The organism is Klebsiella terrigena, from assembly GCF_006539725.1.
GTDB lineage: Bacteria > Pseudomonadota > Gammaproteobacteria > Enterobacterales > Enterobacteriaceae > Klebsiella > Klebsiella terrigena.
In genome coordinates, this window is record NZ_BJNO01000026.1 from 1 (window position 1) to 57,135 (window position 57,135).

At 59.6% G+C, this 57,135-nt stretch carries 53 protein-coding genes (1 of these 53 only partly in view); 19 read left to right on the forward strand and 34 right to left on the reverse strand.

The window, feature by feature from the left end; all coding sequences use genetic code 11:
• Positions 1–234 precede the first annotated feature (234 nt).
• Together cstA and RTE01_RS22330 are read left to right on the forward strand one after the other, a co-directional pair.
• On the forward strand, positions 235–2,340 hold the full coding sequence (gene cstA, locus RTE01_RS22325) for a pyruvate/proton symporter CstA (RefSeq protein WP_041144533.1): 2,106 nt from the start codon (positions 235–237) through the stop codon (positions 2,338–2,340).
• A 62-nt stretch (positions 2,341–2,402) separates the two neighbouring features.
• On the forward strand, positions 2,403–2,600 hold the full coding sequence (locus RTE01_RS22330) for a YbdD/YjiX family protein (protein WP_041144534.1): 198 nt from the start codon (positions 2,403–2,405) through the stop codon (positions 2,598–2,600).
• A 90-nt stretch (positions 2,601–2,690) separates the two neighbouring features.
• Here the strand turns inward: RTE01_RS22330 and RTE01_RS22335 are convergent, their stop codons facing one another.
• On the reverse strand, positions 2,691–3,788 hold the full coding sequence (locus RTE01_RS22335; RefSeq protein WP_115193347.1) for an oxidoreductase: 1,098 nt from the start codon (positions 3,786–3,788) through the stop codon (positions 2,691–2,693).
• Positions 3,789–3,951: 163 nt separating this feature from the next.
• On the opposite strand from RTE01_RS22335, the gene RTE01_RS22345 reads away from it, so the two are divergent.
• The 4 genes from RTE01_RS22345 to RTE01_RS22360 are packed head-to-tail and all read left to right on the forward strand — an operon-like array spanning position 3,952 to position 8,788.
• Positions 3,952–5,454 (forward strand): sugar ABC transporter ATP-binding protein, encoded by a 1,503-nt coding sequence (locus RTE01_RS22345; RefSeq protein ID WP_123551081.1) that lies wholly within the window; start codon positions 3,952–3,954, stop codon positions 5,452–5,454.
• Entirely contained in the window at positions 5,451–6,449 is a 999-nt protein-coding gene (locus tag RTE01_RS22350) for an ABC transporter permease (RefSeq protein ID WP_041144537.1), read from the forward strand. Before RTE01_RS22345 ends, RTE01_RS22350 begins: the two co-directional genes overlap by 4 nt.
• A gap of 20 nt (positions 6,450–6,469) precedes the next feature.
• On the forward strand, positions 6,470–7,534 hold the full coding sequence (locus RTE01_RS22355) for a sugar ABC transporter substrate-binding protein (protein ID WP_045854426.1): 1,065 nt from the start codon (positions 6,470–6,472) through the stop codon (positions 7,532–7,534).
• 9 nt (positions 7,535–7,543) lie between these two features.
• A complete protein-coding gene (locus RTE01_RS22360; RefSeq protein WP_134525398.1) occupies positions 7,544–8,788 on the forward strand; it encodes an LVIVD repeat-containing protein in 1,245 nt (414 codons plus the stop codon).
• Positions 8,789–8,847: 59 nt separating this feature from the next.
• Here RTE01_RS22360 and mtnK read toward each other — a convergent pair whose 3' ends face one another.
• Positions 8,848–10,047, reverse strand: a complete 1,200-nt coding sequence (gene mtnK / locus RTE01_RS22365) for an S-methyl-5-thioribose kinase (protein ID WP_041144540.1) — start codon at positions 10,045–10,047, stop codon at positions 8,848–8,850.
• A gap of 103 nt (positions 10,048–10,150) precedes the next feature.
• Here mtnK and mtnA point away from each other — a divergent pair, with 103 nt between their 5' ends.
• On the forward strand, positions 10,151–11,179 hold the full coding sequence (gene mtnA, locus RTE01_RS22370; protein ID WP_134525399.1) for an S-methyl-5-thioribose-1-phosphate isomerase: 1,029 nt from the start codon (positions 10,151–10,153) through the stop codon (positions 11,177–11,179).
• 40 nt (positions 11,180–11,219) lie between these two features.
• On the opposite strand, the gene RTE01_RS22375 is transcribed toward mtnA, so the two are convergent.
• The 7 genes from RTE01_RS22375 to codB all read right to left on the reverse strand — a co-directional run bounded on the left by RTE01_RS22375 (position 11,220) and on the right by codB (position 19,778).
• Positions 11,220–12,488 carry a histidine-type phosphatase gene (locus RTE01_RS22375; protein WP_134525400.1) on the reverse strand — a complete coding sequence of 423 codons (1,269 nt, stop codon included), beginning with the start codon at positions 12,486–12,488 and terminating at the stop codon, positions 11,220–11,222.
• Positions 12,489–12,513: 25 nt separating this feature from the next.
• The gene (locus tag RTE01_RS22380; RefSeq protein ID WP_041144543.1) at positions 12,514–13,869 is read right to left on the reverse strand and encodes an MFS transporter; all 1,356 of its coding nucleotides are present in this window, start codon (positions 13,867–13,869) and stop codon (positions 12,514–12,516) included.
• Between the two features lie 111 nt (positions 13,870–13,980).
• Positions 13,981–14,790, reverse strand: coding sequence for an inositol monophosphatase family protein (locus RTE01_RS22385; RefSeq protein ID WP_134525401.1), 810 nt, complete (start codon positions 14,788–14,790; stop codon positions 13,981–13,983).
• 119 nt (positions 14,791–14,909) lie between these two features.
• Positions 14,910–15,899 carry a LacI family DNA-binding transcriptional regulator gene (locus RTE01_RS22390; protein ID WP_134525402.1) on the reverse strand — a complete coding sequence of 330 codons (990 nt, stop codon included), beginning with the start codon at positions 15,897–15,899 and terminating at the stop codon, positions 14,910–14,912.
• A gap of 143 nt (positions 15,900–16,042) precedes the next feature.
• Positions 16,043–17,281, reverse strand: coding sequence for a cytosine deaminase (gene codA / locus RTE01_RS22395; protein ID WP_134525403.1), 1,239 nt, complete (start codon positions 17,279–17,281; stop codon positions 16,043–16,045).
• On the reverse strand, positions 17,278–18,513 hold the full coding sequence (locus RTE01_RS22400) for a PucR family transcriptional regulator (protein WP_134525404.1): 1,236 nt from the start codon (positions 18,511–18,513) through the stop codon (positions 17,278–17,280). The genes codA and RTE01_RS22400 overlap by 4 nt, the downstream gene beginning before the upstream one ends.
• A 2-nt stretch (positions 18,514–18,515) precedes the next feature.
• Entirely contained in the window at positions 18,516–19,778 is a 1,263-nt protein-coding gene (gene codB, locus RTE01_RS22405) for a cytosine permease (RefSeq protein WP_115193339.1), read from the reverse strand.
• 566 nt (positions 19,779–20,344) lie between these two features.
• Here codB and RTE01_RS22410 point away from each other — a divergent pair.
• The 3 genes from RTE01_RS22410 to RTE01_RS22420 are packed head-to-tail and all read left to right on the forward strand — an operon-like array spanning position 20,345 to position 23,503.
• Positions 20,345–20,956: a methylthioribulose 1-phosphate dehydratase gene (locus RTE01_RS22410; RefSeq protein WP_041144548.1), complete on the forward strand. Its 612-nt coding sequence runs from the start codon at positions 20,345–20,347 to the stop codon at positions 20,954–20,956.
• Positions 20,957–20,981: 25 nt separating this feature from the next.
• A complete protein-coding gene (locus tag RTE01_RS22415) occupies positions 20,982–22,478 on the forward strand; it encodes an FGGY-family carbohydrate kinase (RefSeq protein ID WP_134525405.1) in 1,497 nt (498 codons plus the stop codon).
• Positions 22,475–23,503, forward strand: a complete 1,029-nt coding sequence (locus RTE01_RS22420) for a 2-hydroxyacid dehydrogenase (RefSeq protein WP_115193337.1) — start codon at positions 22,475–22,477, stop codon at positions 23,501–23,503. The genes RTE01_RS22415 and RTE01_RS22420 overlap by 4 nt, the downstream gene beginning before the upstream one ends.
• Positions 23,504–23,518: 15 nt before the next feature.
• Here the strand turns inward: RTE01_RS22420 and RTE01_RS22425 are convergent, their stop codons facing one another.
• Genes RTE01_RS22425 through RTE01_RS22445 form a run of 5 tightly spaced genes read right to left on the reverse strand, consistent with a single transcriptional unit; the run spans position 23,519 to position 28,988 of the window.
• On the reverse strand, positions 23,519–24,463 hold the full coding sequence (locus RTE01_RS22425) for a carbohydrate kinase family protein (RefSeq protein WP_134525406.1): 945 nt from the start codon (positions 24,461–24,463) through the stop codon (positions 23,519–23,521).
• A gap of 10 nt (positions 24,464–24,473) precedes the next feature.
• Positions 24,474–25,475, reverse strand: a complete 1,002-nt coding sequence (locus RTE01_RS22430; RefSeq protein ID WP_041144552.1) for an ABC transporter permease — start codon at positions 25,473–25,475, stop codon at positions 24,474–24,476.
• Positions 25,472–26,461, reverse strand: coding sequence for an ABC transporter permease (locus tag RTE01_RS22435; protein ID WP_141335385.1), 990 nt, complete (start codon positions 26,459–26,461; stop codon positions 25,472–25,474). Before RTE01_RS22435 ends, RTE01_RS22430 begins: the two co-directional genes overlap by 4 nt.
• A complete protein-coding gene (locus RTE01_RS22440) occupies positions 26,458–27,963 on the reverse strand; it encodes a sugar ABC transporter ATP-binding protein (RefSeq protein ID WP_166793769.1) in 1,506 nt (501 codons plus the stop codon). The genes RTE01_RS22435 and RTE01_RS22440 overlap by 4 nt, the downstream gene beginning before the upstream one ends.
• Positions 27,964–28,007: 44 nt before the next feature.
• Positions 28,008–28,988 carry a sugar ABC transporter substrate-binding protein gene (locus RTE01_RS22445; protein ID WP_076944913.1) on the reverse strand — a complete coding sequence of 327 codons (981 nt, stop codon included), beginning with the start codon at positions 28,986–28,988 and terminating at the stop codon, positions 28,008–28,010.
• A gap of 415 nt (positions 28,989–29,403) precedes the next feature.
• On the opposite strand from RTE01_RS22445, the gene RTE01_RS22450 reads away from it, so the two are divergent.
• Positions 29,404–31,725, forward strand: coding sequence for a molybdopterin-dependent oxidoreductase (locus RTE01_RS22450; protein ID WP_134525408.1), 2,322 nt, complete (start codon positions 29,404–29,406; stop codon positions 31,723–31,725).
• A 44-nt stretch (positions 31,726–31,769) separates the two neighbouring features.
• Here RTE01_RS22450 and RTE01_RS22455 read toward each other — a convergent pair whose 3' ends face one another.
• Together RTE01_RS22455 and mtnC are read right to left on the reverse strand one after the other, a co-directional pair.
• Positions 31,770–32,312: a 1,2-dihydroxy-3-keto-5-methylthiopentene dioxygenase gene (locus RTE01_RS22455; protein WP_123551092.1), complete on the reverse strand. Its 543-nt coding sequence runs from the start codon at positions 32,310–32,312 to the stop codon at positions 31,770–31,772.
• A complete protein-coding gene (gene mtnC / locus RTE01_RS22460; protein ID WP_041144558.1) occupies positions 32,309–32,998 on the reverse strand; it encodes an acireductone synthase in 690 nt (229 codons plus the stop codon). The genes RTE01_RS22455 and mtnC overlap by 4 nt, the downstream gene beginning before the upstream one ends.
• A 222-nt stretch (positions 32,999–33,220) precedes the next feature.
• Between mtnC and RTE01_RS22465 the strand changes: the two genes are divergently transcribed.
• Entirely contained in the window at positions 33,221–34,366 is a 1,146-nt protein-coding gene (locus RTE01_RS22465) for a pyridoxal phosphate-dependent aminotransferase (RefSeq protein WP_166793770.1), read from the forward strand.
• A 149-nt stretch (positions 34,367–34,515) separates the two neighbouring features.
• Here the strand turns inward: RTE01_RS22465 and citR are convergent, their stop codons facing one another.
• Positions 34,516–35,415, reverse strand: coding sequence for a DNA-binding transcriptional repressor CitR (gene citR / locus RTE01_RS22470; RefSeq protein ID WP_041144560.1), 900 nt, complete (start codon positions 35,413–35,415; stop codon positions 34,516–34,518).
• Positions 35,416–35,620: 205 nt separating this feature from the next.
• The gene (gene dsbG / locus RTE01_RS22475) at positions 35,621–36,367 is read right to left on the reverse strand and encodes a thiol:disulfide interchange protein DsbG (protein WP_041144561.1); all 747 of its coding nucleotides are present in this window, start codon (positions 36,365–36,367) and stop codon (positions 35,621–35,623) included.
• A gap of 403 nt (positions 36,368–36,770) precedes the next feature.
• On the opposite strand from dsbG, the gene ahpC reads away from it, so the two are divergent.
• On the forward strand, positions 36,771–37,334 hold the full coding sequence (gene ahpC, locus RTE01_RS22480) for an alkyl hydroperoxide reductase subunit C (RefSeq protein WP_041144562.1): 564 nt from the start codon (positions 36,771–36,773) through the stop codon (positions 37,332–37,334).
• Between the two features lie 245 nt (positions 37,335–37,579).
• Complete coding sequence (gene ahpF, locus RTE01_RS22485; protein WP_041144563.1) at positions 37,580–39,145, forward strand: alkyl hydroperoxide reductase subunit F; 1,566 nt, start codon at positions 37,580–37,582, stop codon at positions 39,143–39,145.
• A 105-nt stretch (positions 39,146–39,250) separates the two neighbouring features.
• Here the strand turns inward: ahpF and uspG are convergent, their stop codons facing one another.
• Positions 39,251–39,679 (reverse strand): universal stress protein UspG, encoded by a 429-nt coding sequence (uspG, locus tag RTE01_RS22490; protein ID WP_041144564.1) that lies wholly within the window; start codon positions 39,677–39,679, stop codon positions 39,251–39,253.
• Between the two features lie 186 nt (positions 39,680–39,865).
• Positions 39,866–40,276: a nucleoside diphosphate kinase regulator gene (gene rnk / locus RTE01_RS22495; RefSeq protein ID WP_134525409.1), complete on the reverse strand. Its 411-nt coding sequence runs from the start codon at positions 40,274–40,276 to the stop codon at positions 39,866–39,868.
• A gap of 244 nt (positions 40,277–40,520) precedes the next feature.
• On the opposite strand from rnk, the gene RTE01_RS22500 reads away from it, so the two are divergent.
• The gene (locus RTE01_RS22500; RefSeq protein WP_115193330.1) at positions 40,521–41,351 is read left to right on the forward strand and encodes an alpha/beta fold hydrolase; all 831 of its coding nucleotides are present in this window, start codon (positions 40,521–40,523) and stop codon (positions 41,349–41,351) included.
• Positions 41,352–41,382: 31 nt separating this feature from the next.
• On the opposite strand, the gene rna is transcribed toward RTE01_RS22500, so the two are convergent.
• Positions 41,383–42,180 carry a ribonuclease I gene (gene rna, locus RTE01_RS22505; protein ID WP_041144567.1) on the reverse strand — a complete coding sequence of 266 codons (798 nt, stop codon included), beginning with the start codon at positions 42,178–42,180 and terminating at the stop codon, positions 41,383–41,385.
• A gap of 81 nt (positions 42,181–42,261) precedes the next feature.
• Positions 42,262–43,635, reverse strand: a complete 1,374-nt coding sequence (gene dcuC, locus RTE01_RS22510; protein ID WP_134525410.1) for an anaerobic C4-dicarboxylate transporter DcuC — start codon at positions 43,633–43,635, stop codon at positions 42,262–42,264.
• Between the two features lie 292 nt (positions 43,636–43,927).
• Between dcuC and pagP the strand changes: the two genes are divergently transcribed.
• Positions 43,928–44,503 carry a lipid IV(A) palmitoyltransferase PagP gene (gene pagP, locus RTE01_RS22515; RefSeq protein ID WP_115193328.1) on the forward strand — a complete coding sequence of 192 codons (576 nt, stop codon included), beginning with the start codon at positions 43,928–43,930 and terminating at the stop codon, positions 44,501–44,503.
• Positions 44,504–44,696: 193 nt separating this feature from the next.
• On the forward strand, positions 44,697–44,906 hold the full coding sequence (gene cspE / locus RTE01_RS22520) for a transcription antiterminator/RNA stability regulator CspE (protein WP_004859511.1): 210 nt from the start codon (positions 44,697–44,699) through the stop codon (positions 44,904–44,906).
• Positions 44,907–44,963: 57 nt separating this feature from the next.
• Here cspE and crcB read toward each other — a convergent pair whose 3' ends face one another.
• Positions 44,964–45,347 carry a fluoride efflux transporter CrcB gene (gene crcB, locus RTE01_RS22525; RefSeq protein WP_041144570.1) on the reverse strand — a complete coding sequence of 128 codons (384 nt, stop codon included), beginning with the start codon at positions 45,345–45,347 and terminating at the stop codon, positions 44,964–44,966.
• Between the two features lie 90 nt (positions 45,348–45,437).
• Between crcB and RTE01_RS22530 the strand changes: the two genes are divergently transcribed.
• Together RTE01_RS22530 and tatE are read left to right on the forward strand one after the other, a co-directional pair.
• On the forward strand, positions 45,438–46,226 hold the full coding sequence (locus RTE01_RS22530; protein WP_115193326.1) for a deaminated glutathione amidase: 789 nt from the start codon (positions 45,438–45,440) through the stop codon (positions 46,224–46,226).
• Between the two features lie 127 nt (positions 46,227–46,353).
• Positions 46,354–46,560 (forward strand): twin-arginine translocase subunit TatE, encoded by a 207-nt coding sequence (tatE, locus tag RTE01_RS22535; RefSeq protein WP_041144572.1) that lies wholly within the window; start codon positions 46,354–46,356, stop codon positions 46,558–46,560.
• 238 nt (positions 46,561–46,798) lie between these two features.
• Here the strand turns inward: tatE and lipA are convergent, their stop codons facing one another.
• From lipA to RTE01_RS22590, 11 genes are all read right to left on the reverse strand, one after another.
• Complete coding sequence (lipA, locus tag RTE01_RS22540; RefSeq protein ID WP_041144573.1) at positions 46,799–47,764, reverse strand: lipoyl synthase; 966 nt, start codon at positions 47,762–47,764, stop codon at positions 46,799–46,801.
• Positions 47,765–47,949: 185 nt separating this feature from the next.
• Positions 47,950–48,903: a YbeF family transcriptional regulator gene (locus tag RTE01_RS22545; RefSeq protein ID WP_134525411.1), complete on the reverse strand. Its 954-nt coding sequence runs from the start codon at positions 48,901–48,903 to the stop codon at positions 47,950–47,952.
• A 138-nt stretch (positions 48,904–49,041) separates the two neighbouring features.
• Positions 49,042–49,686: a lipoyl(octanoyl) transferase LipB gene (gene lipB, locus RTE01_RS22550; RefSeq protein ID WP_041144575.1), complete on the reverse strand. Its 645-nt coding sequence runs from the start codon at positions 49,684–49,686 to the stop codon at positions 49,042–49,044.
• A 94-nt stretch (positions 49,687–49,780) separates the two neighbouring features.
• On the reverse strand, positions 49,781–50,044 hold the full coding sequence (gene ybeD, locus RTE01_RS22555; protein WP_041144576.1) for a DUF493 family protein YbeD: 264 nt from the start codon (positions 50,042–50,044) through the stop codon (positions 49,781–49,783).
• 114 nt (positions 50,045–50,158) lie between these two features.
• A complete protein-coding gene (gene dacA, locus RTE01_RS22560) occupies positions 50,159–51,358 on the reverse strand; it encodes a D-alanyl-D-alanine carboxypeptidase DacA (protein ID WP_041144577.1) in 1,200 nt (399 codons plus the stop codon).
• A gap of 142 nt (positions 51,359–51,500) precedes the next feature.
• Positions 51,501–52,634, reverse strand: a complete 1,134-nt coding sequence (gene rlpA / locus RTE01_RS22565; protein WP_041144578.1) for an endolytic peptidoglycan transglycosylase RlpA — start codon at positions 52,632–52,634, stop codon at positions 51,501–51,503.
• 10 nt (positions 52,635–52,644) lie between these two features.
• Positions 52,645–53,757, reverse strand: coding sequence for a peptidoglycan glycosyltransferase MrdB (gene mrdB / locus RTE01_RS22570; RefSeq protein ID WP_041144579.1), 1,113 nt, complete (start codon positions 53,755–53,757; stop codon positions 52,645–52,647).
• Entirely contained in the window at positions 53,757–55,658 is a 1,902-nt protein-coding gene (gene mrdA, locus RTE01_RS22575; RefSeq protein ID WP_134525412.1) for a peptidoglycan DD-transpeptidase MrdA, read from the reverse strand. Before mrdA ends, mrdB begins: the two co-directional genes overlap by 1 nt.
• A 27-nt stretch (positions 55,659–55,685) precedes the next feature.
• Positions 55,686–56,153, reverse strand: coding sequence for a 23S rRNA (pseudouridine(1915)-N(3))-methyltransferase RlmH (gene rlmH, locus RTE01_RS22580; RefSeq protein ID WP_041144581.1), 468 nt, complete (start codon positions 56,151–56,153; stop codon positions 55,686–55,688).
• 3 nt (positions 56,154–56,156) lie between these two features.
• Positions 56,157–56,474 (reverse strand): ribosome silencing factor, encoded by a 318-nt coding sequence (gene rsfS, locus RTE01_RS22585; protein ID WP_004859547.1) that lies wholly within the window; start codon positions 56,472–56,474, stop codon positions 56,157–56,159.
• A gap of 209 nt (positions 56,475–56,683) precedes the next feature.
• On the reverse strand, positions 56,684–57,135 hold the 3' portion of the coding sequence (locus tag RTE01_RS22590) for an adenosylcobalamin/alpha-ribazole phosphatase (RefSeq protein ID WP_141335388.1). 178 nt of this gene lie beyond the right edge of the window; the window shows 452 of its 630 coding nt (coding positions 179–630); its start codon lies off the right edge, out of view; the stop codon is at positions 56,684–56,686.

A 57,135-nucleotide genomic window follows, 5' to 3' on the forward strand; every position in this document is an offset into this window, starting at 1 on the left:
CCGCGTCCCGTCCGGGCTACGCTTTTATTTCTGTAGCCCGAGCGGGCGCGGCGCGAGCCTCTTTCTGACGCCGCTGTTTTCATCCATTTTCCTGCCAGAAGTGATCTCGCTAGCAATGTGAGATAAATCCCTGCCTGCGGGCGACATCTCCAGGGTTTCAACGTTGTTAAAGTCTGCGTTGTGTTCTAGAAACAAAATGTAACAGATTGATTACCCTACCCGTGGAACCCGATAATGAATAATTCAGGGAAATACCTCATCTGGACACTGCTCTCCGTCATTGGAGCCTTTGCCCTCGGCTACATAGCCTTAAACCGCGGCGAACAGATTAATGCGCTATGGATTGTCGTGGCGGCGGTCTGTATCTATCTGATTGCCTATCGCTTCTATGGCCTCTACATCGCCAAAAACGTGCTGGCGGTTGACCCGACGCGGATGACGCCCGCGGTGCGGCACAACGACGGCCTCGACTACGTTCCAACCGATAAGAAAGTGCTGTTCGGTCACCATTTTGCGGCCATTGCCGGCGCGGGGCCGCTGGTTGGGCCGGTGCTGGCGGCGCAGATGGGCTACCTGCCGGGGATGATCTGGATCCTCGCCGGCGTGGTGCTGGCCGGTGCGGTGCAGGACTTTATGGTGCTGTTCGTTTCGACCCGCCGCGACGGCCGCTCGCTCGGCGAGCTGGTGAAAGAGGAGATGGGGCCCACCGCCGGGGTGCTGGCGCTGGTGGCCTGCTTTATGATCATGGTGATCATCCTCGCGGTGCTGGCGATGATCGTGGTGAAAGCGCTGACCCACAGCCCGTGGGGAACCTACACCGTTGCCTTCACCATCCCGCTGGCGGTCTTTATGGGGATCTACATTCGCTATCTGCGCCCGGGGCGCATTGGCGAAGTGTCGGTGATTGGCCTGGTGATGCTGGTGTTTGCCATCGTCTCCGGCGGATGGGTTGCCGAAAGCGCGACCTGGGCGCCGTGGTTTGACTACACCGGCGTGCAGCTGACCTGGATTCTGGTGGGCTACGGCTTTATTGCCTCGGTGCTGCCGGTTTGGCTGCTGCTGGCCCCGCGCGACTACCTCTCAACTTTCCTGAAAATCGGCACCATCGTCGGGCTGGCGATTGGTATTCTGATCATGCGCCCGACGCTGACCATGCCGGCGCTGACTAAGTTTATTGACGGCACTGGCCCGGTGTGGAGCGGCAGCATGTTCCCGTTCCTGTTTATCACCATCGCCTGCGGCGCCGTGTCGGGCTTCCACGCGCTGATCGCCTCCGGCACCACGCCGAAAATGCTGGCCAATGAAGGCCAGGCCTGCTTTATCGGCTATGGCGGCATGCTGATGGAATCCTTCGTCGCCATTATGGCGCTGGTGGCGGCCTGTATTATCGATCCGGGCGTCTACTTTGCGATGAACAGCCCGCTGGCGGTGCTGGCACCTGCCGGGACCACCGACGTGGTGGCGTCCGCCGCGCAGGTGGTCAGCAGCTGGGGCTTCACCATCACGGCGGATACGCTGCACCAGATAGCCAGCGAGGTCGGCGAGCAGTCGATTATCTCGCGTGCCGGCGGTGCGCCGACGCTGGCGGTCGGGATGGCCTACATCCTGCACGGCTCGCTGGGCGGCCTGATGGACGTCGCTTTCTGGTACCACTTCGCCATTCTGTTTGAAGCGCTGTTTATTCTGACGGCGGTGGATGCCGGCACCCGCGCGGCGCGCTTTATGCTGCAGGATCTGCTCGGCGTGATAAGCCCGGGGCTGAAGAAAACCAGCTCGCTGCCGGCGAACCTGCTGGCGACGGCGCTGTGCGTACTGGCGTGGGGCTACTTCCTGCACCAGGGCGTGGTGGACCCGCTCGGCGGGATTAACACCCTGTGGCCGCTGTTCGGCATCGCCAACCAGATGCTGGCGGGGATGGCGCTGATGCTCTGTGCGGTGGTACTGTTTAAAATGAAGCGTCAGCGCTATGCATGGGTTGCGCTGCTGCCCACGTCGTGGCTGCTGATTTGCACCCTGACCGCCGGCTGGCAGAAGTCGTTCAGCCCGGATACCAAAGTGGGCTTCCTGGCGATCGCCAATAAGTTCCAGGCGATGATCGACAGCGGCGCTATCCCGCCGCAGTACACCGAATCCCAGCTGGCGCAGCTGGTCTTTAACAACCGCCTGGATGCCGGCCTGACCATCTTCTTTATGGTGGTGGTGGTGGTACTGGCGCTGTTCTCAATCAAAACCGCGCTGGCGGCGCTGAAAGAGGACCATCCTACTGCCAGAGAGACGCCGTACGAACCGATGCCCGCCGATGCTGAGAGCCTGATAACCCAGACGAAACGCGCGCATTAGCCAGCCGGTTTTTGTTAGCCAAATCCTCTCCCGCAAGGGAGAGGATGATGTGAGAGAGAAAAATGTTCGATACCCTTTCGAAAGCGGGAAAATACTTAGGCCAGGCGGCAAAGATGATGATTGGCGTGCCTGATTACGATAACTACGTCGCGCATATTCGCCAGACCCACCCTGAGCAGACGCCGATGACCTACGAAGAGTTCTTCCGCGAGCGCCAGGACGCGCGCTACGGCGGCAAGGGCGGCGCGAAGTGCTGCTAGGCCACAGCCTCAGGCGTTAACCCCCCGTCTACGTCCAGACCGGTACCGGAAATCTGTCCGGCTACCGGGCTTGCCCACGCTTTCCCGCGCTCAGTGCACCTGCCGACGAAAATTTTCCACCTTCACGAAGGCGGCGTACAGGGTCTGCGGCGTCAGCTCCACCGGCAGGAAGTGGATCGATTCGACCGGACGCAGGGTATGGGCAATGACCCGATCCAGCTCGTCCCGGTTGTGGATATCGATATCCAGCTCCGCCAGGGTAGTCGGCAGATTAAAGCGACGATAGGCCGCCACCAGCTGGGCTAAAACCTCGTCCTGGCCGAGCAGGGCGCTCTGCACCAGAATGCCGTAGGCGACCTTGGTGCCGTGGAGAAACTTCTCCGTCTGCGGCAGCACCGTCAGGCCGTTGTGCACCGCGTGGGCCGCCGCAACCCGGGTGTAGCGCTCGCCGAGGCCGCCGACCATTCCGCCGCCGGCGATAATCGCATCGATAACGTCCAGCAGCGGCTGGCTCAGCTCGCCGCGCTGCCGGTCGGCGAGCGCCGTTTCGCTGCTCTCCAGCAGAACGTCGCGGATCGCCAGCGCGCCGTTAATCCCCAGGCGTACGGTCAGCGGCAGGGTTTCCGGCCGCGGCGCCAGCACCACCGCCTCATACCATTTCGCCAGCGTATCGCCGATCCCCGCCAGCAGATACTCCTCCGGCGCGTTGAGGACGATCCGCGGCTCCACCAGCACCAGGAAGTTGGCGTCGTCGAAAATTTCAAAATGCAGCGCCTGGCCGGCGTCGTTGTACCACACCGACAGCGGAGTCCACGCCGCGCAGGTGGCGGCGATGGTCGGGATCGCCACCACCGGTAGCGCAAGCCGTCTGGCCACCGCTTTGGCGGTATCCAGCAGCGCGCCGCCGCCGACGCCAATCACCACGGAGCGGTCTTCACCCGCCTCGTGGACCAGCCGGGCGACGTCGCTTTCGCTGCAGTGGCCCTTAAAGAGGATTTTTTTGGCGCCGGGCGCGCTGAAGGCCTCGGGTAAAAAGGGTTCTGCGCCGGCGATTGCCCGCTCGCCGTAGATCCACAGCGCCCGGGAAAGCTGCTCTGCGCTGTAAAAATCATGCAGCCGCGCGAGGCTGCCGGGATGGGAGAAGTAGTTGGCGGGGCCGGGGACCACGCGGATATCGCTGTTGCTCATAGAGGCTGCCCTTATTGTCGTTTCGCTAACCTGATGTTATGTCTGGACATCCGGATGGCTAATATTATTTCGTTTTATCTTATGCCTTTTACGCAGTTGTCAGTCAAGGACGGCTGTGAAAAATTCATTAAATCAGAATATTAATCGTAAAGGGTAGCAGGGGATGACAGCCAATCGCCTCGAGATGCACAACATTAACCTGGCCTTTTCCGGCTTTCGGGCGCTGAACAACGTGGCGTTTTCCCTCAAAGGGGGGACCGTGCACGCGCTGACCGGCGCCAACGGCGCGGGAAAATCGACGCTGATGGCGGTGCTTTGCGGCACACACGCCCATTACGAGGGCGAGATTGTCATCAACAATCAGCCGGTCAATATTCGTTCTCCGCGCGATGCAAAGCAGCTTGGCATTCACCTGGTGCAGCAGGAGGTTGACGTGGCGCTGGTTCCGGGGCTGAGCATTGCCGAGAACATCATGCTGGACCGGCTGGCGCTGCCGGGTCAGGGCTTTAGCTGGCGGCGGGTCCGCGAGCAGGCCCGGGCCGCGCTGGCCCAGCTGGATATCGTCCTTGACGTGCGGCGCTCTATCGACAGCTGCTCGCTGGCCGAGAAGCAGCAAATCCTGCTGGCGCGGGCCCTGTCGCACCACTGCCGCTTCCTGATCCTTGATGAGCCGACGGCGCCGCTGGACCGTCACGAAAGCGAACGCCTGTTTACCGTGGTGCGCCGCCTGCAGCAGCAGGGGATCGGGGTGGTGTTTATCTCGCACCGCATTCACGAGCTGAAGGCCATTTGCGATACCTTAACGGTGCTGCGCGACGGCCGACTGATCGAAAGCGGCCCGATGGCGGAGCTCAGCGGCGAGCAGATCGTGGAAAAAATGCTCGGCCATGAGCTCAGCGATATCTTTCCGCCGAAGCGCCCGCCGCACGGTGAAGAGGTGCTGCTCCAGGTGGAAGGGCTACACGACGAGGGGCTGCTGCAGGATATCTCTCTGCGCCTGCGCAAAGGTGAAATTCTCGGCATCGCCGGGCTGGCGGGGGCCGGTAAAACCGAACTGTGCAAGGCGCTGTTCGGCGCCAGCAAAAGCCGCCTGACGCGCGGCGAGCTGAACAGCCAGCCGTGGCGTCCGCGCGACCCGGCGGACTCCGTCACCCGCGGGCTGGCGCTGGTGCCGGAGGAGCGGCGCAAAGAGGGCATTTTTATCGAAGAGCCTATCGCCATGAACCTCGCGGTGAGCGCCGATCGCAGCTTTTCGCGCTGGAGCCTGTTTGGCCATCGCCAGGCGTGGCGTTGGGCGGAGGAGGTGGTGGCCCGCATCGGCATTCGCACCACCGGCCCGGGGCAGACGCTGCGTCGCCTCTCCGGCGGCAATCAGCAGAAGGTCGCCATCGGTAAGTGGCTGCGCGGCAGCGCCAACGTGCTGATTTTTGATGAGCCGACCAAAGGCGTCGACGTGAAGGCAAAGACCGACCTGTTCAACCTGATCGACGGGCTGGCGCGAGAAGGCAAAGGGGTGATCTACGCCTCGGGCGAATTCTCGGAGCTGGTTGGATTGTGTGACCGCATTTGCGTGCTGTGGGATGGCCGCATTGTGGCAGAAATAGCGGGCGCAGAGGCCCGTGAAGAGACCCTACTTTATTACTCCACCGGAGGAGCAGCAGCGTGAGCAAGGCCCTGACCGCTACCGCGACGGCATCGAGCCGTCAGCGATTTTTCGATTTTCTCTACAAATGGGGCATGTTGCTAACCGTTGTGCTGCTGATCGCCGTTTTTGGCCTCGCATCGGATAACTTCCTCGACCCATTCAACATCATCAACATTCTGCGCTCGATTGCCATCGTCACGGTGATCGCCATCGGGGTGTCGATTTCGCTCACCATCGGTGGATTCGACCTGTCGGTCGGCTCGACCGCCTCGCTGGCAAACGCGCTGGTGATTTCGCTGTTCGTCTGGCACGGGTTTAGCACCACCGAGGCGATTCTGGTGACCCTGGCGCTGTGCACCCTGGTGGGGCTGTTTAACGCCTTTCTGATCGTGGTGCTGCGCATTCCCGACATGCTCGCGACCCTCGCCAGCCTGTTCGTGATCCAGGGCGTGGCGATGACCTACAGCTACGGCGGCTCGATTACCGAGAACATGGTGCTGCCGAGCGGCGAGATGGCGGAAGGGACCATTCCGGCGGCGTTCGGCCTGCTGGGGCAGGTGCCGACAATTGTCATCATTATGCTGGCGGTAACCGTGGTTGCCCAGCTGGCGCTCTCGTTTACCACCCACGGGCGGCGGATGTACGCCATCGGCGGCAACCCGGAGGCCGCGCGTCTTTCCGGCCTGCGCATCACGCGCTACAAGGTGGCGGCGTACGTTATCGCCTCGCTGCTGGCGGGCCTCGGCGGCATTCTGCTGGCGTCGCGCATCGGCTCCTCCCAGGTTAACGCCGGCGGCGGTTACCTGATGGACGCGGTGGCGGCGGCGTGGATCGGCTTCTCGCTGGCGGGTTCGGGCAAACCGAACGCGCTGGGCACGCTGGTGGGGGCGGTGATCCTCGGGGTGCTCTCCAACGGCCTGGTGATGCTCTCGGTTCCGTACTACGCAATGGACATTATTAAAGGGCTGGTGCTGGCTGGCGCGTTAGCACTGACCTATTTTCAGCGCCGCACCTAATTATAAACAGGGTAAACATGATGAAAAAAATAACGCTTTCTCTTATCGCGCTGGGGCTGCTCAACTCCGTAGCCGCCTATGCTGAGACGCCAACGCCGGTGCCGGCGGCTATCGCTGAACATAACGGGCCGATCCGCATTGCGGTGATCCGCAACCTGGGCTCCGATGATAACACCACCCAGTTTGTCTCCGGGGCTATCCAGGAAGGCAAGAAGCTCGGCTTTAAAATGAGCACCTTCCTGAGCAACGGCGACGATGCGAAATTCCAGGACTTCGTCAATCAGGCCATCAGCCAGAAATATGACGGCATTATTCTCTCCCAGGGGCGCGATCCCTACTCGACCGCGCTGGTGAAGAAGGCGGTGGACGCCGGGATCAAGGTCGCGGTATTTGATACCGCCGTCAGCGGCGAGATCCCTGGCGTGACCGTAACCCAGCAGGATGACGCCTCCCTGACCGATCTATCCTTTGGTCAACTGGTGAAAGATTTCAACGGCAAAGCCAACATTATCAAGCTGTGGGTCGCCGGCTTCCCGCCGATGGAGCGCCGTCAGGTGGCTTACCAGGCGCTGCTCAAGCAGAACCCTGGCATCAAAGAGCTGGAGTCGATCGGCGCCGTCTCCTCCGACGTGCAGGGCGATACCGCCAACAAGGTCGGGGCGATCCTCGCGAAATACCCGAAAGGCAAAATTGATGCGATCTGGGGTACCTGGGACGCCTTCAGCCAGGGCGCCTATAAGGCGCTCAAAGAGAACGGGCGCACCGAAATTAAGCTCTACAGCATTGATATCTCTAACCAGGATCTGCAGCTGATGCGCGAATCCGGCAGCCCGTGGAAGGTGAGCGTGGCGGTCGATCCGAAGCTTATCGGGGCGACCAACGTGCGCCTGGTGGCCAACAAGATTGCCGGAGAGCCGACGCCTGCAACCTACGATTTTAAAGCGGCGGCAATTCCTCAGGCGCTGCTGGCCGCGCAGCCGGGGGCGGTGAACGTGGCGTCGCTGGGCAAAATCATTCCGGGCTGGGGCCAGACCGAAGACTTTATCGCCCCGTGGTTCGCCACCCTGGAAGCCAAAAACAAGTAAGGAGCAGGTATGGCGACGGAACTCCCGCGCCCCGACTACAGCCGCAATATGCGGCTGATTGGGCATAGCGATCAGGGCGGACGCCCGGACGGCGTTCAGCTGATGGTGCATCGTGGTTTTGCCTATATCGGCCACATGGTGTCCCAGGGTTTTTCGGTGGTGGACGTTCGCGATCCGAAAAATCCCAAAGCGGTGAACTACGTTGCCGCGCCGCCCGGCACCTGGAACGTGCACCTGCAGGCGCACGACGACCTGCTGCTGGTGATCAACGCCCGGGATCTCTTTGCCGATGCCCGCTTCGCCGACGAGAAGGTCTACTACACCCGCTCGGTGGGGGAGACGGTCAGCGACGTGCGGGAGAAGGGCTGGAGCGCCGGGCTGCGTATTTTTGATATCTCCGTTGCCGATAAGCCGCGGGAAATCAGCTTTCTGTCGCTCGACGGGATCGGCATTCATCGAATCTGGTACGTTGGCGGCCGCTGGGCCTACGTTTCCGCGCTGATCGACGGTTTTAGCGACTATATCTTCCTGACTATCGATCTCGCCGATCCGCACAACCCGCAGGTCGCCGGCCGCTGGTGGCTGCCGGGGATGAACCAGGCGGCGGGGGAGACGGCGAGCTGGCCGCAGGGGAAACGCTACGCCCTGCATCACGCCATTATTGCCGGGGATACCGCCTACGGCAGCTGGCGCGATGGCGGCCTGACCCTGCTCGACGTCAAGGACCGCACCCAGCCGAAGCTGATTAGCCACCGCAACTGGAGCCCGCCGTTTGGCGGCGGCACCCATACCGCGCTGCCGCTGCCGGATCGCGACTTGCTGGTGGTGCTCGACGAAGCGGTGCTCGATAACCAGCAGGATGGCGAGAAGCTGATCTGGCTGTTCGATATCCGCGAACCGGCGAATCCGGTCAGCATCTCGACCTTCCCGCAGCCTCGGGAGGAGGACTATGTGGCGAAAGGGGCGCATTTTGGCCCGCATAATCTGCATGAGAACCGCCCCGGAAGCTTTGTCAGCTCGACGCTGATTTTCGCCACTTACCAAAACGCGGGGGTGCGGGCCTACGACATCTCCGACCCCTATCGGCCGGTAGAAACCGGGGCGCTGGTGCCCGCGGCGCCGGCGAAGATGATGGATACCCGACCGGGCCGCCCGCGGGTGATCCAGTCCTGCGACGTGTTCGTTGACGCGCAGGGGATTATCTACAGCACCGACTATAACGGCGGGCTGTCGGTGATCGAGTATTTGGGGTAGGGAAGGGCGGTGAATGGAGAACCCGGGCAGCGCGCTGCCCGGGAACGACCGGGAAGGGCTTAGCCGTACTGGCGAATGCGGGCGATCAGCTCGTCAACGCCGTCGATGCGTTCGGCAATCACGATCAGCGCTTTGCCGAGCGAAATCGCGTGGCGCAGGCACTCGTGGCGCATGGCCTCATCGCCAATGCTGTCGATATCGGCGACGTGCGACAGGCCGACGCTGCGGCGAATCAGCTCGGTTCCGCAGAAGCCAATCGCGTCCGTCCACACTTTTTTCAGGAACGCCGAGGCATAGCCGGGATAGGCCAGCGCCGCATCGCGGCTCTTCTCCGCCGCCAGCGCCTGGAAGCGCTCGGCAAAGGTCGTCCACAGCGCCTGAATATCGTTCAGCCGCTGTTCGCGCGCGGCGGCGGCGTCGCGAATGCCCAGATGGCCCGGCAGGCCGCAGTAGTTGAGCAGCAGGTTGCCGATGGCGGTGCCGATATCAAAGCCAATCGGGCCGAAATAACCGAACTCGGCGTCGATGGCTTTAAAGCTGCCTTCGGCAACGAAAATGGAGCCGCTGTGGATATCGCCGTGCAGCAGCGCCTCCGCCTGTGAGAAGAAGCGGTGCTTGAGCGAGGCCACCGCCAGCCTGAGCTGGCTATCGTGGCGCAGGGCGGCAATATCGTCCTCCAGCGCCGGCGGATAGCTGTTGCGTTCATGCACCTGGTAGGGGTCGTTGAAGAACAGATCCTCGGTTATTTCACACATCTCCGGGTTAAGAAAGCGCGCGACCTGGGCTTTTTTATCATGGGGATGGAGATAAAAATCGCTGGTATGGAACAGCGCCTGGGCGAGATATTCCCCCAGTTGGCTCGCCGCCTGCGGATAGTAAACGTTGGCGATAAGCTCTCCGCGCCAGATTCGGTGATCGGAAAGATCTTCCATCACCATCACCGCCAGCTCGGGATCGAAATGGTGAATTTTCACCGTGTGCTGCGGGCAGTGCTGATAGTGGGTCACCAGCGTCTGCGCCTCGAGCCGGGCGCGGTCAAGCGTCAGCGGCCAGGACTCGCCGACGCAGCGGACGTAGGGCAGCGCCTGCTTAACCACAATGCGGCTCACGCCTTGGGTATCAAAAATTTTAAATACCAGGTTGAGGTTACCGTCACCCACTTCCTGCGCGGACACCAGTTCCGACGGGTTATCGATACCGCCAAATTGTTGTGCATAAGCCACCGCATCGCTGGCCGTGAAGGTATGGTATTGCGACATTGCCTCGATCCTCAAAAGTTCTGGTTAAGCCGTTCAGACGTCTATACTTCTGGATTCCATCCTGACACAATGTGATACAACAACGCAACAGGGATTTAACGACATGCAGACACTACAGATCACCAGCCTGCGGGTAAGCGAAAATCAGCTTTTTATTCTTGACCAGCAGGCATTGCCGCAGGAAAAACGCTGGCTGGCGGCAGATAACGTCCCGTTACTGGTTGACCATATTCACGCTCTGCGGGTACGCGGGGCGCCGTTAATCGGTCTTTCTGCCAGTCTGCTGTTAGCGCTTTTGGCGCAGCGCGGCCTGACCCGCGATGAGCTATCGCAGGCGCTGGAAACGCTGCGCGCCGCGCGTCCGACGGCGGTTAACCTGATGAATAACCTCGATCGCATGAAGCTGGCGCTGGCTGAGGAAAACTATATTCCGGCCCTCGAAGAGGAGGCGCTGCGCCTGATTGAAGAAGATAAGCAGCTGTGCGCCAGCATCGCGGAAACCGGCGTTAGCCTGGTCAACGCGGGCAGCCGTCTGCTGACCCACTGCAACACCGGCGGTCTGGCGACGGCCGGAGTCGGTACGGCGTTAGGGGTGATTGCGCTGGCCCATCAGCGCGGCCTGGTGGCGAACGTGTGGGTCGACGAGACCCGCCCGCTGCTGCAGGGCGGCCGCCTGACCGCCTGGGAGCTGGGCGAGCTGGGGGTGCCCTATCAGCTGATTACCGATTCGATGGCCGCCAGCCTGATGGCTAAAGGGCAGGTCGACGCGGTGTGGGTTGGCGCCGATCGCATTGCCGCCAACGGCGATGTGGCGAACAAAATCGGTACCTATTCGCTGGCGGTGCTGGCGAAATATCACGGTATTCCGTTCTACGTTGCCGCGCCGCAAACCACCCTCGACCGCCGCTGTCCGAACGGCGAGGCCATTCCTATTGAGCAGCGCGCGGCGGCGGAGGTGACCGGGGTGGCCGGCAGCTTCGGCGCGGTGCAGTGGGCGCCGGCGGATGCGTCGGTTTATAACCCGGCGTTTGACGTCACGCCGGCGGCATTAATCAGCGGCTGGGTGCTGGACAGCGGCGTCGTTACCCAGGAGCAGGTGGCGGCCGGCGCATTTGCGCCCAGCGTTGCTTAGGAAAAAAGGCGAAGCGATGCCCCATCGCTTCGCGGTTGGCTTAGGGTAGCTCGAGGTTTACCGCGCTGACCGACTGCCGGTCAACGTTTTTGCCTAAGGCCGTAAGCGCCTGCCGGTAGGGACATAGCGTACCCACTTGCGTGAGTCGGCATCCCGGCTGGCTCCACTCCTGGCGCAGCAGCGGATGCTGCCGATCCGGCGTCTGCAGGTGGCGCAGGTCGTCGAGACTTTGCGCCTGGAAATAGACCCGGAGATAGCGTTCGCCGTTACTCGCGTCGCGCCAGCGTTCAAGCACCAGGCTGCTGCCCGGCGGGATATTCCCCCGGCTGTAGCCCGGCAGCTGCCAGCTAAACGCCATCAGCGTGCGCACCATCGCAATATTGGTATCGTGAGCCACCAGCAGCAGCCAGCGAACGTCCGGCTTTGCGCCCTCTTCGACGCCTTGCAGCATCGCATTCAGCAGGATTGAACCGCGCTTTTGCGCCGTATAGAAAACGTCGTTGCTCAGATCGTAGTTTGCCGTCAGCAGCGGCAGCAGGGCGCTAATCTGCGCGGAGCGGGTAATGTTTCCCCACGCCAGCTGGCTGAGCGGCAGGTTTTCGCTCCAGCCGAGGCGCAGCGTTTCGACCATATTAGCCATCACGCTAAGGCCTTCAATTGAGACTTTACCGCTTTTCCCCTGCTTAACCTGCCAGGGCTGGTCAAAGACCGGACAGGGCTTGCCGGCGATGCAGACGGCGTTTTTCAATAGCTGGATGGTGGGCTCCAGGGCCCGGCGGCGCAGCGCCAGGTCGCCGGCTTTTTTTTGCACCTCCGCCAACTGCCGGGTGGGATCGGTCTGGGTTGTCGCGAACCGGTCGGTCTGGAACAGCGGGTCAGCGTCGCTGGCGACGTAGTGAATGCGCGTCCCGCATCCCGGAAACGCGCCGTCAACCAGGGCCTCAGCGGTGGCTCGCGTGCGCTGCAGCGGGCTGGCGCGGACGTAGATGTCGCCCGGGGTCGGGCAGCCGGCGCTCAGCAGCCCGAGCGCGCGGTAGTGCGCGCCCTCGGCCCGCCCTTTGTTCACGACCGCCGCGTAGCCGTGGCCGGTTAATTCCCCGTCGCGGGTTGTCCACTGCGTCCACGGGCGTTGGGTGGCGGCCTCGATGGCTTCGCGGTTGCCCGCCGTCGGCGGGCGGATCCCGTGGCGACTGAGCTCAACCACTTTTTCCAGCTGGTAGCGTTCGGCGGCACTGGTTTGCCCCGCGCCGAACGCGACGGCGCAGGTGATAAACAGGCGCAGCAATACCTGATGGCGTGTCGTCATCATAGAATATTCCTTATATATTATTGGGTTATGATGGCAGCGATATCTGCTGTTCCGCGGCGTGGCGACGGGCTACGATGGCGGCGGTCACAAAGCAGAACAGGGCGGAAGCCAGGCCGGTCGCCACCCAGAACTGCGATAGCGTACTGAAATTATACAGCGTAGTGCCGTTTTCGATGACCGCCGTTTTATCAATAATGATCCCGGTCAGAAACTCGCCCAGACCTGCGCCGGCGTAGCTGGCGATGCCAATGGTTCCGAGGGCGGCGCCCGCCGCTTTGCGCGACGAGATATCGACGGCAATCAGCCCGCCGAGGAAGCAGGTTAAGGCTCCGATGGTCGCGCCAAAAATAATCATCGCCAGAATATCCGTGACGTAGCCGTGGGGTGACCACAGCATCAGGGCGAATCCGGCGGTGTTCAGCAGGCTGATAAAGCCGGCCATCACGCTGCGGTTTCGAGGGAAGAAACGGTCGGAGAGCATCCCGGCGATAATGGTCCCGGCAATGCCGGCGATAGCGTTGACGCCAATGATCCCGGAAGCCTCAATGGTCGAATAGGCCTTATCCTGCTGCAGGAAGAAGATCCCCCACGAGTTCACCGCGTAGCGATCGATATACATAAACGCCGAGGCCAGCGCCAGCGTCCATAGCGCCGGGTTGCGCATGGCGAACAGCTGGTTTTTAAACACCGAACCGCCCGCTTCCTCCTGCTGCGGCTCATCGCGAATGATGTTGATTGGTGGAAAACCGCAGCTTTGCGGCGAGTCGCGCATAAACAGCAGCATCAGCACGACGCCTGCGGCGCCGAGGGCCGCCGTTGACAGGTAGCCCATCTGCCAGCCAAAGCCGGCAATGACCGCCGCGATCACCATATAGGTCATGGCTTCGCCAATATTATGCGCCGTTGACCAGATGGCGTAGAACGTCCCGCGCTCTTTACAGCCGTACCAGCGCGCCAGCGAGACGGCGCAGGGGCCGACGCCCATGGATTGCGCCCAGCCGTTGATCCCCCAGAAGATCGCCAGCAGCAGGGCGTTGGTGGTCATCCCCATCAGCAGATTCATCCCGGCGCTCAGCAGCAGGCCGAGGCTCATATAGCGCACCACGTTGGCATGATCGGCAATAAACCCGTTAACCAGCTTGCCGATGGCGTAGCTGAAAAAGAGCGCCGAGCCGATCATCCCGAGCTCGGTGGGCGTAATACCGAGCTCAACGAGCGCGCTTTTAGCAACGGTAAACGACAGGCGGCAGACGTAAAACGTCACGTAGGCGACCGTCATCGCCAGAAACGTTTGCCAGCGCACAAAGCGAAATCGCTGCTCGCTGAACGGAGCGACGGCTTTGGGCGGCGTCGCGCGAAAAAAAGCAAAAAATCCAGACATGGTGTTATCTCCGAAGGTCGGAGGCCCGACTGATTAATGTGCTTCGTCCTTGAACTGAATTATCGTTGCTATGTAGGGTACATAATCAGATAAAGCCTGACCCTTAGCGGGTTAGTGTAACGGTTGCCGAAGCATGTTTTTTAACTGCGGGTAGAGCGTTTTGCCGGCCAGCAGCAGCGGGCTGCCGTTGATGATGCCGTCATTGGCGAGGTAATCATTCGTCTGCCCCCCGGCCTCGCGCATCAGCACCAGCCCGGGCAGGGCATCCCACGGGTTCATGTGCGGTTCGTAATAGCCGATTAAACGTCCGGCCGCCGCCCAGGCGCTCATCAGGGCGCCGGACCCGTTGCGCACAAACATGCCGCCATCGCTGAGCAGCGCGTCGAGGAACGGCAGGAAGTCCGCCGGCGTGACGCGATGGGATGTTCCCACGCCCATCACGCCCTCTTTGACCGTTCTGGCCGGATGGGGGGCTATTGGCGTCTCGTTGAGCCACGCGCCGTGCCCCTTCAGGGCATGAAATATTTCCTGATGGTTGGGGTCGTAAACCACCCCGATTACCGGTTCGCCGTCGGCCACGATAGCCAGCGACAGGCACCAGGTGTGCAGGCCGTTAAGAAAGCAGCTGGTGCCGTCAATCGGGTCTACTACCCACAGAATGGGCGCTTCCGGCAGCTGCGCGCCGCTCTCTTCGCCGAGAAAGCCGTCCTGCGGGAACGCGTTCACAATTTGCTGCTTAACAAACTCTTCGACCTGCTTATCGGCGATGCTCACCACGTCCTGCAGATCGTGACCCTTATGATCGACCGCGAGGCTGCCGCGCTGCTGATAGAAGCGAAAGGCCAGCTCGGCGCCGGCTTTTGCCAGTTCACAGGCGAAGAGATAGCGGGCGTGCAGCGGGTCTGAGTCCAGTGATGTCATGTTTCCTCCGTTTTGCACACGTGTGCAATCAGTGATAAAAAAAGAGCCCCGAAAGGCAAAGTGAGTGTGGCGGGGAACGGCGGATTATTCTGTGATCGCTTTGGCATAAAATGAATTTTTCATTTTGCGCTTTCGCGAATAATTAATTTCACCGGCACTTCCCGGTGGCGGGAGGGGAGATCGAACCTGGCGATGCGGGTCACCAGCATCTCGACGGCGTGATGCGCCAGCAGCTCCGTATTCTGCTGAATTGTCGAGAGTTGATAGGGTTGCCAGGCGGCCTGGGGGATATCATCGAAGCCGATAACGGCCGGGAGCGGGGCGCTCGATTGGGCGGCGCGCAGGCCGTCCAGCGCCCCAAGGGCCAGCATATCAGTGGCGCAAAACAGCGCCTGCAGGCCGGGATTATCCAGCAGCAGCCGCCTGGCGGCATCAAAGCCGGCCTGATAGCCGGCGCTGGCGCAGAAGTGCGCGCTGACCTGCATTCCCCCGGCGTGGGCGATAAACGCCTCGTAGCGCTGGCGGGTGCTGAAGTTTTCGCCGTCTTCGCCGAGAAAGCCGACCTGCTGCCAGCGGCGGCGGCTAAACAGATCCGCGACCAGCTTCGCCCCCTGCGCGTTATCGCTGGACACCCGGTCACAGCCGGCGAGTTCGGCATGGCGGTTAATCAAGGTGACGGGGATTTTGCGTTCCAGGTACTCCTCCGCCAGCGACAGCGGCGGCGCGCCGGAGGTGATGATCACTCCGGCCACGTGATAGCTCAGGAGCTGTTTGAGCGAAGGGGCCAGCTGCTGCGGATCGTCGGCGTTCATCAGCAGGGGCATAAAGCCGTTGAGCGCCAGCTGATGCACCAGCGGAGCGAGCAGCTTGCTGCGAAAAGGGTTATCAAAACCGGCGGTGACGATGCCGATAAAGTTGCTGCTGCCAGTGATCATCGTGCGGGCGATAATATTGACCTGGTAGCCCAGCTCCTCCGCCGCGGCGAGAACTTTCTGCCGCGTTTTGTCCGCCACCGACGCTCCGGGAGTAAAGGTTCGGGAGACGGCGGAGCGGGAGACGCCGGCAAGCCTGGCCACGTCCTCAGCCTTAATCCATTTTTTTTCGCTCATAGTGTCCGGGTACGGGTTGTTCTCAGGGAGCCCGCGCCGACTCCGGAACCCATCGTCGGCGCGCAAAAGTAGTAAGAAGGTACCACAGAAATCCCTGCGCGAGCAGGGGAGTGACGCGCTATGGGCGCCGCGTCACCCGCGGCTTATGCCGGATAGCGGATCTGCTCCGGCTGGCGCTGCAGGATAATTTTGCCGTGGCGGATGGAGGTCAGCACTTTGGCCTGACGCCGCACGGCGTCATAGTCATTTTCCGCATCGAGGATAAGCAGGTTCGCCGGGCGGCCTTCGGCGAGGCCGTAGTTATCGCCGAGGCACAGCGCCCTGGCGCTGTTATCGGTAATCAAATCGAGGCAGCGCTGCAAATCTTCATACCCCAGCATGTGGCAGATGTGCAGCCCGGCATCGAGGATGCGCATGATGTTGCCGTTGCCCAGCGGGTACCACGGGTCCTGAATGGAGTCCTGGGCAAAGCAGACGTTAATCCCGGCGCGGTCCAGCTCCGCCACTCGCGTCACGCCGCGGCGTTTTGGCCAGCCGTCGAAGCGCCCCTGCAGGTGGATACTTTCGGTGGGGCAGGAGATAAAGTTGATGCCCGAGGCCTTGAGCAGGCGGAACAGCTTCGAGCAGTAGGCATTATCGTAGGAGCCCATCGCGCAGGTGTGGCTGGCGGTGACCTGCGCGCCCATGCCGCGTACCCGGGCCTCTTCCGCCAGCACTTCCAGAAAGCGCGACTGCGGGTCATCGATCTCATCGCAGTGCACGTCCACCAGGCAGCCGTGGCGCTGGGCCAGATCCATCAGGAAGACCAGCGAGCTGACGCCCTTGTCGCGGGTGTTCTCGTAGTGCGGAATGCCGCCCACCACGTCGGCGCCCATCTCGATGGCGCGGGTCATCAGCTCGCGTCCGCCGGGGAACGACTCGATCCCCTCCTGCGGAAAGGCGACGATTTGCAGGTCGATAAGATGGGCGGCCTCTTTTTTCACCGCCAGCATTGCCTCCAGCGCCGTCAGGGAAGGATCGGTGACGTCGATGTGGGTGCGCACGTGCTGCACGCCGTTGTCGCGCAGCATGCCGATGGTTTTCAGCGCGCGCTGGCGCGTATCTTCCACGGTGACGCTCGCTTTACGCTGGCTCCAGCGGGTGATGCCCTCAAACAGGGTGCCGCTCATATTCCACTCCGGCTCGCCCGCCGTCAGGGTAGCGTCAAGATGGATATGCGGCTCGACGAACGGCGGAATAACCAGCTTTTGCTGCGCGTCGATATCGCCGGCGTCAGCCGCCAGAGTGGCGGTTTGGGGAGCGATGCTCTTAATCACGCCGTCCCGGAGCTCAAGGGAATAGAGCGCTTCTTTGTGGCGCAGGCGCGCGTTGATAATTTTCATGGTTGTTCCCGTAAATGGTTTTGCGACATACGCCAGATAGCCAGGGCGACCGAGGCGTTGAGATGAAACTGCGGATGGCTGACCGGATAGCGGGTCAGCTTTTCAATACGCTGAATGCGCTGATGGAGGGTGTTGCGGTGAATGCCCAGACGCTCGGCGGCCCTCATCACGTTGCCGTTCTCCTGGAGCAGCGTTTCCAGGGTCTCCATCAGCAGCCACGGGCTTTTGCGATCGGGTTCAATCAGGCAGCCGAGGGTGTCGTGCATAAAATCGCTCAGCAGCGTGGGGTCGCCGACGGCGGAGAGCAGCTTGATAAAGCCCAGCTGCTGATAGTCGCTGATGCGCTGAGCCGGGCGCAGGGTATCGCTGAGATCCAGCGCCTGACGCGCCTGCGACAGCGCCCGCGGGTAGCCCTGCAGCTCCTGCACCGGTGCGGAGAGGCCGCACAGCAGCGACAGCCCGTCGTCGCCCTCCGCAAGCTCAAGCAGCCACTGCTGCAGCCACTTTTTCTGCTGATAAAATTCGCCTTCCTCATCCGGGAGCAGGAAGAGAAACATATTGCTGCGCTCAACCAGCGGAAAGGGGTTGCCCTGCTGGTTAAGCTGCTGCTGCAGCCGCTGGCGCAGGGTGCGGCGGGCCTGCTGTAGCCAGGCTTCGGCCTGCTCCGGCGGAAACTGGCGAAACAGGCGCTGAATGCCCTCAAGGCGCAGCGCCGCCACCCGCAGCGGGCGGGTAAAGTCCAGCTGCTGGTGGAGCGCGCGCTGATGCAGGATCTGCAGATCGGGATAGTCGCCGGTTAAGAGCTGCAGCAGAATATCGCGCTGCGACTGCAGCGCGTTTTCGCTGCGCACCAGCGCGGTGCCGATGCGCTCGGTGACGATCACCATTTTTAGCAGATAGGGCTGTTCGATCAGCGGAATGCCCAGCTCGTCGGCGAGGGCAATCAGTCGCGGCGGGATCGCCTGGATATAGGCGTCGCCGGTGAGGATCACCATGCCGGCGATCCCGCGCTGCTTGCCCTCCATCAGCAGGTGGATCAGGTTCTCCTCGCTGCGGGGATGGTTGATCCCGGTGATAAACACCAGCTCTCCGCCCATGATCCACTCGGCGATATTTTCATTTTCCGCGACGTAGTACCAGCGCACCGCCAGCTGGAGCCCCTGCTGCCCCGCGCGCAGCCGCATCGCCGAGAGTCCATCAAGCGCGAGAATTTCGCTGACCGTCAGGCTCATGGCTACTGCTCCGCCGCCGGATCGGCCGCCGGCTGGCGTTTGCTCAGGCGGGTCAGGACGATATAGACCAGCGCGGAGACGGAGATGCCCACCAGCGGCGCAATCCACGGCGACAGGTAAGCGACCAGCGCGCCGACGGCATAAGCGCCGAGCCCCAGCCAGTTAAAGCGCGGCAGGCGCGCGGTTTGCAGAAGAGGATAGCGTCCGCCTCGGTAGAACCAGTAGTCGGCGAGGATCACGCCGCCGATGGGCGGGATGATGCTGCCCAGCAGAACCAGGAAGGGGATCAGCATTTCGTACATCCCGCCAATGGCCAGCAGAATGCCGACGCCGGCGGCGACCACGGTCAGGGTCCGGCGGCGTTCGCTGCGCAGCAGATGGCAGGCGGCGGCAGAAACGTTATAGATGGTCGGCCCCTGAATGGTCAGCAGATTGAGGCACAGCATGACCACCGCGGCGACGGAGAGCCCCTGCAAAATCAGCACTTCGACGATATCGGCCTGCTGATAAACGATGGCGCACCAGGCCCCGGCGACAATCATCAGCCCGTTGCCGATAAGGAAGCTGCCCATGCTGGCGACGATGGCGGTGCGGCTGGAGTTAGCCAGCCGCGTCCAGTTCGTCGCCTGGGTTGCGCCGCTGGCGAAGGTGCCAAACACCATGGTGATGGCCGCCGACCAGGTCATGGTTTCACCCGGTTCAATTTTGGTCATCGCCTGCCAGCCGCCGGCGTGGTGGGCGGCAAGGTACATGGAGACCACCAGCAGGATAAACATCAGCGGAACCGAAACCCGCGAGAGCGCATCCAGCCCCTTATAGCCTACCAGCGCGGTGACGCAGAACAGGATACCGAACAGCACCATCAGCGGTACGGTCAGGGCCTCCGGCAGGGCGAGGATTTTGACCAGCGAAATTGCCACCGTGGCGGTACCCCAGGCGTACCAGCCCAGCTCGGCGAAGCCGAGAATAAAATCGGCGAGCCTGCTGCCGATCTCGCCGAAGCAAAAACGCCCCATCAGTACGGTGTTCAGACCGCTGCGGGCGGCAATCCAGCCGAGCGACGCCGCGTAGAGGGCCAGCAGAAAGTTACCGATAACCGCAATCCACAGCAGGTTAACGATGGAAAATGAGACGCCGAGCTTCCCGCCCGCGAACATGGTGCCGGTAAAAAAGGTAAAGCTGAACAGAACCATGGAGATTGAAAACAGGCCCTTGCGCCCTGAGGTCGGCGCTTCGACGAGCGGGAAATCGTTGCTGTTTGACATAGTGGAACCTCTGTGTGGTCATCCGAATAGCGATGCCAGAGGGGTAGCAAGAGGTGTGCCAAAAAAAGCGTGGCAGCAGGAACATAGCGGAGTGGGCAGTGTGCACATAAAAAGCCGTTAAACGGCGCGGTTTTGCCAGAAGGGTGTGCAGGGTGCAAAGTTTTGCACCAGCGTGGGGCAGATCGTACGGCGCTGCTCGGCGCGGGCGGTCGCCAGCGCCGCTGACGAAATTTCCCCCCGCCGCGTGCAGAACGATCCCCCGTCTTTTTAGCGGCCCGTAGCGGGTAATATTGGCGTTATGAAAACGCTCAGTTGTATCACTGTTAAAAACGGCAATTTCATATTCTTTTCTGATATAACCATTCTTAATGTAAGCCATTCCTGAAATATTGTTCAGCCGGGCAGGCGGTGTTAGTATCGGGTAAATAGCCATTTAGACGGCTAAAGAACCTTATCTCGGGTTATCCTGCTGACCGTTGTGCCTCAGCGCAGCGACGCCGCTGCCTGCCGCAGCATCCTCCGAGCGTAAGGTTCTCCAAATACCATCGCTAAACTAAGGAACTGCTATGTGGCAAGAAAGACTCGCGCAACTGGTCACCACCTGTCATTGGATCGGTGCGAAGGGCTGGGCGCCGGCGACCGGCGGCAATATGTCCGTGCGCCAGGATGAGACCTGGTGCTGGCTCAGCGAGTCGGGACGCGATAAGGGCAGCCTGACCAGCGAAGATTTTCTGCAGGTGGATATTGCCAGCAATACCGCGCCTTCCGGGCGCAAGCCCTCGGCGGAAACCGGGCTGCATACCCTGGTCTATCGTCTGTTCCCTGAGGCTAACGTCGTGCTGCACGTCCATACCGTCAACGCGACGGTGCTGTCGCGCATCGAGAAGAGCGGGACGCTGGCGCTGCAGGGCTACGAAATGCAGAAAACGCTCACCGGCCAGCACAGCCATCTCGACACCGTCCCGGTGGCGATTTTTGATAACGACCAGGATATCGACGCCCTGGCGGCGCGCATCGAAGATTATGCGCAGACCCATCCGCTGCGCTACGGCTTCCTGCTGCGCGGCCACGGCCTGACCTGCTGGGGAAAAGATATCAACGAGGCGCGTCGTCAGCTGGAAGGTCTGGAATTCCTGTTCGAGTGCGAGCTGATGCGTCGCCGCTACGAGCGCGACTAATATTCAACGGGCGATCGGGTCAGGCATGGATTTTTATCTGGGTATCGATATCGGCACCTCGCGGGTCAAGGCGGTGCTGTTTGACGAACATTTTCAGGCGCGGGCCAGCGCGGCGGAGAGTACCGGGCCGCGTCTGTCGGCTAACGGCTACGCCGAGCAGGATATGGCGCAGCTGTGGCAGTCGGTGATCGCTATTTTGCGCCAGATTGCGCAATGCCCGGAGCTGCAGGGCGGGCGCTTAAGGGCCATTGGCCTTGCCGGACAGGGCGAAGGGGTGTGGCTAAGCGATGCCGAAGGCGAGCCGGTAGGACCGGGGATCCTCTGGAGCGATACCCGCAGCCGGGAGTTGATGAGCGTTCTGCTGCGCCGTCCGGACTTCGATCGCCGCTTCTTTGCCGAGACCGGCACCCACCTGCAGCCGTGCAATACCAGCATGCAGCTATGCTGGCTGCGACACTATCAGCCGGAGCGGCTGGCGGCGGCGCGCTATCTGTTTTTTGCCAAAGACTGGATCCGCTTTCGCCTGACCGGCGTCGCGGCGCTGGATATCACCGATGCCAGCACCTCGCTGCTCAATCAGCAGAGCGGGGAGCTCTCGGCGGTAGTGCTGAATGAAATGGGGCTTGCCGATCTGCAGCATCTGTTCCCGCCGCTGCTGGCGCCGGATGCGCAGGCCGGCACCCTGCGCGACGAGGTGGCGGCACTGACCGGACTGGCGGCCGGCACGCCGGTAGCCGCCGGCGCGCTCGACGTGTGCAGCGCGGCGCTCGGCTGCGGCGCGGTGAACGACGGCGATATCTATACCATCCTCGGCACCACCTGCTGCACCGGCGTTGTGTGCCACGGTCGCCAGACGGTGAACGAGGCGACGCGCTACGTCACCCATACCGAAGCGGGGAGCTTTATTAACCTCTTCCCGATGCAGGCCGGGACGCCGAATATTGACTGGCTGCAGCAGCATATCTCCCTGAACCCGGATCTCCAGCAGCTTGAGCAGGCGATTGCCGACGTCGAGCCGGGCAGCGGGGGCGTGTTCTGGCAGCCCTATCTGAACGGCGAGCGCGCGCCGTTTTATAGCCCGGACGCGCGGGCCGGCTACTTTGGCATCGGCCAGCACACCACCCGCGCCGAGCTGCAGCGGGCGGTCTTTGAGGGGCTGGCCTACGCCATCGTCGATTCGCTGCAGGGCTATCCGCAGGGCGGAGAACTCTACCTGACCGGCGGTGGCGCGGCCTCCGCGACCTGGCTACAGATTATTGCCGACTGCAGCGGCAGAACGGTGGTCTCCAGCACCTTTAACGAACTCAGCGCCCGCGGGGCGGCGATTCTGGCAGCCCGCAGCGTTGACGGGCTTGCGCACTACCCGCAGCTGGAGCAGACGCGCTATCAGCCACATCCACGGGCGCACGCCCGCTACGCCGCGCTCTATCCGGTCTATCGTCTGCTGCGCGAACAGATGCTGCCCGTCTGGCAGGCCAGGCAGGAGGCGCTTCAACGTATTTCTCAGGAATCAGACCAATGAAAATTGTTTTTACCGCCGAACACTCCGGCGATCTTACGGCGTTTCAGCAGCTGGGCGAGCTGCGGGTTGAGGGATGGGCGCTGGGCAAGCCGAAGCTTAGCGCCGGCCAGCTGATCGACCTGGCCCACGATGCCGACGTGCTGGTGACCAGCTACGACGACGTCACGGAAGAGGTGATTGCCGCCTGTCCGCGTCTGAAGGTGATTGCCTGTACCCGCGCCAATCCGGTGAATATCGACGTTAAAGCCGCCGCGGCGCGCGACATCCGCGTGCTCTATACGCCGGGCCGCAACGCCGACGCCGCGGCGGAGCTGACGCTTGGGCTGATGCTGAGCCTGGCGCGGCATATCCCGCAGGCGCACGCGGCGCTGAAGCGCGGCGAATTTACCCACGCCGACAACGCGGCGGCGGTGACGCAGGCCGGGCTGCGCCGCGACGTGGTGTGGGACGTCAGCCCGCAGAGCCCCTACGAGGTGTTTAAGGGCAGCGAGCTGCGCAATAAAACGCTGGGGCTAATTGGCTACGGCAATATTGGTCGCCGGGTGGCGCGTATCGCCCGCGCCTTCGGCATGGCGGTGCTGGTGGTGGACCCGTTTGTGGCGGCCGAGGATATTAACGAGCCGGGGCTGCAGAAAACCACTCTCGAAGCGCTGTTCCGCGAGTCTGATATCGTCAGCCTGCACCTGAGCAGCGGCGCCGGCAGCGACGGGCTGGTGAACGCGCCGCTGCTGAACAGCATGAAGCCCGGCGCGCTGCTGATTAATACTTCCCGAGCGGCGGTGGTTGACGAGGAGGCGCTTATTCACGCTCTGCGCCACGGGCCGCTGGGCGGCGCGGGGCTGGACGTCTATCATCGCGAACCGCTGTGGCGCGATCACCCGTTTGTCACCGAGTTTGATAACGTGATTATCACGCCGCATATTGCCGGCGCCACCCGCGAAAGCATCAGCAAGCACACGGCGATGATTGCCGCCGATCTCCAGCGCTATGCGGCCGGTGAGCCGCTGCTGTATCAGTGGCGCTAAGCGCGGGGCCGCAGGCTATTCGGCCCGATTAGCGGCCATAAACGCCAGGGTGTGGTCCCAGTCGACCACGCCCGCATCCGATCCCAGGCCGGTGGCCACCAGCGCCGCCACCGCTGACGCCACTTCGCAGGCCTCTTTTTCATTCAGCCCTCGGGCCAGCGCGGCAATAAAGCCGCCGCAGTAGCCGTCGCCGCAGCCGGTGGTGTCCACCGCCTCAACGCGCCACGGGGCGATATGTTCGATGCGACCCTCGCGGGTCAGCAGCCAGGAGCCGTTGGCGCCGTCTTTCAAAATGCAGGTCCCGACGCCAAGGTCGAAGAAGAAGCGGGCGATTTCGGCGGGCTCGGTGCGTCCCGAGAGATAGGCGGCCTCCTCCAGCGAGGGCATAAAGTAGTCTACCGACGGCAGCAGCGGGCGCAGCAGATCCAGGGTTCGCTCATCGGGGGCGATCAGGTCGAAGCTGGTGGTGACGCCGCGCGCTTTAGCGGCCGCCAGCAGCCGCGCGCTCTGACCCTGGTCCATTGCCGCCAGCAGCCCGGTGCCGCCGTGATGCAGGAAGCGGCAGTCGAGAATCGAGGCAAACGCCTCTTCGTCGACGAACAGGGCGTCGGAGGCGCCGCGACAGTGCAGCGCGGGCCGCTCGCCGTTCGGGCGGATGGGCAGGATGGTTGCCGAGGTTTCCTTTTGCGTCGTGCGCTGAATCAGCGAGCAGTCGATCCCCAGGCGCGCGTAGCTGGCGAGAATAAAATCGGCCTTTTCATCGTGGCCAAGGCAGGCGACGGCGGCGGTGCGAACGCCGAGCTTCGCGGCGTTGATATTCGCCCCCGCAGCGGTGCCCGCCGGGTTAAGGCGAATTTGTTCGATAAAGGCCACCCCGCCGCGGGGCGGGATGTCGAGAACCGGACGGCCGGCGATATCAAGGATCGTCAGGCCGACAAAAACGGCGTCAAAGGCTGCCATAGATACTCCGTTAACGATGCTGCTGACGCAGACGCGCCTGCCAGAAAGAGAGGGCCAGCGCGACCACCAGAATAACGCCCACCAGCGCGTCTTTGACCAGGTAGTTAAGACCCATCAGGTTCAGGCCGTTATCAATAATCGCGAGGAACAGCACCCCGCCGAGGGTACCGGCAATGCTGGCCCGGCCCTGGCGGTTAAAGGCGGTGCCGATAAAGACGGCGGCAATCGCATCCATCAGATAGGACTGGCCGGCCAGCGGCGTAAACTGCCGCAGGTTAGCGGAGAGGATCACGCCGCCGATGGCGCACATGGCGGAGGCCGCCACCAGCACCCACAGCATGGTCAGCCGATCGCGGATCCCGGCGATCCGCGCCGCTTCCCCGTTCTGGCCAATGGCGCGAACGTACTTGCCGAACAGCGTGCGCTCGGTAATCAGCCACGCCACCAGCCACAGCGCCAGCACGATAACCACCGGCGTCGGAATGCCGGCGATATTGCCTACCGCGAGATCGTGGTACTCCGGCGCCATCCGGCGATAGGAGATCGAGCCGCCGCCGTCGGTGTAGATCCGCTCGACGCTGCTGGCGATAAACCAGGTCCCGAGCGTGGCAAGGAACGGGCGGATCTGGCAAATCAGGATCAGAAAGGCGTTCAGCAGACCGATGAGGGTCCCGCCGAGCAGGGCGTAGCCCACCGCGGCCTGCCACGGAAGGTGCCAGGTTTTCAGGGCCACCAGCGCAAAGGCGGCGCCAAAGTCGAGTGCGACGCCCACCGAGAGATCGATGGCCCCGGCGCTGACGATAAGGGTCATCGCCATCGCCACAATCAGCAGGATCGCGCTGCCCTGCAGCAGGTTGGCCCAGTTATCAACGGTCAGAAATACCGGGTTGGCCCAGCCGAACAGGGCGATGGCCAGCAGGGTGATAACGCCGAAGCCGGCCCGCGACAGATAGGCCAGCGGGCCGCCGGCGCTCTGGCCCGGCGATGAGGATTTGAGCGTCAGCTGGCTCATTGATTGCCTCCCTGATGCCTGACCGCAGACGCCGCCAGTACGATAAGGATCAGGGTGCCTTTGATGGCGCCCATCCAGAAAATATTGACCCCCAGCAGCCCGAGGCCGTTGGAGAGAGCGTTGACCAGCACCGCGCCAAGCAGCGCGCCCCAGATGGTGACGACGCGCCGGCGCGAGAAGGCGGCGCCGATAAAGGTTGCCAGCACGGTCTCCAGCAGCAGCGGCGTGGCGGTGCCGCTGGAGCTGCCCGAGCCCTGGCTTAAGAGCGGCAGGATCGCCAGACCGGCGGCGATGCCGGCCAGCAGCCAGACGTAAACCGTCAGCCGGCGCACGTTAAGCCCGCTCATTTGCGCCATATCGCGGTTCCCGCCGACCGCCTGCAGATGCTGGCCGAAGCGCGAGTGGTGCACCAGCAGCTGGAACAGGGCGAATACCGCCAGCAGGTAGATCAGCGGCCAGGGAATGCCGAGCAGCGTCTGGTCGCGAAACGCCACCATCAGCGGATCGCTGACCGCAATGCGCCGCTGGCCGGTGAGCAAATCGGTCAGGCCGGTAAAGGCGACGGAGGTCGAGAGCGTTGCCAGCAGCGGCGGCAGCCCGGCGACCAGCACCAGCCCGGCGTTGATCGCCCCGCAGGCGAGGCACACCGCCAACGGCAGGAGGAGGAGCCACAGATAGGAGATCTGCCACTCCACCATGCCGAGGCTCAGAAGCGCGACCCCGAGCACCGCGATGGCGGGCAGCGAGAGGTCGATCCCGCCGGTGACCACGTCATCGCCGCCGACGGCAATCACGCAAACCAGTCCGAAGCAGAGAATGGCCAGCGGCACGCTCTGCACCAGCATCATGCTGATATTCTGCCAGCTTAAAAAGAAGGGCGACTGGAGGCTGAGCCAGACCAGCAGGGCAAAGAAGAGGATCAGCGGAAATTTTTCAATAAGCGTCGTCATGCCCGGCAGGCCGCGGCGCTGGATACTCGTACTCATAGCTGTTGTTCCTGTCCACCGTTAATCGTTGCCAGCAGGGCGTCGAGCGTCAGCCCCTGGGTGGCGAGATTCGCCACCAGCTCGCCGCGCCACATCACGAGGATCCGATCGCATAATCCCAGCAGCTCCGGCGCATCGCTGGAGGAGACCAGCACCGCGCGTCCGCGATCCGCCAGCTGGCGGGTACGCTGATAGATATCGCTGCGGGCGCCGATATCGACCCCGAGGGTCGGTTCATCGAGAATAAAGAGCCGCGCATCGGTGCCCAGCCAGCGGGCCAGAATCGCCTTTTGCTGGTTGCCGCCGCTCATCAAGCGCACCGGCAGCTCCGGGCGGCCGGGGCGAATAGAGAGCTGCTCAATCCAGCTGCGGGCTTTCTCCAGCGCCCGGCCCCGGTGCTCCCAGCCGAAGGTGGCGGTATCCGACAGGGAGGCCAGGTTAATGTTGTCGGCGGTGGAGAAGGGGAGGATCAGCCCCTGATGGCGGCGGTCGCGGGGCACCAGCGCCATGCCGGCGCGAATTGCCTGCTTCGGCGTGCGGATGCGACGCGGCTGGCCGTCGATGCTAATGACGCCGCTGTCTACGCGCTTGAGACCGTAGAGAAGGTCAACCAGCACGTCGCGCCCGGCACCCAGCAGCCCGGCGATACCGACGATTTCGCCGGGCTGAATATCAAAGGTAATATCGCGCAGCTGATGGCCGTCGCCGAGCGCGCGCACCGACAGCAGCGGGGCGCTGGCGTCGGCTTGAGGCGGCGCGGACTGGCGCGGGGTATAGAGCTGCTCGATTTCCCGGCCGACCATCATTTTGATCAGCGCATCGGTATCCTGCAGCAGCGAGCGGTCAGGGTAGCCCACCACCTCGCCGTTGCGCAGCACGGTTCCGCGATCGCAGAGGGCGGCGATTTCGTTCAGATAGTGGGAAATATAGAGAATGGCGATCCCCTGCTCGCGCAGGCGCAGGATTGCCGAGGAGACCAGGCTGGCCTCCTGCGCTTCCAGCGGCGCGGTAGGCTCGTCAAACACCACCAGCTTGGCGGCACCGTCGATCAGCGCCCGGGCGATTTGCACCAGCTTGCGTTCGGCAAGGCTGAGATCGCGAATCAGCCGCCGCGGGTTAATGCTCAGCTGCCAGCTGTCGCGGAAAAAGGCCTCGGTGGCGGCGTTCATGCGCTTTCTGTCCAGCGCTCCCCAGCGGTGGCGATACTCCTGGCCGAGAAAAACGGACTCCGCCACCGTGAAGTGGGCGATCAGGTTGAGTTCCTGGTGGATAACGCGGATGCCCATCGCTTCGATGGCGGCGGGGTTGCCGAACGGGATCGGCGCGCCGTCGAGGGTGGCGCTGCCGCTATCGGCCTGGTACACGCCGGCAAGGATCTTGATCAGGGTGGATTTCCCGGCCCCGTTTTCGCCGATCAGGCCGTGAATTTCACCGGGATTTAGAAGCAGCGTGACCGCATTTAATGCAGTCACGTTGGCAAAGCTTTTGCCGATCTGGCTCATGACCAGACCAGCGGCGGGGCGCTCCCCGCCGAAGGGTTGATTAATCACTGCAGTTCGCCATATCCCAGCTGTTTGTAGACCGCTTTCGCTTCCTGCGGACCCTTCACCGGGACCACCGGAATAAAGGTTTGCAGCGGCAGAGCCTGCTTAGCGAAGTAGTGCGCGACGTTGTCGGCCGAGGTCTGGCCAATCAGGTGCGGCTGCTGGGCGACGTTAGCGACGAATGGGCTGCCGGGCTCGGCCATAATCTCCAGGGTTTCCGGGCCGGCATCGATGGCGGTGACCTTCACGTCCTTATCGCGGCCGGTCTCTTCCAGCGCCTGCACGATCCCGATGGCCGGCTGATCCCAGCAGGCGACGTGGATAGCGTCCAGTTTGCCTTTCGGATACTGGCTGAGCAGCTCGAGGGTTTTCTTACGCGCATCTTCCGGCGAGTTGGCAAACTGTTCGGCCAGCTCCGGCTGAATAATATGAATATCCGGATAATCCTTAAGGACATATTTCCACTGGTCATAGCGGATGCCGCAAATTCGCAGCGAGCTGGAGAACGCATTAAATACCGCAACGTTGCCTTTGCCGCCTAATTCATCGGCCATATAGCGGCCAATGGTTGAACCCAGGGTGTAGTTGTCGGAGGTCGTGTTATTGACGGAGTATTTGGAAACGTGGTCCACGGTAAATACCGGGATGCCGGCATCGCGCAGCGCTTTAAATTTAGGTTCAACGGCGCTGTCGCCGAGAATACTAATTACGGCATCAACCTTACGTGATAATAAAATATCGTGGTTATTGGCGTGTACCTGATTATCACGACCGCCGTCAACGCCGATGACTTTACCGCCCAGCTTTTCCACTTCCTCGGTGGCGCCTTTATAGGCTTCACGATCCCAGAAATGCTGGGTACCGACAACGGCGACGCCGATGGTTTTCCCCTGAAGAGACAAGGGTTCTGCGGCGGAGGCGCTGACGGAGACGAGCGTCATCAGACCCAGGGCGGCGGGCAGTAATTTTTTTCTCTGCGACATTCTTATTATAGTCCTGTGATGAAGGTGTTTGCGGATTCGTAGCATGACAATAACGACCACGCAACCTCAAATACAAAATATGTCTAAGTTATACCAATAATGGTATATCGGCGGGGTAGTGCAGGAAAACTTAATTTTGCCTGATGCAACCTGAAAATATTTCATGATGGTTAAATTAAGCCATTTTTATATTGTGGGTATAAAGCAAAAGAGCTGACTTTTATTGCAAACGGTAATTGCTGCTTAATTATGGCTATATTTATGGTGGGATGTGATGAATATATTCCAGGGGGCACGTAATGCGGACGGCTGTCGGCCTGAGTGGCAGGATATTATAGCGCTGCCGGCATTTTATCTTCAGCCAGCTCCCGACTTATTATAGCGGTCTTGATCGGGTGACAACAAAACGGGCAACATGAATAAACAACATAATCTGGCGGTGATGCACTGGGGGACCTGGCAGGTACAAACCCGCGATGGCGCCATTGACGCCGTCGTGCCGGTCGCCTGGGATAAAAATCCCTCGCGGATTGGCCAGTCCCTCACCGACGCGGTCACCGGCAATACGCGCATTCGTCGTCCGGCGGTGCGGGCCGGCTATCTCAAAAATGGCCCCGCGTCGCGAGAAGGTCGTGGCAAAGAGCCCTTTGTCGAGGTGAGCTGGGAGGTCGCGCTCGATCTGCTGGCCCGTGAGCTGACCTCGGTGAAGACGCGCTGCGGGAACGAAGCCATATACGGCGGCTCCTACGGCTGGGCCAGCGCCGGGCGCTTCCACCATGCCCAGAGCCAGCTGCACCGCTTCCTCAAGTCTTTCGGAGGCTACACCGCCAGCACCAATACCTACAGCAGCGCCGCGGGGGAGCGTATTTTGCCGCACGTGCTGGGGCCGCTTAGCCCGCTGCATCGCCAGCATACGCACTTCTCCGAGCTGGCGCGGGAGTGTCAGCTGTTTGTGGCGATTGGCGGCCTGCCGCTGCGTAACGCTCAGGTTAACGGCGGCGGCGCCAACGATCATATGCTGAAGCACTGGCTGGAGAAGATGCAGGCCAACGGCACGCGCTTCGTTAATATCAGCCCGGTCAGTAACGATCTGAGCGCCGTGAGCTCGGCGCAGTGGCTGGCGGTGCGTCCGGGAACCGACACCGCGCTGCTGTTGGCGCTGTGCTACGTCCTGATTACCGAATCCCTCTACGACAGCGGCTTTGTGGCCAGCCACACGGTGGGCTTTGCTCCCTACCGCGCCTATCTGCTGGGAGAGCGCGACGGAGTGGCAAAAACGCCGCGCTGGGCGGCGGAAATCGTGGGGATTTCCGAGCAGCAGATTATCTCCCTGGCGCGCGAGATGGCCAGCCAGCGCACGATGGTTAATATCTCCTGGTCCATCCAGCGCGCCCGCCAGGGGGAGCAGGCCTACTGGGCAACGGTTGCCCTGACCGCGCTGCTGGGGCAGATAGGCACCCCGGGCGGCGGATTGGGCTTCGGCTACGCCTGTACCAACCTGGCGGGCGCGGCGCGCAAAGCCTTTTCCGGCCCCCGTCTGCCGGCGGGGAAAAATGCGGTTAACGGCGTGATCCCGGTGGCCCGGCTGGCGGATATGCTGCTGCATCCCGGCGGCGAGTATGAGTTTGACGGCCAGCATCTGCGCTACCCCGATATCCGTCTGGTCTACTGGGCGGGAGGCAACGCCTTTCACCATCACCAGGACCTTAACCGGCTCTGCGAAGCGTGGCGACGGCCGGAGACGGTGGTGGTACACGAGCAGTATTGGACCGCGCAGGCCAAGTTTTCCGATATTGTGCTGCCGGTGACCACCTCCCTGGAGCGGGAGGATATCGGCAGCGGCGGGCACGACGGATTTATGATTGCCATGAGCGCGCAGATCCCGCCGGTGGCCGAAGCCCGCGACGACTACGCGATTTTCTGCGATCTTGCCGCCCGCTTAGGCTGCGGCGAGCGCTTCAGCGAAGGGCGAAGCGTCGAGGAGTGGCTGCGGCATATTTATGATGAGTCGCGCCCCCGGGCCCGGGAAGAGGGCATTGAGCTGCCGTCGTTTGATGATTTCTGGCAGCAGGGCGTGCTGGAGTACAGCGCGCCGGAGCAGCCGCAGGTCTTTCTGGCCGATTTTCGCGCCGACCCGCTGGGCGCTCCGCTCTCCACGCCGTCCGGCAAGATTGAGCTCTTCTCGCAAACCGTCGCCGACTTCGGCTACCGCGAGTGCCCCGGCCATCCGTGGTGGGACGAAGAAGAGGCGAGCTGGCAGCGGGAAGAGGCCAGCCGCTGGCCGCTGCATCTGCTCTCCAGCCAGCCGCGCACGCGTCTGCACAGCCAGTACGATCACGGCAGCGTCAGCCGGGAAACCAAAATTCAGGGGCGCGAGCCGCTGTGGATGCATCCGCAGGATGCGCAGGCGCGGGGCGTCACCGAAGGCAGCGTGGTGAAAGTGCATAACGCCCGCGGAGCGATTCTGGCCGGCGTGCATCTCAGCGACGGGATCCGTCAGGGGGTGGTGCAGATGGCGACCGGTGCCTGGTACGATCCGCTGGATCCCAACGAGAAAGGCTCGCTGGACAAGCACGGTAATCCGAACGTGCTGACCGAAGATCGCGGCAGCTCGCGGCTGGGTCAGGGCTGCAGCGCGCAGAGCTGCTGGGTTGAGATTGTGCCGTGGCGCGAGGCGCTGCCGGCGATTACCGCTTTCGATCCGCCAGCGTTTATCAGCGCGGACGCGCTGTCCTGAACGCCAGCCCGGTGGCGTCAGGCCGCCGGGCTGGTCAAAGATGACTACGCCAGCCGCGGGTAGGCGTCGGCAATATCATCCCCGGTAAACTTCGCCACCCAGCCTTCCGGATTATCGAAAATGCGGATGGCGGTGAAGTTCGGTTCCGAGCCCATATCAAACCAGTGCGGCGTGTCGGCGGGGACGGAGATCAAATCGTTCTTCTCGCACAGCACCTGGAACACCTCATTGCCGATATGCAGGCAAAACAGCCCGGCGCCCTCGACGAAGAAACGCACCTCGTCTTCGCCGTGGGTATGTTCGTTGAGAAACTTCGCGCGTAGCGCCTCTTTCTGCGGGTTGTCCGCGCGCAGGCTGATGACATCCCAGCTCTGGTAGCCCTTTTCGGCAACCAGCTTATCAATCGCGTGCTGGTAGGCTTCAATCACCGTTTCCGGCGCAGGCGCGACGCCCAGGTCGCGGTCGGCCTGCCAGCGTTCAAAACGGACGCCTTTGGCGTTTAGCTGCTGCTGAATCTCTTCGGCGTCGGTGCTGTGCCAGATGGACTTCCCGGCGTCGTGGTCAGAAAAAATCGTTAATGCGCTCATGCAGGTATCTGCTCCGGATGAATGTCGTCAAAACGCTGAATCTGCGGATGATGGCTGGCGGGGTCGCGATCGCCGCGTACCAGCTGCAGGGTGCGAAAACCGGCCTCCTCGGCGGCATCCAGCTCCTGATGGATATCAGAAAGGAACAGGATGGCGGCGGGGTGATGACCCAGCTGCTCAGCAATGTTGCGGTAGGACTGCGCGTCGCGCTTCGCCCCGACCAGGGTATCGAAATAGCCGCTGAACAGATGAGTAATATCACCTTCATCGCTGTAGCCAAATAACAATTTCTGCGCGGCGACCGAGCCTGAGGAATATACATATAAATCAATCCCCTGCGACTTCCACTTTTCCAGCGCCGGCAGAACATCGGGGTACAGATGGCCGGTAAAGTCGCCGTTCAGGTAGCCATCGCGCCAGATAATCCCCTGCAGCGCCTTCAGCGCGGTGGATTTGCGATCCTCCTGCATAAAGGCAAACAGCGTCTCGATAAGCTCGGCGGTGCTGGCGGCGGGGGCGGCGATTTCGTGACGCAGGTTATCGAGGATCGTCTTGACCGGCTCAGCGTACTGCTGGGCGGTCACGAAGCCTGCTAACCGTTCACGGGCGTACGGAAACAGAATGTTGTGTACGAAGCGAATGTCGCTGGTGGTACCTTCAATATCGGTCACGATGGCGCGGATCATGGTTTCTCCAGAGTGGGCGTTACGCCGCATTGACGGTGGCGGCAGACGGTAGCCGGCCAGACCTCATTATTTATACACGGCATTGTGCAAACCGCAGCGTGGCTTTTTGCATAACGGCGCATATAGACGTCTAAGCGTCTCGATTGCCAAATATTAACATCGTGTTATAGTGGCTTCAACAACAGCATTACAATCGGTAATAACAAAATGAGCAATAAGCCACTGATTCCTGAGAGTAAACTCCCTTCACTGGGCACCACTATTTTTAGCCAGATGAGCGCGCTGGCGCAGCAGCATCAGGCGATAAATCTTTCACAGGGCTTCCCGGATTTTGACGGGCCGCGCTACCTGCAGGAGCGGCTGGCTTTTCATGTCGCCCAGGGTGCCAACCAGTACGCCCCGATGACCGGCGTGCCGGCGCTGCGTGAAGCTATCGCCGATAAAACCGCCGAGCTTTACGGCTACCGACCGGATGCCGACAGCGATGTGACCGTGACGGCGGGCGCCACCGAGGCCCTGTATGCGGCCATTACCGCCCTGGTGCGCGCCGGGGATGAGGTTATCTGCTTTGACCCGAGCTACGACAGCTATGCCCCGGCGGTTGAGCTTTCCGGCGGCGTGCTGAAGCGCATTGCCCTGCAGCCGCCGCATTTTCGCGTTGACTGGCAGCAGTTTGCCGCTGCGCTGAGCGAGCGTACCCGGCTGGTGATCCTCAATACCCCGCATAACCCGTCGGCGACGGTCTGGCAGCGCGAGGACTTCGCCGCGCTGTGGCAGGCGATTGCCGAGCGTGAGATTTACGTGGTCAGCGATGAGGTTTACGAGCATATCTGCTTTGCGGCGCAGGGACACGCCAGCGTGCTGGCCCATCCGCAGCTGCGCGAGCGGGCGGTGGCGGTCTCTTCGTTTGGGAAAACCTTCCATATGACCGGCTGGAAGGTCGGCTACTGCGTCGCCCCGGCGGCGATCAGCGCCGAGCTGCGCAAAGTGCATCAGTATCTGACGTTCTCGGTGAATACGCCGGCGCAGCTGGCTATCGCCGATATGCTGCGCCACGAGCCGGAGCACTATCGCCAGCTGCCCGAGTTTTACCAGCAGCGCCGAGACCTGTTTATCGAGGCCCTGCGCGCCAGTCGCCTCGAGATATTACCCTGCGAGGGCACCTACTTCCTGCTGGCAGACTACAGCGCGGTTTCCGATCTCGACGACGTCAGCTTTTGCCGCTGGCTGACGACGGAAATCGGCGTGGCGGCGATCCCGCTGTCGGTATTCTGCGCCGATCCGTTCCCGCACCGCCTGATTCGGCTGTGCTTTGCCAAGCAGCCGGCAACGCTGCTGGCCGCCGCAGAGCGTCTGCGCCAGCTGTAGCGCGCGGAAGTCATGTCGCTGAGAGAATTAACGATCGCCGGGCGTGATAGGCCGATCGTTAATTCTCGCCTATTACCGCTTTCGCTATTTTAATTTCTGGTGAGTGGTTGGCAGATATTCATGTGGCCGATAATTAACGGCGGCCGCTATTATGTCAACGCCGCCTTTTCAATCAACGAAGCTAAAACCGGGTGGGCCATCTGCACCCGATTATAAATCATATGAATCATCGCACGGGGAATATCCGCCGGGGCAGGGAGCACTTTCAGCCGGTGGTCAAATAGCGGTGGGCCTGACGCGACTTTGGGAATAAAACCGATGAAATCTGTCTGACTAATAATATTGAGGATGGCAATGTGTGAGTCGCTGCTGAAGGCGATATTCCGCTCGGGGAACAGTTTTTCAAGCCGGTAGTCAACCGCCTGCATTCCGGCTTCTTTGGTCAGATAGTCGGTAAAGCGCTCGCGGGCAATGGCTTTCGCAGAGGTGAGGTCGGCTATGCGCGGATGATTCTGCCGGCAGACCAGCACCATCTCTATTTCCGCAAACGGCAGGCACAGGGTAGTGGGAGTGGCAAGCGGCGAGAGGCTAAAAATCAGGTCGGCTTTGCGGTAGGCGAGCAGGCTCTCCGCCGACTCCGAGGCGAGCTGAAGGTCGTGGTGCTCCACCTGCAGGTTGGGATCGCCGTAGAGCGCGCTGATAAGCGTTGCCGAGCAGGGCGAGAGGAAAAACTGCGGGCTGTAAATAACAAAGCGTTTACTCAGCTCGGCGCCGTGGACGATATTAATCGTCTGCTCCAGCTGGTTGAGGTTTTGCTCGAGATGGCGATGAAGATTCACCGCCAGGGTGGTGGGGCTCATCCCTTTACCGGAGCGGATAAACAGCGGATCGTTGAGCTGATTGCGCAGGCGCTGCAGCGACTGGCTGACGGCTGAAGGGGTAATAAATAAGGTTCCCGCGGCCTGGCTGATACTTAAATGCTGATAGATACATTCAAAAATAACCAGTAGGTTAAGATCGAACTTTTTAAGTTCGTAAAGTTTAGCCATGGCTAGCATCCTGTCCGTTGCTGTGTCCGGTGCGAATTATTATTTTTATTTCATTTGTTTATTATATTTAATTTGCGCGGTAATTGATGGGCTGAATTGTTTAAGGCCGGGTTTATGGGTGACTCTGAATGTATATGACCAAAAGTGATTTAGCCAGACCCTTTTTTGACGAATAGTCTGGCTATGCGAAATATGACGGGACGCTTTATTTTTCGCCCATCATGACCTGCAGCTTATCCGCTTCCGGCAGGCCGACAACCTGCTGCAGCATATTTTCTTTATTCATATAGTAAATAGCCGGAGTGGCGTTCGCCCCCAGCTGGTCCATCAGCTGCTGGTTCTGGTTGAGGGTGCGTAGTTTCTCCTCGGGGAGGTTCGCCGGGATCGCAATTTTCATTTTCCCGGCCGATTTTTCGTAATCGTGCCAGGTTTGTGCCGGATCGCGGCTGGCGAGAATGGCGGCGGCCACCGGCGTACTCTCCGGTTTGATAACCCCGACCAGCAGCGTGCGAATCTGCACTTTCCCCGACTCTACCCAGGGCCGGGCCTGCTGCCAGAACTGCTTGCAGTACGGGCAGAAGGGGTCGGCGAAGACGTAGAGAATAATCGGCGCCTCTTTTTTCCCGTCAAGCAGCCAGCTGGCGGCCTCCATCTGCTTCCACATCTTCTGGCCTGCCGGCGTATAGAGCTCCTTCTGGAACAGCTGTTCGCTAAGGTTGGTGCCGTTTTCGTCATACATGTAGCCGGAGATGGCGTGCTTGCCGTCGGGGGTGAGATAGATAGCGACGCCCATATCCTGATATTTGCCCAGCCAGCCTTTCACTCCGCCCGGCGCTTCGAAGGGTTTAATGATGGTAATACCCTGTTTTTCTATCGCTTTTACGGGGGCAGGGAGATCTTCTGCATAGCTGCATAAGGGTAAAAGACTCAGGAAAAGCAGACGTTTTAACATGATTATTCCTTGTAAAATCAATGTAGAAGGTACAGAAGATGATGGAACCTATCACAGCTATAGGCAAGACCTGCGCCCGGACAGATTGCCCTTTGCTGAGGCGGATGGTGTAATCGCCCATGCTGTTACATTAAGGTAATGTAGAGCGCAACGCATAGCCAGCCTGCCTGGCCCTGAATCTACCCTCGGGTATTTCAGGTAATAGGGCCGCCTGAAAGGGCGGCCTTTTTACTTTATCGGCCTGGCGAGTACCGCCGATTGCGCGACTTGTCCCGACGGGTTCACAAAGTTGTCTTGTTGCGGTTGTTAGATATTGCTTATTGATTTGATAATGCAAACGCATTGGTCGGGTCAGGAAAAATTCGTTACCTTAGACCTCAACGAAAACACGGAGGAAGTATAGATGTCCTTAATTAACACTAAAATCAAACCTTTCAAAAACCAGGCGTTCAAAAACGGTGAATTCATCGAAGTAACCGAGAAAGACACCGAAGGCCGCTGGAGCGTTTTCTTCTTCTATCCGGCTGACTTTACTTTCGTATGCCCGACTGAACTGGGTGACGTTGCTGACCACTACGAAGAGCTGCAGAAGCTGGGCGTAGACGTCTACTCTGTCTCCACCGACACCCACTTTACTCACAAAGCATGGCACAGCAGCTCTGACACCATCGCTAAAATCAAGTATGCGATGATTGGTGACCCGACTGGCGCCCTGACCCGTAACTTCGAAAACATGCGTGAAGACGAAGGCCTGGCCGACCGCGGCACCTTTATCGTTGACCCGCAGGGCATCATTCAGGCTATCGAAGTTACCGCTGAAGGTATCGGCCGCGATGCGTCTGACCTGCTGCGTAAAGTGAAAGCAGCTCAGTACGTTGCTTCCCACCCAGGCGAAGTTTGCCCGGCGAAATGGAAAGAAGGCGATGCGACTCTGGCTCCGTCCCTGGACCTGGTCGGCAAAATCTAAAATTTCCATGTCTTTCACGCCATGGCGGCGTTGGCGTCACCTGCTCACCCCGGTCACTTACTTCTGTAAGCTCCCGGGGGTTCCCAGGCTAGCCGCCTTGCCCTGACGCGAAATCCAGGGGAAATTGATATCGAACAACGGGTGTTTTATTACGCCCGTTTTTCTTCCAAACCCCATGATGCAAGCCGCATTCAGGCAGCCGCGAGGCCGCTTGCATGATGACGTTTTAAGAGAGGGATAACGAGATGCTCGAAGCAAACATGAAAACCCAGCTCAAGGCCTATCTTGAGAAACTGACCAAACCTGTTGAGCTGATTGCGACGCTGGACGACAGCGCTAAATCTGCAGAAATCAAAGAACTGCTGGCAGAAATCGCTGAGCTGTCTGAGAAAGTGACGTTTAAAGAAGACAACACGCTCGCCGTGCGCAAACCGTCTTTCCTGATTACGAATCCAGGTTCTACCCAGGGGCCGCGCTTTGCCGGCTCTCCGCTGGGGCACGAGTTTACCTCTCTGGTTCTGGCGCTGCTGTGGACCGGCGGCCATCCGTCGAAAGAGGCCCAGGCCCTGCTGGAACAGATCCGCGACCTCGACGGTGATTTTGAGTTTGAAACCTACTACTCGCTCACCTGCCATAACTGCCCGGACGTGGTGCAGGCGCTGAACCTGATGGCGGTGCTGAACCCGCGTATTAAGCATACGGCGATTGACGGCGGGACGTTCCAGAATGAGATTACCGATCGTAACGTGATGGGCGTTCCGGCGGTCTTTGTCAACGGCAAGGAGTTTGGCCAGGGGCGCATGACGCTGGCGGAGATCGTCGCGAAAGTTGACACCGGCGCGGAGAAACGTGCCGCGGAAGAGCTGAACAAGCGCGACGCTTACGACGTGCTGATCGTCGGCTCCGGCCCGTCCGGCGCGGCGGCGGCGGTTTACTCGGCGCGTAAAGGAATTCGTACCGGCCTGATGGGCGAACGCTTCGGCGGCCAGGTGCTGGATACCGTGGATATCGAAAACTACATTTCGGTACCGAAAACCGAAGGTCAGAAGCTGGCCGGGGCGCTGAAGGCTCATGTCAATGAATATGATGTGGACGTCATTGACTCCCAGAGCGCGTCGAAACTGGTTCCGGCGGCGGTAGAAGGCGGCCTGCATCAGATTGAAACCGCCTCCGGCGCGGTGCTGAAGGCGCGCAGTATCATCATCGCCACCGGCGCCAAATGGCGTAACATGAACGTGCCGGGTGAAGATCAGTACCGGACGAAAGGGGTGACCTATTGCCCTCACTGCGACGGCCCGCTGTTTAAAGGCAAGCGCGTGGCGGTGATCGGCGGCGGCAACTCCGGCGTCGAGGCGGCAATCGATCTGGCGGGCGTGGTTGAACACGTGACGCTGCTGGAATTCGCCCCTGAAATGAAGGCGGACCAGGTGCTGCAGGACAAAGTACGCAGCCTGAAAAACGTCGACATTATTCTTAACGCACAGACTACGGAAGTGGTCGGTGATGGCAGTAAGGTGACCGGACTGCAGTATCGCGATCGGCTGAGCGGTGATGAGCATCACGTCGAGCTGGCGGGGATCTTCGTACAGATTGGCCTGCTGCCTAATACCACCTGGCTGGAAGGCGCGATTGAGCGTAACCGGATGGGTGAAATTATCATCGATGCGAAGTGCGAAACTAACGTCAAGGGCGTGTTTGCCGCGGGCGACTGCACCACCGTACCGTACAAGCAGATTATTATCGCCGCCGGCGAAGGGGCAAAAGCGTCTCTGAGCTCGTTCGATTATCTGATTCGTACCAAAACCGCATAATAAAAGAAAGTAAGACCGACCTGCACAGCAAAGAGGCTACCCTTGGGTAGCCTCTTTTTTTATCGCCTTTCTACACCTTGTCGCAGGCGAAGCGGCGTATCTCGCTTATCGGACAACCATTACCGGAATATGCGCGTGGCGAATAACGCTCGAGGCGTTAGAACCGAGCAGATGGGTGCTGATAGACGGATTGCGTGAGCCAATGACCACCACGTCGGCTTTAATTTCGTTGGCCAGCTCGTTAACCATGTCCCGCACGTTGCCGAAGCGTACGTGCTTTTTAATGCGTGAGGGATCGATGCTGAAGTGCCCGGCCATGGTGGTTAGCCGCGTTTCCGCTTCATGCTGCAGATGCTCTTCAAAGCGGCGCAGGTCGGCGGTGAATCGGCTCATGGTGAAGCTGGATGAGCCTGGCAATACGTGGAGCAGGTGAATAATTCCGTCCTGCTGGGCCAAAAACTCCGCATGGCGGACGGCTTTGTCGCTTAACTCCATCTCAAAAACGTCAACCGGCATAATGATTGTTTTATACATATGCATTCCTCCTTGTTCGACTGTTTCTATATCAACATATTATACAAAGATATTGTGCCATTCAGGTCGCAAAACTGTCAGATCGGGTTCAGGGAGGCGTAAAAGTTTGTCAGGGCGGGGAGGGCAGAAAGAGGATGCGAAGACACCCTCTGGATAAAGCGCAGAACGCCTCAGGCGACGGGAGAGTTAGCGGTGAAATTCACCCGCGGCTTCCGGCTGGTACAGCAGCTCGAGGACTTCGAGGTGCGCAGAGGAGCCGCCCGGTAACTCCCAGTGAATGGCGCTGCCGACCTTCAGGCCGAGCAGTGCGGCACCGACGGGGGCGAGTACCGAAAGCTGGGTGGCGCTATCGGTGACCTGGGAGGGGAAAACCAGGGTGCGCACGCGCTCTTCGCCGTTGGACAAATCACGGAATCTGACGGTGCTGTTCATGCTGACAACATCATGCGGCATCGCTTCTGGTGCCAGCATTTGCGCGCGATCCAGCTCGTCGTTCAGCGCATCGGCAACCGGAGAACTGGCGAACGCCGGCTGCTCGAGCAGCCTGTCGATGCGTTCGGCATCGAGCTCATTAATGATGATTGTGGGTCTGGTCATTGCATACTCCATGTTATCCAGGAACCTGTCCGTAAAAGAAAACCCTCGCCGAAAATGGCAAGGGTTAATGTCTTCCCATCATACTGAGACTTGTCGGCGGTTTGAAGTGATTAAACGCACATTCAGCAACGATCGCGAAAGGAGCCATATGAAATTTATGCTACTGCCGTCACAGCAGGAAAAATTGTCTTATCCTTTTTAGGCGGTATCAGGCACGTCCCTTCCACTACATGCAGGAGACTCTATGAGCGGTTTTGACAAACTTACTCTTAATGACGGCAGCTATCTGTATTTCAAAGACTGGGGGAGCGGGCAGCCGGTTGTTTTTAGCCACGGCTGGCCGCTAACGGCTGACGCTTTTGAAGACCAGATGCTGTTTCTGGCTGATAACGGGTTTCGGGCGATCGCCCACGATCGCCGCGGCCATGGTCGATCGGCCCAGCCCTGGGACGGCCACAACATGGATACCTATGCTGACGATCTGGCTCAGCTGACGGCGCATCTCAACCTGCGCGATGCGGTGCACGTGGGCCACTCCACCGGCGGTGGCGAGGTGGCGCGCTATATCGGGCGCCACGGGACTGAAAGGGTGGCCAAAGCGGTGCTTATCAGCGCCGTGACGCCGATAATGATCCGCACGGATTTCAACCCGGACGGCGTGCCGAAGGCGGTATTTGACAGCATCAGGGAGGGGGTTATCGAGGACCGCGGCGCGTTCTTCTATGAGCTGACCGCCGCGTTCTACGGCTACAACCGCGACGGGGCCAAAGAGTCAAAAGCGGTACGCGAAGGGTTCGTCGAACAGGGGCTGCAGGGGTCGATTAAAGCGCTTTATGACTGTATCAAAGCCTTCTCGGAAACCGATCTGCGCGAGGACCTGCGCAAGATGACCATTCCAACCCTGGTTATCCACGGCGATGACGACCAGATCGTGCCTTTCGAAACCTGCGGTAAAGCGGCGGCGCAAATATTGCCTGACGCCAGATTAACCGTCTACAAAGGCGGGTCGCACGGGATTTGTACGACCCACAAGCATCAGATTAATCAGGATTTACTGGCGTTTATTCGCGAATGAAGTCCCTGCGGCGGCTGACGCCGCCGCATGATTAGCTGCCGACCTTATCCACCACAAACTGCTTGCCGCAGTTGCCCGGATGGGGCTGGGGCAGGAAGGCATCGGCGGAGAGCGGCGTATTGATGGCCGCGGCCTTGATGGCTATTTGTATTTCGGTTAAATAGGCCGGATTGCCGCTGCAGGTCAGCTTGAAGGCCTTAACGCTCTGTTTCCCCCAGGCCTCGGCGATGGCCGCATCGAAGTCGTCGCGGCTGACGCTCTGTCCGTAGTGCTTCGCGAGGAATGCCCCGATGGCGCTGTGCTTCACTTCACCCCCGAGGCGGACCATGGTGCCGAAGTAGCTGTCAGGATCGAAGCCAAAACAGACGCCGTGTTTCGCGTACTCGTAGCGCTCAAGGCAGGAGTTGCCGCCGGAGCCGGGCATCACGCCGTTGAGCTTATTGGCCATCTCCAGCGACAGGCCGGTTTCCGCAGCCTGGCATTTCCGCCCGGCTTTGACCTCCGGCATATTGGGGATCGGGCGCGTGGCGCAGCCATAACGCATCCAGCGGCGATCGTCCACGCCGCGAGCGGCGATGGATTTCGGCAGACCCGGCCACAGGCCGTGTACGGTGAGATAATCGGTTTTGTTGGCCATTTCCTGCTGCAGGCGGCACTCTTCCGGTTCGCCGCGGTTGCGGTCATGCATGCTCTGGCAGAAACCGGTTTGCCAGGATAAGGCCAGTACGTAGCGGTCGAAATCGCCGTATTGCGTTGCGGTGAGCGGTTCAGCGCCGACCTGAGTTGCCGTTAGCAAGAGGGCAATGGCGACGAAATCCTTCCTGAACATTTTTATTCCTGATAGTGGATGGTAATGAGTTCCTCGAATTATTAAAGCATAAAAAAGGCGCCTGCTGGCGCCTTTTCACGTTTATTGAACGGTGGTTCCGGGCACCAGAATTTCGGTGGCGATAATCACCACCAGCAGGCCGACAAGAACCGGTACCGAGGTCCGCTTCACCACCTCAAACGGCGAGATTTTTGCCATCCCGGCCACGGCAACGACCACGCCCGATACCGGGGAAATGGTCCGGCCGAGGTTGGATGCCTGCAGCATCGGGATCGACAGATAGGCCGGGTTAATACCCGACGAGTGCGCCAGTTTGGGGATCATCTCAACGAAGGCGTAAAACGGGGCGTTGCCCGAACCGGTCGTCATGGCAGCCAGCATCGTCAGCACCACCAGCACCAGCATCAGAATGATGCTGGCGGAGCCAAACGAGGTCGCAATCGAAATCAGGCTATTGATAAAGCCGATGGTGCTCAGGCCCTGGGCAAACACGCCGGCGGCGACCAGCAGCATGACCACGCCGGCAAAGGCGTCGGCCATCCCGCGATAGGCGGCTTCCAGTCCGCTGAAGACGTTTTTGGTGTTAAAGCCGCGGCAGAATTCCAGCACCGCCGCCAGCAGCATGCACATCACCAGGATGGCAATAATATGCAGCTCCGGGCCCCATTTTCCGTCGAAGATCAGCACGCCGATAATGGGCGTGAAGGGCAGAATGGCATAGAAGGAGGGGGCGGTGGTGGTTATCTCGTTCACGTCGAGCATTTCGTGGGAGACGTTCTCTTTCTTATCCAGATAGCGCTGCCAGAAAAAGTGGGCAATCGCCATGGCGACAATCGCCGCGATGGAGATCGGCAGCGTGGTCTTAAAGGCAAAATCGATGAGCGGCATTTCGGCGGCCTTCGCCGCGAGAACGACATCGCCGGAAGTCGGGGAGAGGATAATGGCCGCCGGGGAGGCGAAAATGGCCGCCGCCGCGCCGCGGCTGATCCCAACGTTGACCATCACCGGGAACAGCGTTGCCATCAGCAGGACGCCGAGTCCGGTCGCCGAAGAGACGGCCAGCGACATCAGGCAGGCGACAAAATAGGCGGCGATCATCAGCAGGTAGGGAGAGTTAATGTAGCGCAGGGGCTTTGAGGCCAGTTTGACCACCATATCGTTGGCGCCGATATGCGTCATGTAGGTGGCAAATCCGCAGAGCATCATGATCATCATGCCAAGGTCGCCGCCGCGGCTCATCAGCAGAATTTTGATGTATTCGATGATGTCGGTCGCGGAATAGCCGGTGCTTTTCGCCTCGCCGGGTAAAATTTTATGTCCCATCAGCGCGCTGACGATAAGCAGCGTCAGACCGCCAACAAAGAGCACGCCGGTGGCGGAATACCCTTTGATGATATAGCGGGCGACGCCCACAATGACCACGACCCCAATAAGGATCTCAACTAGCGTAAGCATTATTTTACCCCTGAACCATTAACCCAAAGAATCTGCTGATAAATATGATTGTACAAAAATTAAGGGAGGGAATGTGCCGAATAAATCGACGAAACATGCTGATGCAAATCAATAAACCGATGAGAATTACCTAATCAGCGGCCGGCGCGCGGGCGCTATCACAAAGTCGACAGGCAGGGTTGTTGCGATTTCGTGGGCGGTAAATCAAGACTTTGCCTTATTTCGTTAAGGTTATATTAAGATTATATTTGCTACTTTATTCCGCTTTAAAATCGATATTGGTAATTGAGAAGTGTTTAGACTACGTTATGTTGTACTGTTTTTGCTCAGTTTTTCCGGGCTGCTGCTCTCCAGCGGGATAGCAAATGCGTCATTCAGCTCGACGATTCGCGATGGCTATAACACCTTAAGCGATAACGTTGCTGAGACCTGGCAGGAGCCAGAACACTACGACCTGTATGTTCCCGCGATCACCTGGCACGCCCGTTTTGCCTATGACAAAGAAAAGACCGATGAGTATAACGAGCGTCCCTGGGGGGCCGGTTTCGGCGTGTCGCGCTGGGATGATAAAGGTAACTGGCACGGCCTCTACCTGATGGCGTTTAAGGACTCATTTAACAAGTGGGAACCTATCGCGGGCTACGGCTGGGAGAAAACCTGGCGTCCGCTGGCCGACGATAACTTTCATCTTGGGCTCGGCTATACGCTCGGGGTAACCGCGCGCGATAACTGGAACTATATTCCGCTGCCGGTGGTACTGCCGATGGCGTCTATCGGCTACGGCCCGGCGACGTTCCAGATGACCTACATCCCCGGTACCTATAACAACGGTAACGTTTACTTTGCCTGGGCCCGCTTTCAGTTTTAATCCGCAATAGCTTAGTGATAAAAGTGCTGAGCAGTATGTTATGTGGAAAAACAATAACTAAAGCGCAACCACTAAAAAAGATAGCGACTTTTGTCACTTTTTAGCAAAGTTCGACTGGACAAAAGGCACCACAATTGATGTACTGGATCGCGACACAGTATCAGTGTCTTTTTTTCATATAAAGGTAATTTTGATGTCTAAGATTAAAGGTAACGTTAAGTGGTTTAATGAGTCCAAAGGATTCGGTTTCATTACTCCGGAAGATGGCAGCAAAGATGTATTCGTACATTTCTCTGCAATCCAGTCCAACGGTTTCAAAACTCTGGCTGAAGGTCAGCGTGTAGAGTTCGAAATCACTAACGGTGCCAAAGGCCCTTCTGCTGCAAACGTAAACGCTATCTAAGCAACGCGTCAGTAGAATATAAAAACCCGCGCTTAGCGGGTTTTTTTTTGCCTGTTTTTAACGGCTGGCGGTATGCGAAAAGAGCCAGAACGCCGCCGCCGTCATGGCGAATGAGCCCAGCAGGTTGACCAGAATATTGAGCAGGGCCCAGCTGAAGCGCCCCTGCTGCAGCAGAAACACCACTTCCGCTGAGAAGGTGGAGAAGGTCGTCAGTCCGCCGCAAAAGCCGGTGGTGATGAGCAGCTTCCACATCGGGTCGATATCGCTCAGCCGGTTAAACCAGGCCAGACCGGCGCCAATGATAAATGCGCCCAGCAGGTTGGCCGTTAGCGTGCCAATCGGAATGGCATGGTGCAGGGGGTTAAACTTCATTCCCAGCCACCAGCGCAATACGCTGCCGGTACCGCCGCCAACAAAAACGGCTAAAAGTAGTTGTGACACTCTCATTCCCTGCTATTTGGTTAATACTGGGGAATGAGTGTAGCGCGCAAAATGCGTCGCTGGCTATGAATTCGCGAACGGGAGATTAAGATGCTGGTTGCTGCTGGACAATTTGCCGTCACCCCTGACTGGCGGGCGAATGCGCAGACCTGCGTAGCGCTGATGGCCCAGGCCGCTGAGCAGGGCGCGTCGCTGCTGGTGCTGCCCGAGGCGCTGCTGGCGCGCGACGATAGCGACCCGGATCTCTCGGTTAAATCGGCGCAGGAGATAGATGGCGGCTTCCTGGGGCGACTGCGCGAGGAGAGCCGTAATAACGGCTTAACCACCGTGCTGACGATTCACGTGCCTTCCGGCGAGGGACGCGCGGCTAATACGCTGGTGGCGATACGCCGCGGCGAGGTTATCGCACAATACCAGAAGCTACACTTATACGATGCGTTTAATATACAGGAGTCACGGCGCGTTGATGCCGGCCTGCAGATCCCGGCGCTGATTGACGTCGACGGGGTTCGGGTTGGCCTGATGACCTGCTATGATTTGCGCTTCCCGGAGCTGGCGTTAAGCCTTGCGCTGAGCGGCGCCGAGATCCTCGTTCTCCCCACCGCGTGGGTGAGAGGGCCGATGAAGGAGCATCACTGGGCGACGCTGCTGGCCGCCCGCGCGCTGGACACGACCTGCTATATCGTGGCGGCAGGAGAGTGCGGCAATCGTAATATCGGTCAGAGCCGCATTATCGATCCCCTCGGCACGACGCTGGCCGGCGCGGCGGATCGGCCGCAGATGATTTTTGCCGACGTTTCCGTGGATTATCTACGCCAGGTGCGCGAGCGCTTACCGGTGCTGCAGAACCGCCGCTTTGCGCCACCGCAATTATTGTGACGTTTTTTTAAACAGAGCTTGATTCACCTTGTTACAGATTGCTATTGTGTCCGCGCGTCAAATAGCCGTTAATTGTTCGCGTGTATGATGGCGTATTCGCAGATTGTTTTAGAGAAGAAGGTTAGCTATGGGTGAGATTAGTATTACCAAACTGCTGGTTGTCGCAGCACTGATTATTTTAGTGTTTGGTACCAAAAAACTACGTACGCTGGGTGGAGACCTGGGTTCGGCTATCAAAGGCTTTAAGAAGGCCATGAACGACGACGACGATAGCGCGAAGAAAACCAGTGCGGAAGAAGAAACTCCGGCACAGAAGCTCTCTCATAAAGAGTAATTAAACGCCTGCTCCCCGACAGCGGGAGCAGGCTGCCGGCAGGCTATCAGCCTGCACGGATAAGAGGCCGCAGCGATTATCGTTGCGGCCTCTTTTTGTATCCTGCAAGGTCATTGGCAAAAAAAATGCAACCGACTGTAACCGCGCCGGCGGATTTATTGGGGGCAAAAGATGAGGTAGTGCAAGGAGAGCTGACCGCCGCACGCGGGAAACGCGCAGCGGTCGAGGACGGCGTGAACTACTTCACTTCCATCCCTTTGGCCTGCAGGTCGGCATGATAGGACGAGCGGACGAACGGGCCACAGGCGGCATGGGTGAAGCCCATAGCCATCGCTTCGGCTTTCATCTCTTCGAACTCATCCGGGCTAACGTAGCGCTGTACCGGCAGGTGGTGACGGCTCGGCTGCAGGTACTGACCGAGGGTCAGCATCGTCACGCCGTGGCGACGCAGATCGCGCATAACTTCGACGATTTCAGCGTTGGTTTCACCGAGGCCGACCATCAGACCCGATTTGGTTGGGATCTCCGGATGCGCTTCTTTGAAGCTTTCCAGCAGCTTTAACGACCAGTTGTAATCGGCGCCCGGGCGTACCTGGCGATAGAGACGCGGCACGTTTTCCAGGTTGTGGTTAAAGACGTCCGGCGGCGTAACCTTGAGGATATCCAGCGCGCGATCCATACGGCCGCGGAAGTCCGGAACCAGGGTTTCAATCTTAATCGACGGGCTTTTCTCACGGATGGCGCTGATGCAGTCGGCGAAATGCTGAGCACCGCCGTCGCGAAGGTCATCGCGGTCGACGGAGGTGACAACGACGTACTTCAGGCCCATGTCGGCGATGGTTTGCGCGAGCTTCTGCGGTTCATTAGCATCCGGCGTCACCGGACGACCGTGGGCGACATCGCAGAACGGGCAGCGGCGGGTGCAGATAGCACCGAGGATCATAAAGGTTGCCGTTCCGTGGTTGAAGCATTCCGCAAGATTCGGGCAAGAAGCTTCTTCGCACACGGAGTGCAAACCGTTCTTACGCATCGCTGCTTTGATACCCTGGATACGGGACGAGTCAGCCGGAAGTTTGATTTTCATCCATTCCGGTTTTCTGAGCAGAGCTTCACGCTCAGTTGCCACGTTTTTCACCGGGATAAGGGCCATTTTATCGGCGTCGCGGTATTTAACACCGCGTTCCATCACAATGGGTTTACTCATAGCGTGCGTGTTCCAGTTGCGAGTACGAAGGAAAACGAATTAATTCAAGTAAATGTTGTATTTATCAACTATTTTTGAATCAAGGATAGGCAGTATACCATTGATACGGGACAGAAAGCAGCCTGCCTGTTCGGCAAATTGTAAAATAGTTGTTGTTTTATGCTTTCCCTCACGTGCGGTATGGCTTAAAAAGCCTGACGAACCGCCTCAATCACCTCATTGAGCAGCGGTTCCTGGGCGCTGAGCTTGTTGTAATGCAGCGAAATGTCGATGGTTTCATCGGCGAGAGGCGGGTAGTCCAGCGCCGCCAGCGGCCAGGTTTTGGCCAACAGCGAAAACATCCGGTTCGGCATCAGCCCAAGCATATCGCTGGCGCTCACCAGCGCGGCCTGAGTTAACAGGTTGTAGCTGCTAAAGCCGCAGCGCCGCTCTCCTAGCTGCTCCTGCAGCCGACGGTGCAGCGCCGGATAGCGCTGGCCCTCGGGCAGCAGCAGGGCAAACTCGTACTGACGAAGATGCTCTTCGCTGTGCGGCATAGCCAGCGCCGGATGCGCCTCGCGGCAGTACATCATCACCCGATCCTGGAACAGAACGTGGTGCACGATCGACTGGCCGCTGTGCGCGTAGCTGTCGATCAGCAGATCCACCTGGCGCTGGTTAAGCTGGCTGGGGGCATCGGTAATGGCGATATTGTGCAGCAGCACCTGCGGGAAGCGAGGCTTCAGCGCCTGCGCAATCGTCGGCATGACCAGCGCGCCGACGGTGGGCGAGGTGGCAATGGTGATGACCCGCTGCTGATGCGGGCTGCCGGTTAAATCCAGCGCGCTGAGGAAGGCTTCCATTCCCTGACTGATGTACTGATGGAGGTGCGTCGCGTAGGCGGTCGGCGTCACGCCCTGGCCCTTGCGAATAAACAGCGGGTCGGGAAAAAGCGCGCGGAGCTTGTTAATCGACTGGCTAATGGCCGAGGGGGTGATATTCAGCACCTTAGCCGCATTCACGATACCCTTGTGGACGTACACGGCTTCGAAAATCGTCAGTAAATTGAGGTCAATATTACGCAGAATGCGGAATACCTGGCGATCGTGGCGATCGTCGAGCCGTTCGGTGAGTTCCGATTGCGGATGATTTTTTTCCACTCTGCGCCTCCTGTCATAGCGAATAGCGCAAGTATAGCGGTCAGCGACGCCGCCGTTTGTGGCAATTAATTGCAAATAGAATGGCTTAACGAAAGCCAGGCGCAAAAACGGCGCCCCGGGAAGCCGGGACGCCCGAATTTACTCTGCGGAAATGAACTCGTGCGGCGGGTTGTCGAGCAGCGCCAGCAGGTTGGCAACCAGCCGTGGTGCGACAATTTGCGGCGCCGCTTCGGGCTGCCACTGGCGCATTTGCGCCATCTCCATTCCGGCGTAGCCGCAGGGATTAATCCGCAGGAACGGCGAAAGGTCCATCGCGATATTGAGCGCCAGGCCGTGGAACGAGCACCCTTTGCGAATGCGCAGGCCCAGCGAGCAGATCTTTTGCTCACCGACGTAAACGCCGGGCGCATCGGCGCGCGGGTGCGACTCAATAGCATACTCCGCCAGAGTGTTGACCACGGTCTGCTCCAGGAGCGTCACCAGCTCGCGTACGCCAAGCTTGCGGCGTTTGAGATTGAGCAGGACGTACATCACCTGCTGCCCCGGTCCGTGGTAGGTCACCTGGCCGCCGCGATCGCTTTGAATGACCGGAATATCGCCCGCCAGCAGAACGTGCTCCGCTTTTCCCGCCTGGCCCTGGGTAAAGACCGGATGATGTTCAACCAGCCAGATTTCATCGAGGGTTGTTTCATCGCGCGAGTCGGTAAAGTCGTGCATTGCCTGCGAGACAGGGGCGTAAGGTTGCAGGCCGAGTTGGCGAATGAGGATTTTATTGTGCTGCAAAACAACGTCTCCGCACAGAGAAGTGATTTAAGGCAGCGAGTATATCACAGCGGGGAAGGGGATGACCCGGCGCGAGGCCGGGTAGCAGAATGGGTTACAGCACCATCCGGACGATCTCAATATTACCCAGCTCTTCGTACAGGGTTTCTACCTGCTCGATATGGGTGGCGTTGATGGTGATAGAAACCGAGTGGTAGTTACCTTTGCTGCTCGGCTTTACCTGCGGAGAGTAATCACCAGGCGCATGGCGCTGTACCACTTCCACCACCTGATCAACCAGCTCAGGCAACGCCTGCCCCATTACTTTGTAAGTAAATGGAGTAGGGAATTCAAGCAGTTCGTTAAGTTTGGTTTTCATGTCAGCTCCGGTGTTACGACAAAAAATAATAACTCCCACAAGATGCGGGAGTTATCAGGTTACTTTGATAGTTAGTATATGGGGATGTAAATCACACTTTCAAGCGTTCGATTTTTAACCAAACCAGTGGTGGAACATTAACTTAATGTAATCAATCATTTTGCCGAAGAAATTACCTTCCGGGATCTCCTGCAGCACCACCAGCGGGCGCTGATCGATAGTTTTGCCGTCCAGCTGGAAGTTAATGGTGCCGACAACCTGGTTTTTCTGCAGCGGTGCGTGCAGTTCGGTATTGTTCAGCACGTAGCTGGCCTTCAGATCTTTCATGCGGCCGCGCGGAATGGTCAGATACACGTCTTTATCGACGCCCAGCGATGCGCGATCGCTATCGCCAAACCAGGCCGGCTCGGAGGAGAACTCTTTACCCGCTTTCAGCGGATTGACGGTTTCAAAGAAGCGGAAGCCCCAGGTCAGCAGCTTTTTGCTTTCGGATTCACGACCTTTATAGGTGCGACCCCCCATCACGGCGGAGATCAGGCGCATCTGGCCTTCGGTTGCCGAGGCGACGAGGTTATAGCCCGCTTTATCCGTGTGGCCGGTTTTGATGCCGTCGACGTTGAGGCTGTTATCCCACAGCAGCCCGTTACGGTTGAGCTGGCGGATGCCGTTAAAGGTGAACTCTTTTTCTTTGTAGATGGTGTATTCGTTCGGCACGTCGCGGATCAGCGCCTGGCCAATCAGCGCCATATCGCGCGCGGAGCTGTACTGACCTTCGGCATCCAGGCCATGAACGGTCTGGAAGTGGCTGTTTTTCAGGCCAAGGGCGTTGACGTAGCTGTTCATCAGGCTGACGAAAGCGTCCTGGCTACCGGCAACGAAGTCCGCCATCGCGACGCAGGCGTCGTTGCCTGACTGCAGGTTGATACCGCGAATCAGCTGAGAAACCGGCACCTGCATTCCTGGCTTGAGGAACATCAGGGAGGAGCCTTTAAATACCGGGTTACCGGTTGCCCATGCGTCGTTGCCCACGGTGACCAGATCGGACTCTTTGAATTTACCCGCTTTCATGGCCTGACCAATGACGTAGCTGGTCATCATTTTGGTCAGACTCGCCGGGTCGCGGCGGGAATCGGCGTTATTTTCCGCCAGCACTTTGCCTGAATTGTAATCGATAAGTACCCAGGATTCGGCGTCAATCTGCGGCGCGCCTGGGATCATGGTTTTAAGATTCAGGTCATCGGCGTGGGCTGCGGAGGAGAGCGCGGCAACGGAGAGGGCCGTAACGAGTAAACGTGCGGTGAAAGAGATCTTCATGGTCTGAACAACGGCATCCGTGATGGAGTTAAAAAAGTGCCTTACTATAACAAATGCTCTGCGGACCGGCATCCGACATTGCGCATGACTTTGTTAACGATTTTGTCATGCCCAATGCGATGCGGACGGCGGTCCGACGCGTTTAGTTGGCGTGAGTAATAAATGACTGCAGCTGAGCTTCGCTCTGCAGGCGCTGCTGAACGGTGCTGGCCTGTGACTTGCTGGCGAACGGGCCCAGCTGAATACGCCACACCGCGCCGTTTTGCACTACGCGGCCGGGAACGGAGAACTGCTGGCTCAGGCGCTGCTGGTACTGCTGAGCGCGGGCCTGGTCGCTAACGGCGCCAACCTGTACCACATAGTCACCGCTGGCAGCAGCGCTGGTCGAGGTTGAGGTAGAAGCGGCGGCAACCGCAACCGCAGTCGTTGCAGCGGCGGCTGGCGCAACGCTGCCCTGGATTGATCCCGGCGCGGTGACCGGCGCAGTTGATGCGGCGGCCTGAGCGACGGGTTCACTGCCCTCCAGCACGCCGTTATTCAACGGCGTCGGGGCGCCGAGGAAGCCGCTGCTGTTGACCGGCGCGCCGACGCTATCGTCGGATTTCAGCGTTGAGTTACTGATGGCGCGCACGTCGGTTTGCACCGGCTGATCGGTTGAGGCGCCGGTACCGCCGTCCAGATCCGGACGCGCCGGCAAGGCATAGGTTTGTTTCGCCACGGTGGTACAGGCCATTCCCGGACCCGAGAGCGAGCCGTCCTGCGCGACGATAATAGGATCGATGCGCACCTTGGTATTATTCGAGGTGTTCAGCCGGTCGGCGGAGGCGCGAGAAAGCGATATCACGCGATCGTTGCCGTACGGGCCGCGATCGTTGATACGCACCACGATCATGCGGCCGTTAGCGACGTTGGTAATACGCGCGTAGCTGGGGATCGGCAGCGTAGGGTGCGCGGCGGTGAGCTGGGTAGGATCGAAGGCCTCACCGGATGCGGTCAGGTTGCTGTTGGGCTCAGCATCATAAATCGCCGCCAGGCCAGTCTGGGTAAAATTAGACGGATCCTGCACGATTTTAAAGCTTTTACCGTCGCGTTCGTAATCCTGATTTGCCGTCGGATTCGGCGCTTCATAGTGCGGATCGGCGCCGCTGATTTCTACGCTTGGGCCATTACAAACCGCCGGCTGCGGTGTGCTGACGGTTTTTTGTTGAACGTCTTCACCCGAACATGCCGCCAGCAGCCCTGCTGCTATGCAGATCCCCAGCCATTGCTTACGCATTGCGAACCCCTTAAACGCTTTTCGACAACATTTTTCTGTGGGTGTGGATCGACATTACGATACCAAACCCGGCCATCAATACGATCAGGGCTGAGCCCCCGTAGCTGACCAGCGGCAACGGTACCCCCACCACTGGCAAAATACCACTCACCATACCAATATTTACGAAGACATAAACGAATAAAATCAACATTAAACCACCGGCCATTACCCGGCCAAAGGTGGTTTGCGCCTGGGCGGCGATCCACAGCCCGCGCATAATGAGCAGGATATAGAGCGCCAGCAGAACCAGCACGCCAATCAGCCCAAGCTCTTCGGCCAGTACCGCGAAGATAAAGTCGGTGTGGCGCTCCGGCAGAAACTCCAGCTGCGACTGGGTGCCGTGTAGCCAGCCTTTCCCGCGCAGTCCGCCGGAGCCAATAGCAATTTTAGACTGGATAATGTGATAGCCGGCGCCCAGCGGGTCAGTTTCCGGATCGAGCAGCATCATAACGCGCTGACGCTGGTAATCGTGCATCAGGAAAAACCACAGAATCGGGATAAACGCCGCGACCAGCACCACCGCTACGCCGATCAGGCGCCAGCTCAGCCCGGAAAGGAACAGCACAAACAGGCCGGACAGGGCGATAAGAATTGAGGTCCCAAGGTCAGGCTGCGCCGCAACCAGCAGGGTCGGCAGGAAAATCAGCACCAGCGCAATGGCGGTATTTTTCAGCGAGGGCGGGCAGACGTCGCGGTTAATAAAGCGCGCCACCATCAGCGGAACGGCGATTTTAGCAATTTCCGAGGGCTGGAAACGGACGATGCCGAGATCCAGCCAGCGCTGGGCGCCTTTCGAGATAGCGCCGAAGGCATCCACCGCCACCAGTAAAATAATACAGAATATATAGAGATAGGGCGCCCAGCCTTCATACACGCGCGGCGGGATTTGCGCCATGACGATCATAATCACGATACCCATCGCGATCTGGCCAATTTTACGTTCCATCATCCCGATATCCTGGCCGCTCGCGCTCCAGATAACCAGCGCGCTATAGGTCAGCAGCGCCAGCAGTATCAGCACCATGGTGGGATCGAGATGGATTTTATCCCACAGCGATTTTTTGTTTGGATTATCGGTCATTATTGATCCTCCCCCGCCGTCACCGCCGGATTTTCACTCGGCAGATTCGTATTGTTATCACCCAGCATAATGTGATCGAGAATCTGGCGCATAATCGTCCCGACCGCCGGGCCTGCGCCGCCGTTCTCGAGAATGATCGCCACGGCAACCTGGGGGTTGTTGTAAGGAGCAAACGCCGTCATGAGTTTGTGGTCACGCAGGCGCTCAGCGATTCTGTGCGCGTTATAGGTTTCATTGGCCTTCAGGCCGAATACCTGTGCCGTACCGGATTTCGCCGCGATTTTATAAGGCGCGCTGGCGAAGTACTTATGCGCGGTACCGTTGCCGCGGTTGGCCACGCCGAACATTCCGTCTTTGGCTATCTCCCAGAAGCCGGAGTGAATATAGCCCACCGGCGGCTCGTGCGGCTGAACCCAGGGTACCTGCTTGCCGTCTTCGACGGTGCTTTGCAGCAGATGGGGCACTTTTACTACGCCGTCGTTAATCAGGATCATCAGCGCCTTGTTCATCTGAATCGGCGTTGCGGTCCAGTAGCCCTGGCCGATACCGACCGGAATGGTGTCCCCCTGATACCAGGGCTTTTTAAAGCGCTTCAGCTTCCATTCACGGGTGGGCATATTCCCGGAGCGCTCTTCCGACAGATCGATGCCGGTATAGTGGCCATAGCCGAATTTATTCATCCATTCCGACAGGCGGTCGATGCCCATATCATAGGCAACCTGATAGAAATAGGTATCCGCAGACTCTTCCAGCGCTTTGGTCACGTTCAGGTGACCGTGGCCCCATTTTTTCCAGTCGCGATAGCGTTTATCTGAACCGGGCAGCTGCCACCAGCCGGGATCGAACAGGCTGGTATTGCGGGTGATGACGTTGGCGCTCAGCGCCGAGACGGCAACGTAAGGTTTCACCGTCGAGGCCGGCGGATAGACCCCCTGCGTGGCGCGGTTGACCAGCGGCGTATTCGGATCGTTGAGCAGCCCGGAGTAGTCCTTGCTGGAGATCCCGTCGACGAACAGGTTTGGATCGTAGCTCGGGGTGGAAACCAGCGCCAGAACGCTGCCGGTGCGCGGGTCGGTAACCACCACCGCGGCGCGGCTGCCGGCCAGCAGCGTTTCAATATACTGCTGCAGCTTGAGATCGAGGGTTAAATAGATATCGCGCCCGGCTTGCGGCGGCACCTCTTTGAGCTGACGAATGACGCGGCCGCGGTTGTTGACCTCGACCTCCTCGTAGCCGGTCTGCCCGTGCAGGACGTCTTCATAGTAGCGTTCGATACCCAGCTTGCCGATATCGTGGGTTGAAGCGTAGTTAGCCAGCTTGCCTTCTTTATCCAGGCGATCGACGTCTTTATCGTTAATTTTTGAGACATAGCCGATAACGTGGGTGAGGGCGGAGTTGTAGGGATAGTAGCGGCGCTTATAGCCTTTCACTTCGACGCCGGGAAAGCGGTACTGATTGACCGCGAAGCGGGCAACCTGCACTTCGGTCAGGTTAACTTTGACCGGAATAGAGGTGAAGCGGTGGGAACGCGAGCGCTCCTTTTTAAAACCGGCAATGTCATCATCGGTGAGATCAATGACGTCACGCAGCGCGTCCAGCGTCTGCTGCACGTTATCGACCTTCTCCGGCATCATTTCCAGCTGATAGATGGTGCGGTTCAGCGCCAGCGGCGTGCCGTTACGGTCATAGATAATGCCGCGGCTTGGCGGGATGGGAACCAGCTTGATGCGGTTTTCGTTCGAGCGCGTCTGGTAGTCCGTGTAACGGACTATCTGCACGTTATAAAGATTGGCAACCAGTATGCCGGTAAGCAGCAAAATCCCCAAAAAAGCGACCAGCGCCCGGCGCACAAACAGCGAGGATTCAGCCGTATAGTCGCGGAAAGAATTCTGTAATTTCATTCGCTGCTTAGTCTACCCTGGTCATCATTATTCACGGTGGTAAGGGTGGTTGGTTGTAATACTCCACGCCCGATACAGGCTCTCCGCAACCAGTACGCGTACCAGCGGGTGAGGCAGGGTCAGGGTGGAGAGCGACCAGCTCTGTTCCGCCGCGGCTTTACACGCCGGAGAAAGCCCCTCCGGGCCGCCGATCAGCAGGCTGACGTCGCGGCCATCTTGCTTCCAGCGCTCCAGCTCACGCGCCACCTGCGGCGTATCCCAGGGTTTCCCCGGAATATCCAGGGTCACGATGCGGTTTTTACCCGCGGCTGCCAGCATCATCTCCCCCTCTTTTTCGAGGATACGCTTGATATCGGCATTTTTACCGCGCTTACCGGCGGGGATTTCCAACAGCTCGAACGGCATATCTTTTGGAAAACGACGCAGATATTCACTAAAGCCGGTCTGAACCCAGTCCGGCATTTTGGTGCCAACGGCCACCAGCTGCAGCTTCACGCATTAACTCCAGAGTTTTTCCAGCTCGTAAAGACGACGGCTCTCTTCCTGCATGACGTGAACCATGACGTCGCCAAGATCGACAACAATCCAGTCGGCGGCGCTTTCACCTTCTACGCCCAGCGGCAGCATGCCGGCGGCGCGAGACTCTTGTACCACGTGGTCGGCGATGGACATTACGTGGCGCGTAGACGTGCCGGTGCAAATAATCATGCAATCTGTAATGCTGGATTTGCCATGAACGTCAATGGCTACGATGTCCTGACCTTTCAGGTCATCAATTTTGTCGATAACAAAATCCTGGAGTGCTTTACCCTGCAAGAGTTCCCCCTGGGTGAGTGAAGAGTGAAAATAATAAACAGCCTGGCAGTATACCTGAACTCATAAAAAAGTCGGGATAAATGTCTGCTAACCGGCGTTGGAGGCGGCTATCATCCCATCCATCGCCGTTGATTGCATCGCCATTTTTGTAAAACATCTGTATGGCGGATACCTTCAGGCTGCGGAGAATAGCAGCCTGCTCCGACCTGTCAATGGTCTGGACTGAATTCTTCTTCTGCCCGCCAGACGGCCCGGCTATTTAGTACCCGCAGCGTGGCGAAATCTGCGCGCAGATCGAGCATGCTCCACGCGCCGTGTTCGATGGGGAAACGCCACATCGCCGCCGCCGGCATCTCCAGCAGCAGGGCGGTTAACAGGCTAAGCGCTCCCTGATGGCCGACGATGAGCAGATGGTCAAGATGCTGATACTGCGCCAGCGCCTCGCTAAATGCCGCTACTCGTCGGGCAAAATTCTGAAAACTTTCGCCGTTGGTGGGTGCCGCGTGCTGCCAGTCCGCGCACCAGGCGGCATAGTTTTCCGCATCTTCATGCTGCAAATCCCGATGGTGGCGCATTTCCCAGTCGCCGAAGAACATCTCATTGAGGTCGGGGATAAGCTCGCGGGGGAGCGCCCGCTCGCCCAGCAGCAGGTCGGCGGTAC

Bases quoted from the DNA above. Each gene is read 5' to 3' on its own strand.
- ybeD (WP_041144576.1), bottom strand. From the start codon at position 50,044: ATGAAAACCAAACTTAACGAACTGCTTGAATTCCCTACTCCATTTACT.
- RTE01_RS22430 (WP_041144552.1), bottom strand. From the start codon at position 25,475: ATGAGCCAGCTGACGCTCAAATCCTCATCGCCGGGCCAGAGCGCCGGC.
- RTE01_RS22425 (WP_134525406.1), bottom strand. From the start codon at position 24,463: ATGGCAGCCTTTGACGCCGTTTTTGTCGGCCTGACGATCCTTGATATC.
- RTE01_RS22355 (WP_045854426.1), top strand. From the start codon at position 6,470: ATGAAAAAAATAACGCTTTCTCTTATCGCGCTGGGGCTGCTCAACTCC.
- mrdB (WP_041144579.1), bottom strand. From the start codon at position 53,757: ATGACCGATAATCCAAACAAAAAATCGCTGTGGGATAAAATCCATCTC.
- RTE01_RS22410 (WP_041144548.1), top strand. From the start codon at position 20,345: ATGTGGCAAGAAAGACTCGCGCAACTGGTCACCACCTGTCATTGGATC.
- rna (WP_041144567.1), bottom strand. From the start codon at position 42,180: ATGTTCAGGAAGGATTTCGTCGCCATTGCCCTCTTGCTAACGGCAACT.
- mtnK (WP_041144540.1), bottom strand. From the start codon at position 10,047: ATGTCGCAATACCATACCTTCACGGCCAGCGATGCGGTGGCTTATGCA.
- dacA (WP_041144577.1), bottom strand. From the start codon at position 51,358: ATGAAGATCTCTTTCACCGCACGTTTACTCGTTACGGCCCTCTCCGTT.
- RTE01_RS22380 (WP_041144543.1), bottom strand. From the start codon at position 13,869: ATGTCTGGATTTTTTGCTTTTTTTCGCGCGACGCCGCCCAAAGCCGTC.
- ahpC (WP_041144562.1), top strand. From the start codon at position 36,771: ATGTCCTTAATTAACACTAAAATCAAACCTTTCAAAAACCAGGCGTTC.
- dsbG (WP_041144561.1), bottom strand. From the start codon at position 36,367: ATGTTAAAACGTCTGCTTTTCCTGAGTCTTTTACCCTTATGCAGCTAT.
- RTE01_RS22530 (WP_115193326.1), top strand. From the start codon at position 45,438: ATGCTGGTTGCTGCTGGACAATTTGCCGTCACCCCTGACTGGCGGGCG.
- RTE01_RS22500 (WP_115193330.1), top strand. From the start codon at position 40,521: ATGAGCGGTTTTGACAAACTTACTCTTAATGACGGCAGCTATCTGTAT.
- codB (WP_115193339.1), bottom strand. From the start codon at position 19,778: ATGTCAAACAGCAACGATTTCCCGCTCGTCGAAGCGCCGACCTCAGGG.
- cstA (WP_041144533.1), top strand. From the start codon at position 235: ATGAATAATTCAGGGAAATACCTCATCTGGACACTGCTCTCCGTCATT.
- codA (WP_134525403.1), bottom strand. From the start codon at position 17,281: ATGAAAATTATCAACGCGCGCCTGCGCCACAAAGAAGCGCTCTATTCC.
- RTE01_RS22360 (WP_134525398.1), top strand. From the start codon at position 7,544: ATGGCGACGGAACTCCCGCGCCCCGACTACAGCCGCAATATGCGGCTG.
- tatE (WP_041144572.1), top strand. From the start codon at position 46,354: ATGGGTGAGATTAGTATTACCAAACTGCTGGTTGTCGCAGCACTGATT.
- RTE01_RS22420 (WP_115193337.1), top strand. From the start codon at position 22,475: ATGAAAATTGTTTTTACCGCCGAACACTCCGGCGATCTTACGGCGTTT.
- mrdA (WP_134525412.1), bottom strand. From the start codon at position 55,658: ATGAAATTACAGAATTCTTTCCGCGACTATACGGCTGAATCCTCGCTG.
- mtnC (WP_041144558.1), bottom strand. From the start codon at position 32,998: ATGATCCGCGCCATCGTGACCGATATTGAAGGTACCACCAGCGACATT.
- rnk (WP_134525409.1), bottom strand. From the start codon at position 40,276: ATGACCAGACCCACAATCATCATTAATGAGCTCGATGCCGAACGCATC.
- dcuC (WP_134525410.1), bottom strand. From the start codon at position 43,635: ATGCTTACGCTAGTTGAGATCCTTATTGGGGTCGTGGTCATTGTGGGC.
- RTE01_RS22345 (WP_123551081.1), top strand. From the start codon at position 3,952: ATGACAGCCAATCGCCTCGAGATGCACAACATTAACCTGGCCTTTTCC.
- uspG (WP_041144564.1), bottom strand. From the start codon at position 39,679: ATGTATAAAACAATCATTATGCCGGTTGACGTTTTTGAGATGGAGTTA.
- RTE01_RS22455 (WP_123551092.1), bottom strand. From the start codon at position 32,312: ATGAGCGCATTAACGATTTTTTCTGACCACGACGCCGGGAAGTCCATC.
- lipA (WP_041144573.1), bottom strand. From the start codon at position 47,764: ATGAGTAAACCCATTGTGATGGAACGCGGTGTTAAATACCGCGACGCC.
- RTE01_RS22335 (WP_115193347.1), bottom strand. From the start codon at position 3,788: ATGAGCAACAGCGATATCCGCGTGGTCCCCGGCCCCGCCAACTACTTC.
- cspE (WP_004859511.1), top strand. From the start codon at position 44,697: ATGTCTAAGATTAAAGGTAACGTTAAGTGGTTTAATGAGTCCAAAGGA.
- RTE01_RS22415 (WP_134525405.1), top strand. From the start codon at position 20,982: ATGGATTTTTATCTGGGTATCGATATCGGCACCTCGCGGGTCAAGGCG.
- RTE01_RS22450 (WP_134525408.1), top strand. From the start codon at position 29,404: ATGAATAAACAACATAATCTGGCGGTGATGCACTGGGGGACCTGGCAG.
- citR (WP_041144560.1), bottom strand. From the start codon at position 35,415: ATGGCTAAACTTTACGAACTTAAAAAGTTCGATCTTAACCTACTGGTT.
- RTE01_RS22440 (WP_166793769.1), bottom strand. From the start codon at position 27,963: ATGAGCCAGATCGGCAAAAGCTTTGCCAACGTGACTGCATTAAATGCG.
- RTE01_RS22435 (WP_141335385.1), bottom strand. From the start codon at position 26,461: ATGAGTACGAGTATCCAGCGCCGCGGCCTGCCGGGCATGACGACGCTT.
- RTE01_RS22445 (WP_076944913.1), bottom strand. From the start codon at position 28,988: ATGTCGCAGAGAAAAAAATTACTGCCCGCCGCCCTGGGTCTGATGACG.
- RTE01_RS22375 (WP_134525400.1), bottom strand. From the start codon at position 12,488: ATGATGACGACACGCCATCAGGTATTGCTGCGCCTGTTTATCACCTGC.
- RTE01_RS22330 (WP_041144534.1), top strand. From the start codon at position 2,403: ATGTTCGATACCCTTTCGAAAGCGGGAAAATACTTAGGCCAGGCGGCA.
- mtnA (WP_134525399.1), top strand. From the start codon at position 10,151: ATGCAGACACTACAGATCACCAGCCTGCGGGTAAGCGAAAATCAGCTT.
- ahpF (WP_041144563.1), top strand. From the start codon at position 37,580: ATGCTCGAAGCAAACATGAAAACCCAGCTCAAGGCCTATCTTGAGAAA.
- RTE01_RS22390 (WP_134525402.1), bottom strand. From the start codon at position 15,899: ATGAGCGAAAAAAAATGGATTAAGGCTGAGGACGTGGCCAGGCTTGCC.
- rlpA (WP_041144578.1), bottom strand. From the start codon at position 52,634: ATGCGTAAGCAATGGCTGGGGATCTGCATAGCAGCAGGGCTGCTGGCG.
- RTE01_RS22385 (WP_134525401.1), bottom strand. From the start codon at position 14,790: ATGACATCACTGGACTCAGACCCGCTGCACGCCCGCTATCTCTTCGCC.
- RTE01_RS22400 (WP_134525404.1), bottom strand. From the start codon at position 18,513: ATGAGCCTGACGGTCAGCGAAATTCTCGCGCTTGATGGACTCTCGGCG.